Raw genomic sequence first — 57,671 nt, forward strand, 5'->3', positions numbered from 1 at the left:
GATCGCCCACAAAGCGCGTCGGCATGAAAAGATCGTAATCGACAAGAAGCGATACGTTCTTTTCCTGCGCCGCGGGTTTCAGCAATGTGGCGATCTCCTGAATGCAGAGTTTCAGATCGAACGGCTCGGGGTGAAGCACAAGTTTCTCCGCCTCGATCTTGGAATAGTCGAGCACGTCGTTGATGATCACCAGAAGCGCCTCGCCCGAATTGCGTATGGTGTTGACGTAGAGACGCTGTTCCTCGCCCAGATCGGTATCGGCCAGCAGGTCGGCCATACTGACGACGCCGTTCATCGGGGTGCGAATCTCGTGGCTGATGTTCGCAAGGAAGGCTGATTTGGCTCGATTTGCCGCCTCCGCGCGTTCCTGTGCCTGTTTGATTTCGCTCTCATAGCGCACGGTGTCCGTGATATTGTGGGCAAGGCTCACCATATCACCGCCATGGCCGCGCTGGTCGATCAATTTGATGTATTGCCCGTTCCAAAGCTGAAGCGTTATGGGGTCGGGTTCCGGACGCTGCCAGCGGTCCAGCATCTCCTGCCGCCAGCGTGCGGGCGGTGTGTCGCCGATATTCATGATCCCTTCTTCAGTGATCAGTTGCAGAATGCGCATATAGGTCACCCCGGGCTCGATCTCTTCCAGCCCGTCGAAAACTGCAAGATAGGCTGGGTTCGCCGCGATCATGCGGTTGTCCGTATCGAAGAAGGCAAATCCGTCCTGAATTGACTTGATCGATTGCCAGAGCCGTCGTTCCGCGATCACGATCTTCTCGTTGGCGATCTGGAGATCGCATTTCACGCGCTGGTTCTCATCCTGCACGGAGGCCACCTGCGCGCGTGTCTCAACGATCTCATCGGACAGCTTGCGCGCATGTTGGCCGAGTTTCCGGTTGGCGGCGAAAAGCTCCGCCTGCTTGAGTTCCAGCAATTGTTCCGCAGCCAGCCTGGCGCGCCGTTCCTCTGCCAGTTTCTGTGCAAGCGACATGCACCCTTCCCCGCGTTGACATGCCTGATGCGCAAGCGTCGGTCAGGAGGGTGAATATCCGTTTAAGTTCACCAGTTCCGGGGGAATCGTTGCCAGCCTGCGAACGTCCGTGGCAAGATCATCTGGTTTGATACAGGAGGATTTCAGATGCGTTGGATTATTCTGGCACTGGCGGGTTTTATTGCCGCCCCGCTGGGCGCCCTGGCCGAGTCTCCGGTGCCGGAACGCCGGATCGTCGTCACCCCCGATGTGGATTTCTACGGCTCCGACCTTCAGGCCCTGTTCGACACTACCTATGACGCCTGCATCAATGCCTGCCTGTCGAACCCGGACTGCCGGGCCTTTACTTTCAATACCCGCTCCACGGCCTGTTTTCCGAAATCCAGCGTCAGCGAGCGGCAACCCTATGACGGGGCGTTGTCGGCAGAGATCCATACCGCACCGCCGCACGTGCGCGCGCTGGCCGAAACACGGCAGGATGAGCTTGCCTTCCTGACCTCGGACGATATTTCCGGTGCCACCCGCCTGGCGGCCGATATCGGCCGTATTCATACCGCGGGACAGTGGGAGGTTCCCGAAATGCTGGAGGCTGCCCGCACGCGCCGTGCCAATGGTGATCTGGCGGGGGCCATGCGCTGGATGGGCGGTGCGGTGGCCAAGAGCGATGCGTCCGATCAGTGGGCGGAATACGCGCGGCTGAACCGCGATATCGAAACCGACAACCACTCTGATCGCAACACCAATCGCAATCGCGCCTTGCACGCCGCGATCAATGCCTATCTGCGCGCACCGTCAGCGCCCGGACAGGTGTCGGCCCTGATGATCATGGCCGAAATGCTTGAACAGACGGGTCGCGGTCGTGACATGATCCCGGCCCTGCGGCTGGCCGAGCGCCTGCAACCAAGGGCGGATGTCACCGCCGCGCTCGACGATGCGATCAGTAAATACGGCTTTCGCATCATCGAGCATCGCGTGGACAACGACACCGCCCAGCCGCGGATCTGCGCGGAATTCAGCGAACCGCTGATCAAGGCCGGCACCGACTACACCCCCTTCGTCCGTCTGCCCGATCAGCGCCTTGCCGTGCAGGCCGAAGACCGCCAGATCTGCATTGACGGGGTGGAGCATGGATCGCGTTATACCGTCACCTTCCGGGAAGGTCTTCCTGCGGCAAGCGGCGAGGCTTTGATCAAGGATGTGACGCTCACGCTCTATGTCCGCGACCGTGCCCCCGAGGTTCGCTTTCCGGGCCGGGCCTATATCCTGCCGCGTACAACCGATGCCGGCCTGCCGGTGGAAACGGTAAACCTCGATACCGTGGAGTTGACCCTCTACCGGGTGAGCGACCGCAATCTTTTGCGCACCATTCTGGACAATGATTTCGCAAGACCCCTGCCCGACTACCGAGAGCGCGACTTCTCCGAAAACGTGGCCGAGACCGTCTGGACCGGCGAGGCGGAAACGCGCAACACGCTCAACGCGGATATGACAACGCGGCTGCCTGTCGGGGACGTGATTGCCGATCTGCCTGCCGGACTTTATGCGCTCTCGGCCGCCATACCCGGGGTCGAACCCTATGAGCAGACCGGCGCAACGCAATGGTTCGTGTTGTCCGACCTCGGGGTCACGACGCTTTCGGGCACCGACGGGCTGCATGTCTTCGTGCGCGGGTTGCGCGATGCCGCCCCGCGCGAGGGCACAAAGGTGACACTGCTCAACCGCGCCAACCGAGTGCTGGGCGAGGCGGTGACCGACGCGGACGGCCACGCCCGATTTGCCGCCGGTCTGACCCGTGGCACCGGCTCAAAGGCTCCCGCGCTCGTGACGCTGGAGGAGGCGGAGGATTTCGCCTTCCTGTCGCTGACGGACCCCGCCTTCGACCTGTCGGACCGCGGGGTAGAGGGCCGCGCGCCGGCACCGCCCGTTGACCTGTTCCTTGCCACCGACCGTGGCGCCTATCGCGCGGGGGAAACGATCCACGCCACGGCGCTTGCGCGCGGAGACATGGCGCAGGCATTGCCCGGCCTGCCCGTTACCGCCATCCTGACACGTCCGGACGGGGTGGAATACACCCGCAAGACCTCTACCGACGATGTTGCCGGGGGCCACGTGTTTTCCTTTCCGCTGGGCGCGACGGTGCCGCGCGGGGCTTGGACGCTGGCGATCAAATCCGATCTCGACGCGGACCCGCTTGCAACGGCAAGGGTGCTGGTGGAGGATTTTCTGCCGGAGCGGATCGACTTTGACCTGACCCTGCCGGAGGGCCCGCTCAATCCTCTGGGCACACCGGAACTTCGGATCGAGGCGCGGTATCTCTTCGGCGCGCCGGGCGCCGATCTGCCTGTCACGGGCCACGTCACGCTACGCCCGCGCGACACAGTGGAAGGCTTTTCCAAGTACCGCTTCGGACGCCACGATAACCCTGTTTCGCCACGCACCAATAGCTTTGACGGCGGGCGCACCGGCGCGGACGGCACCGCGCGTGTCACCCTTGATCTGCCCGAGATGGAAAACACCGGCCGCCCGCTTCAGGCCGAGCTTGTCATCGAGATGGCGGAAGGCTCCGGCCGCCCGGTAGAGCGGACTCTGACCCACCCTGTTGCGCCTGCGGGCCCGATGATCGGCATCAGGCCGAAGTTCGACAGCGTCGTGCCGGAGGGGTCGGAGGCCGGATTTGACCTGATTGCGCTTGCGCCCGACCTGTCACCCCAACCGATGACCGTGCGCTGGACGGTGAACCGCATCAACACCCGCTACCAGTGGTATGAGCAATACGGCAACTGGAACTGGGAGCCGATCACCACCCGCAACCGTGTCGCCACCGGCGAGGCGACGCTTGGGCAAGACTCGCTGAGCCTCACTGCCCCTGTGGACTGGGGCCACTACGAGATTGTGGTGGAGCGGACCGACGGGGACTATGTTGCCGCCTCAACCGATTTCCACGCTGGCTGGTATGCGCCTGCTGATACGACAGATACGCCTGACACACTCGAACTGTCACTCGACAAATCCGGCTACCACAGCGGCGAGACGGCGCAGCTTCGCGTCGTGCCGCGATTTGCGGGAACCGCGCTGATCTCGGTCATGTCCAACCGCCTGATCGACCTGAAAGCGGTGGATGTGAGCGAGGGCGAAAATCTGATCCCGCTCGAAGTCACGGATGACTGGGGCACGGGGGTCTATGTCACCGCCACGGTGATCCGTCCGATGGACGTGGCGGCAGGCCAGAATCCGTCTCGCGCGCTGGGGCTGAGCTATGCGAAAATTGATCCGGGGGAGAAACAGCTTTCCGTTGCCATCGACGCGCCGGAGAAGATGACGCCCAATGGCCCGCTTGACGTGGAAATCGCCGTCGATGGCGTGGCCGAAGGGGAAACCGCGCATGTCACGCTGGCCGCTGTGGATGTGGGGATTCTCAACCTCACCGGATTCGAGAGCCCTGATCCGTCCGCCCACTATTTTGGCCAGCGTCGTCTTGGCGTTGAGATTCGTGACATCTACGGTCGCCTGATCGACGGAATGAACGGCGAAATGGGCGCCCTCCGGTCTGGCGGGGACGCAGGGGCCCGCGATCGCCTGCAATCGCCCCCTCCGACCGAGGATCTGGTGGCCTATTTCGAAGGTCCGGTGACGGTCGGCCCCGGTGGACGCGCAACCGTGACCTTCGATCTGCCGGATTTCAACGGCACCCTGCGCCTCATGGCCATCGCCTGGACCCCGACTGCGGTGGGACAGACCGAGCGCGACGTACTCGTGCGCAACCCGGTGGTGGTAAGCGCAAGCCTGCCGCGTTTTCTGGCGCCGGGTGACGAAAGCCGCCTTCTGCTGGAGATCACCCATACAGAGGGTCCGTCGGGCCGCATGGGACTTGACCTGACTGCCAACGGCGTCGCGCTTGCCGAAGGGGCTGTGCCCTCTGGTGTCACGCTGGGTGATCAGGCCACCGCGCGCCTTTCGGTTCCGATTACCGCCGGTGAGGTTGGCGACCACACGGTTCGACTCGCCCTGACAACGCCCGCAGGTAAGCAGATCGTCAAGACCCTGTCCCTGCCGGTGCGTGCCAACGATCCCGAGATCAGCACCACGCGTCGCGTCTCGCTTGATACGGGGCAAACCTTCACCCTGGATGGGAACCTTTTCGAGGGGCTGCGGCCCGGCACCGGCTCTGCCGTGATATCCGCCGGGGCGCTGGCACGCTTCGATGCGCCGGGGCTTTTGCAGTCACTCGATCGCTACGCTTATGGTTGCACCGAGCAGATCGCCTCTCGCGCGCTGCCGCTGTTGTACTTCGAAGAGGTGGCGCGCGCACTCGACCTTCACAAGAGCGGTGAGGTGCGGACCCGCGTGGATGAGGCGATCACGCAGATCCTCACAAGGCAGGCCAGCAACGGCGCCTTTGGCCTTTGGCGCGCCGAGTCGGGGGATTTCTGGCTCGACGCCTATGTCAGCGATGTGCTGTCCCGCGCGAAGGCACAAGGCCATGACGTGCCGCAACTGGCCTTTGCGCAGGCGATGGACAACCTGCGCAACCGCATCAACTATGCCCCCGACTTTGACACCGGGGGCGAAGACATCGCCTATGCGCTCATGGTGCTTGCACGCGAAGGCGCGGCGGCCATGGGCGATCTGCGCTACTATGCCGACGTGAAGGCAGAGGCGTTCACCACCCCGCTTGGCGCAGCGCAGCTTGGCGCAGCGTTGGCGTACTACGGCGATCAGACACGCGCGGACCGCATGTTCGCGCGGGCCGATACGCTCCTCTCCGGGCAGGCGGCAGACGCGGAAGCCAGCCTCTGGCGCGCCGATTACGGCACCGATCTGCGCGATGCCGCCGCGGTTCTCACGCTTGCGGTGGAAAGCGGTTCGGACGCCGTGAACCGTGATGCGTTGGCCGCACGTATCGCCGGGGCGGCCGGCACGCGATCCACCCAGGAAAGCGCCTGGTCGCTGCTGGCGACGCACGCAGTGATGGACGCACCGGGCCGGTCCGGCCTTTCGGTCGACGGGGTGCCCACCGACGCACCGCTGATCCGCGTCGACGCCGAGCAGGCCGAGGCAGCACTGATCCTGATCCGCAACGATGGCCCACGCGCCACCGATCTGACCGTGACGACACTCGGTGTGCCAGACAGCCCCGCGGAAAAAGGGGGGTACGGGATGTCGCTCAGCAGAAGCTATTACACGATGGAGGGCGCCCCGCTTGACAGCAGCACTGTCAAGACGGGAGACCGTTTCGTGACCGTGCTGCGCGTGGTACCACATGAGGACATCGGCGCACGCCTGATTATCGACGACCCCCTTCCGGCCGGGTTCGAAATCGACAATCCCAACCTTCTGCGCGCCGGCGACATACGGGAGCTGGACTGGCTTTCGCCGGCGGAGGCCGAGCATAGCGAGTTCCGGACGGACCGCTTTGTTGCAGCCGTCAACTGGCGCTCGGACGACCCGCTTGAGTTGGCCTATATCGTGCGCGCGGTCTCTCCCGGCAGCTATCATCATCCCGCCGCCTCGGTCGAGGATATGTATCGCCCGCGCTACCGCGCGCGCACCGGCGCAGGGCGACTTACCGTGACCAAATGAAACGCCACGCCCTTTTACTGCTCATGGCGGTCCTGTTGGCCGGGGCCGCCCTGCGCGATGGTTTCGACGATTGGGTGGACGCCACCGACCTGCCGCCGTTGCTGGCCGAAACCTCCGTGGAAGTGCGCGATCGCAACGGACAGCTTCTTCGAGCCTATCAGGTCGAAAGCGGACTCTGGCGTCTCGATACCGCACCGCATCAGGTGGACAAGCGCTATCTCGACATGCTGATCGCCTATGAAGACAAGCGGTTCCGCAGCCATGCCGGGGTCGATCCCCGTGCGCTGTTGCGCGCTGCCGGTCAGGCGCTCGTGAATGGGCAAATCGTCTCCGGCGGCTCCACCCTGACGATGCAGGTGGCCCGGCTTCTGGAGGATGGCAGCACCGGACAATGGTCGGGGAAACTGCGCCAGATGCGCGTGGCTCTGGCCCTCGAACGGAGGCTGTCAAAGGACGACATCCTCTCGCTCTATCTCACCCACGCGCCGTTTGGCGGCAATCTCGAAGGGTTGCGCGCGGCCACGCTGGCATGGTTCGGCAAGGAGCCGACCCGCCTGACGACGGCCGAAGCCGCGCTGTTGATTGCTCTGCCGCAAAGCCCCGCCGCGCGACGCCCCGATCGCGAACCCGTCCACGCGCAAAGCGCCCGCGACCGGGTGGTGCACCGATTGCAGATCTCCGGCACCGTGACCGGGGACGCCGCGCAGGGGGCCATCTCCACCCCCCTTCCACAGCGCCGCCGCCCATTCCCCGCGCTTGCCCCGCATCTGTCCGATCGTGCGCTTCGAGAGAGCCCCGGACCGCGACGGCACGACCTGACGCTTGACGCGAGACTTCAGGCCTCTCTGGAACGTCTCGGGACTGAAGCCCTGCACGGACGTGGCGAGCGCCTGTCCATCGCCCTGCTCGTCGCGGATCATACCAGCGGAGAAATCCTCGCCACGGTCGGTTCCGCCGGATATGCCAGCGCCGACCGCCGCGCGGGATTCGTGGACATGACGCGCGCCCTGCGCTCGCCCGGATCGACACTGAAACCGCTGATCTACGCGCTCGCCTTCGACCGGGGGCTTGCCCATCCCGAAACCCTGATCGACGATCGGCCGGTGCGCTTTGGCAGCTACGCTCCGCAGAACTTCGATGGCCAATTCCGGGGCGAGGTGCGCATCGCGGATGCGCTGCGTCAATCGCTCAATATCCCGGTCATTCTGCTGACCGATCAGATCGGACCAGCGCGGCTCATGTCAGCGCTGCGGCAGGCCGGAACGGAGCCTCAATTGCAAGGGGGGAAACCCGGGCTGGCGGTGGCCCTCGGCGGCGTCGGCATGACACTGGAAGATCTGGTGACGCTCTACGCAGGAATCGCGCGCGGTGGAGTCGCCAGACCGCTGCACTGGAAACGCGACAACACCCCGAGTGACAGCGTCCGCTTTCTGGACCGTAGCAGCGCTTGGCAGGTCGGGCATATCCTGTCCACCCTTGCCCCGCCGCGCGGTGCCCCGGATCTCGGCATCGCCTACAAGACCGGGACCAGCTATGGCCACCGGGACGCATGGGCCATCGGCTTTGACGGCAGGCATGTCGCCGGGGTCTGGATCGGGCGCCCCGATGGGACCCCGGTTCCCGGGGCCTTTGGGGGGGATCTCGCCGCGCCGGTGCTTTTTGACCTGTTCCAGCGGTTGGGCGGACAATCGTCCTCGCTGCCGCCGCCGCCCCCCGAGACGCTGATGCTGGACGCGGCACGTCTTCCTCCCCCGTTGCGCCGGTTCCGTGGGCGCGGCGCGCTATTCGAAAAGCCCGCCGATGCCCCACGTCTTACCTTCCCGCCGGAGGGCTCGACGCTCGAAGGCGGGCCTGTGGTCGTGAAGGTGCGCAAAGGCGTGCTGCCACTCTCGGTGCTGGCCAATGGCGCGCCGGTCGTCACCGGAAGCCATCGGCGTGAAATTGTCCTGCCCTATGCGGAGCCCGGCGCGGCGACCTTCACCGTTATCGACGCGGAGGGGCGTTCCGACCGCGTCGGTATCTGGGTCCGATAGGCTCAGGAGCGCCCTGCCCGTCTTCTCGGGTCAAATACCTTGGGGCTTTGGGGATGAAACCCCCAACCAATACATGAGTCGCGCCGCAAGGCGCACGCTATGGCAACGTTCCGATCCGGGCTTGCGGGGGGCGGCGAGGCAATCGATAGTGGCGCAATGGAATGGCGGGACGAAGGGATATGCCTGCAGCGAAGGGCACATGGCGAGAACGCGGTGATCCTCGAAGTGTTCACCGCTGCGCACGGACGTCATGCTGGTGTCGTGCGCGGTGGCGCATCGCGCCGAATGGCCCCGTCACTTCAGCCGGGAACGCAACTTGATCTCACGTGGCGGGCCCGGCTCGAGTCGCACATCGGTGCGTTCACGGCGGAGCCGCTACGCAGCCGCAACGCAGCACTCTCCGAACGAATGGCGTTGGCCGGATTGAACGCGGTCACTTCGCTTCTGATCTTTTGCCTGCCCGAGCGCGAGACCCATCCCGTGCTCTATGCGCGCACGGTGTCGCTTCTCGATCTTCTGGGGCAGGAGGATGTCTGGCCACTGGCCTACCTTCAATGGGAGCTGGTGCTTCTGGAAGAACTCGGATTCGGCCTCGACCTGTCGTGCTGCGCGGTGACCGGGGCACGCGAGGGGCTCATCCATGTCTCGCCGAAGTCCGGCCGGGCGGTATCGGCGGCCGGGGCGGGAGACTGGGCCGACCGCCTTCTACCACTGCCGCCCTGTCTGCGCGGCGCAGGGCCGGCGACGGATGCCGAGATCGTCGAAGCGCTTGGCGTGACGGGCTATTTCCTCGAGAAGAAGCTGGCCACGGCGCTCGGCAACCGCCCTCCGCCAGAGGCGCGCGGACGGCTGGTCGATCTGCTCAGCCGGCGCCTCAAAGCTGTCTGATCTGAAGAATGGCGGCAAGCGTTCCCGCGATCAGAAGCGAGGCGAGGCTAGCCCAGAGCGGCGCGATGGCCCCAAACTCGCCAAGTGACCAGAAGATCTTGATCAGCACCACCGAGATATAGCCCGTCACCGCCAGCGCCACCAACCGAAGCGGATTGAACCTGCGGGCGGTGGTTCCTGTTTGCGCAAGACTTGCCCCCAGAAGGGCAAAGACCCCTGGCAGGAAAAAGGCCGCATAGCGCCGGACGAGGGCGGTCTGCCGGTCGGCAAAGCGTGGGTCGGACTCGACCGCGGTTATACGGCGCAACGCTTCCTGCGGGATGTAGAAACCGCCCACATCGAGATAGGTCAGATGGACGGAGGTGAGTGGGAAACGGATGGTCAGAGACTGCGGCGGTTCCGGGCGCAAGTTGCCGTTTGGTCCCGCTTCCCAGCGGCGGGCCTCTTTGAGCACCCAGCTTTGCGGATCGGCGCCGGGCCGCGCGCTTTCGGCCACGATCAGGCTGGACAGCGCAGCCCGGCGTATGCCCTCGAAGAGGACAACATCACGCAGGGTCGGGGGCTGTCCAGGCTGCACCGTGGCCCGCAAGGCGCGATCGTCCGCGACAAACCAGCGACTGTCTTTCTCCTTGCGCTCAAAGCGCCGTGCATAGCTGCCCACGCCAAGATCGACCTGCGCAAAGACCGCAGCAGGACGCAGCCAGCCCTCAAGCGCGGCCTGTACCGTGCCGGTGATGACACCCACGACCAGTAGCGCACTGAGCGCCAGCGCCGGTGTGGCCCCGGCCGCCGCGAGAATCACGGGTTCGAGCCGCTGAAACCGCAAAAGCTCTGCCGCGAAGGCTCCGGCGAGACACGCCATCGGCAGAAGCCGGGTCAGAATGTCGACCCCGCGATAGCCGAGATAGGGAAACAGGATGCGCCAGAGGGGCTGGCCCGTTTCAGCGGCCTTGTCCTGTAGCCCGGTCAGATTTTCCGACAGGTCGATGGAAAAGGCTATGGCCAGAAGCAGGAATACAACAAAGCCGATCGCCCGCAGATGGGCGAGCATGATCGATCGCATGGCAATGCCGGTCAGCGCACGCATCACGATCCCCTTGGCGGTGTCATGATCGCCTCGCCGCGCGCAAGAAGCCAAGTCAGGGGCGGCAGGATATAGGCGAGCACACAAAGCAGAACCACCGGCAAGGCCGGCAGAAGGGTTGCGGCCTCTCCCACCAATGCGCGGCCCGCCACGTCATAGCCCAGCACCAACGCCGCTGCCAGCGGTAGCGCCACAATACGGCCGGGGCCACCACCGCCCGCCACCACCGCCACCAGCGCCCAGAGGGCGGCGGCGGGAACCAGAACAGCGCGGGCCAGCATTTCACCGGCGCGGCGGCGGTCGTCCGGGGCGATCGCACGCAGTCGTATCGGCGTTTCCCCCGGCTCCAGCCGTCGGTCGGGTTCGGGGACCAGATCGTCCAGCCGGAAAGAAAACGCCGCGTTTCTGGCGCTGATCACATTGATCGGGCTGGCCTGTTCGGGATTGGCCTCATAGGCGCGAAAGGTGCTGAGACGAATGTCATGCGCCCCGTCTTCGTCCGGGCCGGTGATGGTCCAGTCCTGCGACAGGCTCGCGCGCCACGGACCACCCGATCTCGGGGTGAAGACGAAAAGCTGTCCGCGTTCCTGCCCGTCGGTCAGGGGGTCGGTGGCGATGAATGTGGTGCCTCCGAATGTCTGGATCGTGCTGCGCGGACCGGGGCGCAGAATCTGATCAACGACATGACGGGCCTGAAGCTCTGCAACGGCGATACGTTCCCCGTATCGCGCCGCTGGCACCACATGGCCGGCGGTCAGCAGGCTGAGGGCGGTGCCGCACGCACCAAGCGTCAAGGCAAACCAGATCACCTGTGTCCAGCGGACCCCGGCGGTGGCAAGGATGATCAACTCTCCCCGTCTCCGTGCGTCGGAGACCGTGAAGTGGAGCGCAATGAGCAGTCCGAGCGCCAGCGCGATATCGAGGATTTCCGGCGCGCGAAAGCCCAGCAGGCGTAGCACGTCGAAAGCGTTGCCGTCATAGCGGAGCGCCTGCTCCATCAGGGTGGTGAAGCTTTCGGCGATGAAGACCGCCTCGACCATGACCAAGATCGCCAGAAGACGGAGCAGGGCCGGTCGGCTGAGGATTCGGAAGACTGGGCCTAGGGGTCTCATGGGGATCGGGCGGATCGGAACATCGCGGCGATTGTGGGCAAGGTTGCGGTGAAGGGCAAGCGTCGCCTCATGCGGAAAGCTGAAGCACGGCAAGCAGAACGGTCAGCCCGGCCCCCGCGGCGACCCACGAATCGACGGTATCGAGCACACCGCCCTGCCGGGCCATGACAACGGGAAAATCCTTCACCCCAGCATTGCGTTTCAGCCGCGAGGCCCCGAGATCTCCCGCAACAGTAAAAACGCCGACAATGATCCCGCCGACAAGCGCCTCACGCGGGGGAACGTCAATGAAACAGGACACCGCAAGCACCGTGAGTACAAGCATGAAGGCCCCGCCCACCAGACCCTCTATCGTCTTGCGGGGGCTGAGGCGGGGAAAGGCCGGGGTGCGGCCGATGAGCCTGCCCCATGCCAGAGCGTAGCTGTCGAAACTCTCGACCATGATGTAGGTTGCCAGCATCAGCGCGGACGTGGCTGGCGCCTGCGCGGCCTGAACAAAGATCAGCAGGGGCAGAATCGGAAAGGCGAGCAGGTCCGCGATGGCCCAGATGCGTCCTTCGCGTGGGCCGGGGGTGAAGACAAGCCGTGCGGTTGTCAAAACCCAGAGTCCGGCCAGGGCCACGGGCGCAAGCGGCGGCGCGGTCCAGAGCAAAGCGGCGGTGGCCAGTGCGGTCAGGATCGCCACAGCGCGCGCGGCGGCCATACCAAGGCGCACATGCGTCGCCTCATAACCTATGCGCGCCGCCATCGCGATCAGCAGTCCTGCCAGCACCGGACCGCCCGCATTGAATGCCACGAAGATCAGCGCCGCGATGAACGTCGCCGTTATGAATGTGCGCAAAAGATCGTTGCCGAGCGCACGGGTGGACGGAATGGCAAGCAGCAAGCCAAGCACGACGTAGCCCACCAGGAATAGCGCGCCCGCAGCCAGCGTCAGGTGCCAGACCGTCAGCCCGATCAAGACGAACGGTCCGTTTTCCGCAGAACCCGGTTCTGAAAGGCACGCAGCCCCGGATGAATGACGCTGGTCAGGTGATGAAGCACCTTCATCTGCATTCCGGGCGCCACGATAAAGCGTCCCTTGTTCATGCCGCGCAAGAGGTCGCGCGCGACCGCTTCGGCGCTCCACAGACCGCCGCCTTCGGTAATTTTCCGTGTCGCGGCGGGCTTGGTGTGCATCTCCTGCGCAAGCTGTGGGGTATCGGTGTCCGGTGGATAACAGAGCGTGACACCGATTCCATGCTGCTTGAGTTCAATATGCAGCACCTCGGCCAGACCGCGCACCGCGAATTTCGAGGGCGCATAGGCGGAATACCCATAAATGCCGAAGAAGGCCGCACCGGAGGAGATGAATGCAATCTTCCCCCCGCCCGCGTCGCGCATCGGTCCGGTCAGGGCATGGGCGAAGAACAGACTACCGAAATAATTGATCGCCATGTGGTCCTCGTGCAATTCCACCGGCTGTTCGGTGAAAAGCCCGGGCGTGGCCAGCCCGGCGGATGCTATGGCGATCTCGGGCGTTCCGAGCGTCTCGATCCCGCGCGCCACCGCGGCACAGAACATGTCGCGTTCCCTGACATCAACAGGAAAGATCTCCACCCGGATGTCCGGTTTCCGCTCAAGGATCGCGGCCCTTGCGTCTTCCAGACGTACGGGATCGCGGGCAAAAAGCGCAAGATCACGCCCTTCATCGGCAAGTAGGCCGGCCACGGCGAGGCCAATGCCGCTGGACCCGCCAGTGACAAAGGCCGGACGCCGTGGCATCAGCCGGCGGCCTCTGCGCCTGCGGCGAAACTCATCAGCCGCTCGTGGGCATCCGTATCCTCGCATTGCTCAGGCGGGTGTTTGAAGAGAAAGGAATTGGCGGCGTTGATCGGTCCGGCCAGTCCCCGGTCAAGGGCAATGCGCGCGCATCGTATCGCAGCCAGCGCTTCCGCGGCGGCGTTGGGGCTGTCCTCCACGTCGAGGCGCAGTTCGATATTGGTGCGCGCGCCTCCGAAAAGCCGGCCTTCAAGCCGGACATAGGCCACCTTGCGGTCGTTGAGCCAAGGCACGTAGTCGGACGGCCCGATGCGAATGTCGCCATTCTCCAGCCGGTTTTCCATCACCGACTGCACCGCTTCGGTCTTCGATTCACGCTTCGTGGCAAGGCGATCATGGTCGCGCATGTTCAGGAAGTCGGTGTTGCCACCGATATTGAGTTGATAGGTGCGATCGATCTTGACACCACGCATCTGTGCCAGCGTGGTCAATGTGCGGTGCACTATGGTGGCGCCAAACTGCGCCTTGAAGTCATCGCCGAGAATCGGAAGGCCCGCTTCGCGGAACTTCTGTGCCCAGACCGTGTTGGAGGCGATGAAGACCGGGATGCCGTTGACCACTGCGCAGCCCGCCTCAAGCGCACATTCGACATAAAATTCCACCGCCTTCTGAGATCCGACGGGCAGGAAGATCATCACTACCTCAGCTCCGGCGGCGCGAAGGCTGTCCACAATTTCCCGCTTGCTCATCGCCGGAAGGGGCGAGGTGCGAAAGCTGCGGTCCTCGGGCTGGTTCAGCATGAAGGCTGACACGCCGTCGAGGTCGGGACCGCGCCCCACGATAGCCGTTTGATCGCCCAGATCGTCATGAAATATCTCGGTGCAGTTGGGCGCCGCGAGCGCCGCCTCTCCCAACGTCTTTCCGGCCTTTCGGGAATCGACATCAAAGCCGGCCACCAGATCAACATCGGCGGGGGTATAGCCCCCAAGATCGGGAAAACTGACGCCGATGGCATCATCGCCCATCTTGCGACAGTAGGAAACGCCCTGAATCAGGGAACTGGCACAGTTGCCGACACCGACGATTGCGGTTCGGATAAGTTTGGTTTTCTGCGTAGTCATTCGCGGATCGCTCCACCGGATACTGAAAATATGAGTGTGTGGGCCCGACCGGTCGCGGGATCGGTGCCAAAGAGACGCAGGCGCGTCACCTTCGGTATCAGCCCGCTTTCGTCAAGATCGAGGTAGGCATAGGTCAGTTGCAGGTCGGTGTCACCCACCTGCGCCCACAACGATGCGCGATTGGGGGCCGGGGAACGAAGGGTAACGGAAAGATGCGGGATCGCCTTGAACGTCACGGCGTAGGTTTCACCATCGGGATTGACCCGGGACGACACACCATAGGCGAATTGTTTCTCGATGAACTTCAGCGACTTGGCCACACCGTCGGTATTGTAGCGGCGCCAATAGCCATGAACGGGCGTGTTGCGATCAAAGTGACCGGACTCGTCAAAGCGTGCGGCATAGACGACCGTATTGGAGTTCATGGACCTCTGAATGTAGAACACCTGATGGCCGTCGCGTGGAACGGGCCAGTCCGGTTGCACCTTTGGCAGGGTTGCGCTCATGGTATGCGACACGAGCTTGAGACCCGGTGCGGCCGATGCCGGGGCCGGAAGCAGCCACAGCGCGATAACCACCGTGCAGATCTGCAACAGCAGGGTGTGAACTCGGAACAGGGCGGGCATCACTCGGCGCCGATCCTTTCGGGAATCTGGGTCGCTGCGACGGATTCGGATACCTTGTCCAGCACACGCTCAATGTCGGCCTCCGTATGGTTGGCCGAAAGGAAGAAACGGATGCGTGGCAAATCCTTGGGGACACCCACATGGAAGATGGGCGGGGCATATATCCCTGATTGCATCAAAGCTTCTGCCACATAAACGCATTGTTCGGGCGTGTCGAAGAGGATCGGGATCACCGCCTCTCCGATCGCAGAGCCGGTATTGAGCCCGCGGGCACGCGCACCCCTGAGAAATTTTCTGGAGTTGGCACGCAGTCGTGTCACCCGGTCCGGCTCGGATGCAAGAACTTCAAGCGCGGCGTGCGAGCTTGCCACGGTGGCAGGCGAAAGGCCCACGGAATAGACGAAGCCCGACAGCGTGAAACGCAACCACTCAATCACCTCCGCATTGGCGCAGATGAACCCGCCCGAGGAGGCGAAGCTTTTCGACAGGGTTCCGACGGTCAGTTCGATCCGGTTCGGGTCGATGCCGAAATGTTCGCATAATCCGCGCCCGGTCGTGCCAAGAACGCCATAGGAATGCGCCTCGTCCAGCAATAGCCAGGCATCATGCTTCTCCTTGATCTTCAGAAGGCGGGGAAGGTCGGAAATATCCCCGTCCATCGAAAACAGTCCCTCGGTCACGATCAGCACGCGGTTGTGGGTGCCGCGCACCTCGTCGAGGATGCGTTCGAGATCATCGAGATTGTTGTGCTCGAACGTTCGCCAATCGAACCGACCGCTCTTGCCGCCAATGACGATCGAATTGTGCGCCAGTTCATCGGCCAGAACCAGATCCTTCGGCCCCAGCAGGTGGTTGATCAGCGAGACATTCGTGAGATACCCCGAGATCACCGAAAGAACCCCGCCGACACCCAGAAAACGTGCAAGATCATCCTCGAGCGCACGATGCCCGGTGCGCTCCCCCCCCACCAGCCGCGAGGCGCCAACACCGGTGCCGTGGCGGTCGATCGCGGCCTTGGCGGCCTCCACCAATCTCGGGTGATGGGCCAGACCGAGGTAGTCGTAATGCGCGAGGGACAGGTATCCTTGGGGCCAACTGTCGCTTGAATCCTCAAGAGTGTCTGTGGGAACGAAATAGGGATGACCGTTCTCGATCAGCGACTTCCCACTCAAACGGAATCGGCGCTCGGCAAAAGCCGAAAAACTAGATTGCGTCCGAGTCATGTCCCCACTCCGTTCCTTGCCCCGTTTTTTGTCCGGGACTCTATTGGCAGCACCGCTTGTTCGAGACCTGTACTGCATGATTTTTCCCTAAACTACCCATATCATACCTGTTGTCCATGGGCGCAGTGGCCACAAAAGCTGCATTCCGCGCATGATGAGCGCAAAATCAGCCATTCTCTTGCATTTTCTCGATCACATTTCGCGTAACATCCAGAAACATACCGATGATACCCGGATCAATTGCGCCAATCACACCAATGCGGAACGTATCTTGGGCCCGCATCTTGCCAGCGTAGATCGCAAACCCCTGTGCCTTGAGGCGTTCATAGAACTCGGCAAAGTCGAACCACGCCGCCTGCGGCTCATGAAATGATACGATGATCGGAGCCTGCACCGCCGGATCAAGCGCCGGCCTGAAACCCAGATCGGCCATCCCCTGCGACAACAGGTCGTAGTTTGCACGATAGCGGGCGAGCCGTGCCGCAGGGCCGCCTTCTTCTTCCAGTTCCATCAGCGCCTCGGAGAGTGCGGCCATCACATGCGTGGGCGGAGTAAAGCGCCACTGACCGTCCTTTTCGAACTGCCGCTGCTGCGCTTCGAGGTCGAGCACGAGAGTGGGCGCATTGCCCTGCGCAGCCTGAAGCGCACCCCGATCCACGATGACATAGCCCACGCCCGGCACCCCCTGAAGGCATTTGTTGGCAGAGGCCGCAATGGCGGTGATGCCCTGCCCCTCCGCGTCCAGAGGCAATGCGCCGAACCCTGACATGGAATCCAGCAGCAGCGCCCGCCCGGTCTCGCAGCATATGGCGGCGATCTCCTCAACCGGGTTGAGCAGGCCCGAGGTAGTCTCACAGTGCACCGCCGCGACATGGGTAATACTGTCATCCTCGGCCAGCCTTTTACGCAGGGCGGCCACGTCGTTGGGCGTGTCATCGGCATTTTCCAGTGTCGAGACCTGCACGCCCACGCGCGTTGCGATTTCGGCAATGCGGCGGCCATAGGCGCCATTGGACAGCACTAGGACATGCCCTTTGCGCGGAACAAGCGTCACGAGCATCGCCTCGACCGCGAAGGTGCCCGAGCCCTGAATCGGCACGCAGGCATAGCCGTCCCCAGCCCCGGCAATCACCTTCAGCCGGGCACAGACGTCGGCCGTCAGCGCCTCGAAGTCGGGATCGCGCGACCCCCAGTCGCGCAGCATAGCGCGTTTCACTCTCAAAGACGTGGTCAGCGGACCGGGCGTCAGAAGGTAAGGGGTGTCTTGGGTCATGTCATGCTCAGAAAGGTGCGGAAACGGCGGGCGACTTCAGGCGGGCCGACAGTGGGGCGCGGCAGCCCCTCGACCTGCGACGGGCTGACCCGCAGATGCAGCAGACGGGGACCGGGCTGCGCCATCAGAACCGAAAGCGAAGCGTCGAGATCGGCAAGCCTATCGGCCCGCGCCACCGCACGATAGCCACAGGCGCGGGCAATCTCCGCGAAATCGACATTGGGCGAAACGGTCTGCTGTCCGCCCGTGCTTTCGTGCAGCCCGTTGTCGAGCAGGATGTGGGTCAGGTTCTCCGGTGCCTCGCCCCCGATGGTGGCCAGATTGCCCAGCTTCATCAGCGCCGCCCCGTCTCCATCAAGCACGACAATTTGCTTGCGGGTATTGAGCGCGGCACCAAGACCCATCGCGCTGGCGCCGCCCATAGACCCCACGACGTAAAGATTGCCCGGATCATCCGAAAGCGCATAAAGCTCGCGCCCGCAAAAGCCTGTGGTCGCGATGAACCCGGCGTCGGGCAACGCGGCCTTGATCCGCTCCATCGCGTCGATGCGACGCGGGGGCGTGGCACTGGTGAAGTCCCCCGTGATGACGGGGCGTGCGCGCCGGTCCACCGGGGTCTGGGTGAGGGGCGACTTGGCCACCCCGCCCTTGGGCAGCACCAGCGCATAAGGAAGCTCTTCGGCATCCATATGCGCCCGTGCGGCATGCAGCGTCGGGGCAATCTGATCGGGCGCGGTCGGAAAGGGGGCATTGTTCACGCGGCACAGGCCGAGCATGTCCTGCGTGATTTCGCCCATCAACTCGTGCTGCGGCTCATCCCCGATGCCGGGCTGGCCGCGCCAGGTGACGATCATCAGGGTGGGAATGCGAAAGGAGTAATTGAGCGAAGTGACTGGATTGATCGTGTTGCCCAGACCGGAGTTCTGGCACATCACGGCGGTTTCCCGGCCCGCGAGCCATGCGCCTGCGGCGATGGCCATGGCCTCGCCCTCACTAGTCGCGCCACAATAGGCAGTGCCGGGCCGCGAGATCACCGAGTTGAGAAGCGGCGTCAGGAAGGAACAGGGCACACCGGAGAAAAAATTGATCCCGATCTGGGCGGTGCCGTCGATGAAGGCGTCTGCGTCGATCATGGGCATTACATCGCGTTGCGGGCTTCGGAAAGATCGGCCAGATCGTTCACATTGACCCAATTGCCGGTGACATAGATCACGTCCACCACCTCGCCCCGTGCCATCAGGCGGGTCAGCAACATGGGAAGATCCGCGGTGGCGAGGAGGCCGCCCTCCTCCAATGAGGCGATTTCCTCGGCCAGCTTGCGTGCGCCGCGCGCCGAACACCCCATGAGGCCGACCCATTTTCCATCCGCCCCGACAAGACCGTCCGCAATCTCCATCAGGGCAGGACGCTGCGCCCCGCCAAGACCGGAGAAGGGCGCAGAGCATTTCACCAGATCCTGCGGTTTCCGCGTGCCGGTTTCATCCGGACGGTCGCCTTCGGGATCGACCAGAAGGGTGAAATCGCCAGTCGCCCCCCTCAGCAGATCGACAAAGAAGGGCTGAAACAGGATATCGCCATATGAGATGATCGCGGGCCGCGTCAGCATATCGCGCGCCAACGCCAGAGAGGCGACCTCTCCGGTGGTCTCATAGGCGTCGTTGACAAGCTTGCGCGCATCGCCTGTCTCAACCGCTTCGTGACGATAGCCGACGATCACGGCAACATCCTCCACCCGGTTCTGGGTCAACGCGGACAGTTGCCGGTCGAGGATGGTCGCGCCGCGCACGTTGAGCATGCATTTCGGACGATCTCGCGTCAGTTCCGCCAGCTCGGTGCCACGGCTGGCGGCGAGGATGATCGCGCTCGTGTCCGGCTGGGCCGCAAGATACTGCGCCTCGGCGCGTTCCAGTTCCTCGTTTCCGGCCAGCGCGAAGACATCCGCCAGCGGCGCAACCTCTGCCTCCACCGCGACAAGGGACTGATCGCGCATGATCGTGGCACAGGTTTCGCGCATGGCCTGCATCGCCGCACGCATGTTGTGATTGGCCCAGATGACGAGCGAGCCGCCCGCATCGGTGAGCGTTTTCGTGGGCGTGCGGTAGTACTTCGTCGGGATCAGGATCACCGGCACCCGGTGATCCCACTTGTCGAGGAATTCCAGGATCTCGTCCGGGTCGGCCTTCTTGGAATGGATCACCAGCGCATCGGCCCCGGCATCGGCATAGGCGGCGGCACGCATCAATGCCTCTTCCATCCCCGCGCCTGAAATCAACGCCTCTATCCGGGCGACGATAGAGAAATCGGGGTGGCTCTGGATATCCTTGCCGGCCTTGATCTTGCCGCAGAATTCCTCAACCGACGCGAGGGTCTGGCTGCCTTCGAGGAAGGAGTTTGTCTTCGGGAAAAGCTTGTCCTCTATACAGACCCCGGCGATACCACGCTCACAAAGCTTGGCCACGAAGCGACGGAAGTTGTTGAAATTGCCATAGCCGGTATCGCCATCCACAAGGATCGGCAGATCCACCGCGTCGTTCATGTATTCAAGCTGCGCGAGAACCTGCGTCCAGCTCAGCTCATTGTTGTCGCGAACACCAAGCGCGGCGGAAATCGACAGGCCGGACGCCCAGAGCCCTTCGAAGCCCGCCTCTTGTGCGATCTTGGCGGACAGACCGTCGTGTGCTTCCATCAGGAAACGCGGCTCTTTCGAGGTGAGCATGTCACGCAGACGCGTGAAACGGTCGGGGCGGTAGTGGTGGACATTCTGAAGCATCGGCTCGGCTCTCCGAAAGGTCTGTTCCCGGGGCGGAACGCTGGGCAGCCGCAACAGGCGGGCCTCCCGGCGACTCCGGGCCAAGGCTGCCAACGTCCCCGCGCAAGTGTATCGTTCTGGATCACTCTCTTCCCCGATCCGGCGGGCAAGCTCAATGGTCAATTCCACAAACCGGCCATTTCGCAGGCGCATTGCTGCACGTTCCGCGCCGGACTGTCAAAAAAGTTTCACCGAACCGCAACCTGTTCGTCGCACAGCTGCCCTAGCCCGGAGTTCAACAAACGGGTGATATTTATGCTGCATATCGAGAAACTGACAAAGGCTTTCGGGCCGAACACAGCCGTCGACGCGGTCAATATACAAGTCGAAGAGTCTCGCATGATCGGCGTGATCGGGCGGTCCGGTGCGGGAAAATCCACGCTGCTGCGAATGATCAACCGTCTGACGGATGCGACAAGCGGCGTGATTCATTTCGAGGGGCGCGAGATCACCGCGCTTCGCGGGCCGGACAAACGCGCATGGCAATCGGAATGCGCGATGATCTTTCAGCAGTTCAATCTCGTACCGCGCATGGACGTGGTCTCCAACGTCCTGCATGGCACGCTCAACCGCCGTTCGACGCTGGCCACGATGTTCAACATCTATCCCAGCGCGGATATTCACCGTGCCATCGCGATCCTCGACCGGCTGGGCATCGCGGATCATGCGCCCAAGCGCGCCGAGGCGCTTTCGGGCGGCCAACAGCAGCGCGTCGCCATTGCTCGGGCCCTCATGCAGGACCCAAAGATCGTGCTGGCCGATGAACCGATTGCCAGCCTCGACCCGATGAACGCACAGCTCGTGATGCAGGATCTGCGCCGCATTCACGAAGAGGACGGGCGCACCGTCATCGCCAATCTGCACACGCTGGATACCGCGCGGCGCTATTGCGACCGGGTGATCGGCATGCGCGAGGGGCGCGTGGTGTTCGACGGCACGCCCGAGCAACTGACCACCGGGGTCGCGCGTGACATCTATGGCGCCGACGCCTCGTTTTCCGAGGATAGCACCTCGACCAGCATCGAAACGCTTGATCGTGGCCTCACCCGCGCCGTGCGCGAGGCCGAGGCCGCCGTCTGATTTCCACTTTCAACCGCCCCCGTTGCACGATTGCGGCGGGGTTCACTTCAAACGGAGAGTTCCATGAAAAATATCCTAGCTGCCATCGTCACCACGACTGCCCTCGTCAGCCCCGCGCTGGCACAGGACACGATCGACGAGTTCCGTATCGGCATCCTTGGCGGCGAAAACGCCCAGGACCGCATGACCTCGAACGAATGCTACCGCGCCAAGGCCGAAGAGCTTCTGGGTGTGCCGGTCAAGCTGTTCACCCCCGCCGACTATGACGGCGTGATCCAGGGCCTTCTCGGTGGAAGCATCGACATGGCCTGGCTCGGAGCATCCGCCTATGCCAAAGCCTGGCTGACAGATCCCGACGCTGTAGAGCCGATCATGGTGAAGACCAATGTGGACGGTTCCTACGGTTACTACTCGGTGGGCTTCGCCCGCAAGGACAGCGGCATCGCCTCGCTCGACGACATGGAAGGCAAGGTCTTTGCCTTCGGCGATCCGAATTCGACCAGCGGGTACCTGATTCCCTCGATCGAGATTCCGCAAGCCGTCGGCGCCAGCATGGAATCGGGTGACTATTTCGGCGAAGTGAAATTCGTCGGCGGTCACGAGCAGACCATCGTCGCGGTCGCCAACGGCGATGTCGACGCCGGTGTGACATGGGCCGACGGCATGGGCGCCTGGGAAGACGGATACAACTCCGGCGCATTGCGCAAAGCCTCCGATGCCGGTCTCGTGGATATGAACCAGATGGTCGAAATCTGGAAATCCAAGCCCATCCCCGAAGGTCCGATCGTGCTGCGCAAGGACCTGCCCGAGCGCGTCAAGATCGACATCACCACGCTGACCGCGTCGCTGCCGTATATGGACCCTGATTGCGCCTATAATTTCATGGCGGGTGAGGCCCTGGGTTTCCAGCCGATCAGCCATGACGCCTATGTGTCGATCGTCGAGGCACGCAAGTCCAAGATGTAAACCTTTTCAGGTTGACCAGCGCCGGGCCCCTTGTGCGGGCCCGGCCTTTCAATACCGGGGGACTCACGATGACAGATCAGAGCGCCACGACAGGGGCAGACCTGACCGCAGGCCGGGTGCAGGACGCCTATATGGAAATGACCCGCCGCAAGCGCATGTATGGCGGGATCATGCTCGTGATCTTCATCGCGCTCATGACCTCGGGCTTCATGATCGCGGATGATCGCAATGCGGGCGGGTTCTGGGATGGAATTCTCAACATCTTTCAGTTTCCCGGCGAGGTGTTGCGCGAGGCGGGGGAAAAGATCAACCTGCTGCCCGCACTCATGTGGAAATTCCTTCCATCGCTGATCGAGACCATCAACATTGCCGCCGCCGCCACGCTTCTGGGGGCGATGCTGGCGATTGTCATTTCCCTTCTGTCCACACGCGGGCTTGCGCGCTGGCCGCGGCTTATCCCGCTGTTTCGCCGACTGATGGACATCATGCGCGCGATCCCCGAGATCGTGATCGCCCTGATCCTGATCTTCATCCTTGGCGGTGGTCCGGTGCCCGCGATGATCGCCATCGCTCTGCATACCGTCGGTGCCCTGGGCAAGCTCTTCTCGGAAGTCAACGAGAACGCCAGCCTCAAACCCGTTGAGGGGCTGCACTCGACCGGCGCCACATGGGGGCAGCGCATGTGGCTGGGTGTGATCCCGCAGGTCGCGCCCAATTACCTGAGCTACGCGCTTCTGCGGTTCGAGATCAATATCCGCGCGTCCGCCATCCTCGGTTTCGTCGGCTCTGGCGGGATCGGCTACGACCTCAAAAACGCCTTCAGCTGGGGTCAGGGCCGCTATGACGAGGTGGCGGCGATCTTCCTTCTTCTTTTCGGCGCGATCGTGTTCTTCGACCAGCTTTCGAGCCATTACCGCAACAAGATGATCGGAGAGGGTTGAGCCATGAGCATGCTGACCGATGCCGCCCCCCAGCACACGCAGGCCGACGGGCTCTTTCGCCGCAAGAGGATCATGGCCCTCTCCGTGCCCGTGATCATCGTGGCCTATTTCACCTATATCTTCTTTGCTTTCGATGTCCCCGGCCTGATGGAACGCGCCCGCATGGACAATGCCCGCATCCTCATCGCCGACAGCTACAGCTACAAGACCCATGTCACCCGCGACAACCGCGTGGGCGGAATCACCGTCGCCATCGAGGGAGAGAACAAGGGCACCTATCCCGAAGGCATGACCCCGGACTGGGTTACGCCGCAGGGCGAGGACACGGTGCGTGTTGCGCTCACGCCTGGTCACGAGGTCCTGATCGAAGGAGATCGGCTGTCATACGACGTGCCGGGCTATGGTCTGATCGAAGTCGAGGTCAGCCGCCGTGAGGGGGTGGCGCTATCGCTACCGACGGCCACACCTCCCGACTGGATCAGCGTGTCCTCCAACCGTGTCGACATCACCTCCGAGGCCGGTCGCGTCACCCTGACGAAAGCGCGGACCGAGGTGATGCGGTATCATTTCGGCTGGGAGCTTTTCTGGTTCACGCTCGACAGCCCGTTCTATGGGAAATCAATCGGTGAGCTTGCCGGGCTGGCGCTCTCGGGTGATCGGTTGGTGGAGGGCAAGAGCAATCTGGTAGCGATGGTGCAGGATGTCTGGACCAACAAGATGTGGCGGCACAAGGATGTGATCTGGGCCATATTCGAGACGATCCTGATGGCGTTTCTGGGCACCATGGGCGCCGCCATCATCGCACTGCCGCTGGCCTTTGTCGCAGCGCGTAATTTCAGCCGCCTTGCGCCCCTGCGCTTTGCCGTGCGGCGCGTGTTCGATTTCGTGCGCGGCGTGGATGCGCTGATCTGGACCATCGTGCTGTCGCGCGCCTTCGGCCCCGGCCCGCTGACCGGCAGTCTCGCCATTCTGCTGACCGATACGGGCACCTTCGGCAAGCTCTTCTCCGAGGCGCTGGAGAATGTCGATCACAAGCAGATCGAAGGCGTGCAATCCACTGGCGCCAAACCCATGCAACGCTATCGCTTTGGCGTGATCCCGCAGATCACCCCGGTCCTGCTCAGCCAGATCCTCTACTATCTGGAATCCAACACCCGCAGCGCGACCATCATCGGCGCGATCACCGGCGGCGGCATCGGGCTCTTGCTGACGCAGGCGATGATCACTCAAAAGGATTGGGAAGAAGTAAGCTACTACATCATCCTGATCATTCTGATGGTGATGGCGATGGACAGCCTTTCGGGCTGGCTGCGGCGCAGGCTGATCAAGGCGGACGACAGCGGACATTGAAGATCCTCCCGTTCGCGAAGCTGACGCGAACGGCACCCACAACATGAGAAACTGAATTCGCAATGCCCCGATTGACCCCACACGCCCCGGTCATCCACCGTGATTGTGAGATCACTGAAAGCAGGTTTGGCGCCTATTGCGAAGTCGGGCGCGGCAGCCGGGTGCAATACGCCACCTTCGGGGACTACTCCTATTGCGACCGCTATGCCGACATCGCCAATGCCAGGGTCGGGAAATTCGCCAATATCGCCTCTTTCGTGCGGATCGGGGCCACCGATCATCCACTGGATCGCGCCAGCCTGCATCATTTCATCTACCGCTCCGCCTCCTACTGGGAGGACGCGGAGGATGACGCCGCATTTTTCGAGCATCGCCGGTCCCGCCGGGTGTTCATCGGGCATGACACATGGATCGGCCACAACGCGCAGATCAAGCCGGAGGTGACAGTGGGCGATGGCGCGGTGGTGGCCGCCGGGGCTGTGGTCACGGCGGATGTGCCGCCCTATACCATCGTCGCCGGTGTGCCCGCGCGCCCGCTACGGGCGCGACTGCCGCGGAAACTGGCCGACAGGCTGATCGCGCTGGTATGGTGGGATTGGGATCACGCACGGCTCCGGAAGGCGCTGGCGGATTTCCGGGAGTTGACTGTCGAGGCGTTTCTGGAAAAACACGGCGGATAGGCCGTCACTCTGCCGCGAGATGAAGATCTGTCTCCCCGCTCAGGAAGCGATGCGCCGCCTCGCCGGCCAGATGCGTGATCCGCCCGTTGCAGATTGTCGCCTCCACGATGCGGGTCTTTTCATTGACGATGGCCAGATCGGCCCGCTTTCCAATATCGATGCGCCCCCTGTCAGCCAGACGAAGGATTTGTGCGGGGGTCTCTGAAATCAGCGCCCAGGCGCGCGGCAGATCGAGCAACCCGCTATCGACCAGCCGGAAGGCGGCCTGCGCCAGCGACGGGTAGTAGTAGTCCGACACCAGAGCGCTGCACAAACCGTCGTGAATCAGATCGACGGCCCGGATATTGCCCGCTTGCGAGTTGCCACGAACGACGTTGGGCGCGCCCATGATCACCGGATCGTTCACCGCCCGCGCCAGCGCGGCAGGCGCCCGGGTTGTCGGAAACTCGCAAATTCTGGCCCCGATGAGGGAATAGGTCTCGCGGGTGTTCCCATCCGGATCGTCATGGCTCCCATACAGCACACCCCGCCGGTCGAACGCCTCGGCCAGCCGGCAGAGATAGCGCGGCACCTCGCGTGCCTGATCGCGCGCGGCATGAATCTGCGCGAGATGCTCTTGCGGGCTGCGTCCCGCTCTGCTCGCGCCGGCGGCAAGCCTGTCGGGATCGTCGCGCGCCATCGCAAGCGCCTCCCCGAGATGATTGTTGAACACGACATAATCCACTCCGAACTCCTCGACGAGGCTCAGCAGCCGCTCAGCGGTGTTCACAGTGTGCGTTTCGCACCGGATTTGCACCCGCAGATCGGTCAGCATCTCCGCCCGATAGGCTGCATGCGCACGCAGGAGATCTTCGGCATACTCCGGCGCGCGGGCGCCGCCCTCCCAACTCCAGCTCTGGGCCAGCCATGCGGTTGTCACACCATGCGCGGCGGCATCGCGGTCAGTCGCGCGCAATCCCGTCTCGATCGGAAAGGGCGCACTCGGGCGCGGGGCGATATGACGTTCGAACGCATCGCCATGCAGGTCGACAATGCCCGGCAGGATCAGATAACCCGACAAATTCACTGCCGGCAGGGGCCCCTTGGTGATCCGCCCATCCGCGATGGCAACAGAGCGGCGCTGCATCATGCCATCGCGCAGGATCGTGGCGCCTGTCAGGCGCGTGGGGGGTAGGAAACGGGGCATCAGACTGCTCTCAACCTGCTTTTGGATGCAACTTACCGGAGTCATATGTCGTCAGAATGACAAACCGGCGATTTTTGCCCGAAAATCGAGAAGGTTGCGGCTATGTCTCGCCGATTGTGAGGGTAACGCGATCCCCGGCAAACCATGTGCGGCCGTATTCCACCGGCACACCCTCCGTGTCGGTGTTCACCGCAACCGAACGCAGAAGCGGGTCCCCTTCCGACAGGCGCAGGTGCCGCGCCTGCGCCGCGTCGGCGCGGGTCGCCGTCAGACGTGTCCAAAGCCGGGTATAGTCCGCAACCCCCTGCCGGATCAGCGCCTCGGTCACGGATTGGGTCTCGCGCAGATGGGCGGGAAACGCGGGAAAGCGGTCGGCGGAAAAGACGCTTCGGAAAAGCGCGATGTGCTGCCCGTCCGCCAGTGACAGCCCGTCATAGACGTGAACGCTTGCTCCGGCGCCAAGCGAAAGAGCCTCCGCTTCGCTGGTGTCGGCGGCGCGGGTCTCGATCGTGAGGATACGTTTGTCGGGGATGCGTCCGGCCGCGCGCAGATTCTTGTGAAAGCGCACACGCGCGCCGATGGGGTACTCGGTCGGCGTCTGCGCGACGAAGACCCCGGCGCCACGCCGAGACAGCACAAGCCCCTCATCAGCCATCGCGGACAGCGCGCGCCGCACCGTGTGGCGGTTTACCGCGAACCGCGCCGAAAGGGCCGCCTCCGTCGGAAGTTTGTCGCCGGGCCCATAGTGGCCGGCCACGATGTCGGCGGTCAGCCACTCCGAAATGGATTTCCACAGTGGGGGTCGAGAGTTGCTCATGTCACGAAAACTTCACGCGATTGGGGTTGCGGCCTGGCTGCCGAAGTGTCAATTATTTGTCTAGTTGTATAGTGATGTAGACAACTTGGCAAGGTGTCTGAATGAATGAAACCACGGACAGAAGATCCTGGCTTGGCCTGCTGGCCAAGGCCCCGGAAGAGGCGCTCGACGCCTGCTGGACAGATCTGGGGGAAAGCCCTGAATTCTCATGGCTTCGCACGCCGGAAATCGGCGGCGTGATGGTGCGGGGCCGTGCCGGGGCCACCGGCGCGCCGTTCAATCTTGGCGAAATGACGGTCACGCGCTGTGCGCTTCGTCTCGGCGACGGGACGGTGGGGCATGGGTATGTCCAGGGGCGCAGCACCCGCAAGGCAGAGCGTGCGGCGTTGTGCGATGCGCTCCTGCAAGGACCGAAGGCCGGGGCGGTGCGCGCGCATGTGCTCAAGCCACTGGCCGAACAGGCCGAGATCGCGCGACAGGCGCGCGCCGCGCGGGCCGCCGCCACGAAGGTCGATTTCTTCACAATGGTCAGGGGGGAAGACTGATGCGCGCAGAGACCCTTTCAGGCGGCTTCGACGATGCGCCCGTGGATGCGGCCCACGCCTTTCGCGCCGCGATGAGCGTCATGGCCTGCCCCGGACGGATCGAACAGATCGCGGGCGCGACACCCCCGCCGCCGCTGTCGGTTGCCGCCGGAACCCTGATCCTGACACTTTGCGATCCTGAAACGCCGCTGCATCTGGCGAAAGGCCATGACACGCCCGAAATCCGCGATTGGATCACCTTTCACACCGGCGCGCCCTTTGTCGCACGGTCGAAGGCGATGTTCGCGCTGGGGGATTGGGCGGCGCTTCTGCCGCTCGCCGACTACCCGATTGGTACGCCGGAGTATCCCGACCGCTCCACCACGCTGATCGTGGAGGTGGAGGCGCTTTCCGCCCGTGGCGCCACGCTGCGCGGCCCCGGCATCGAAGACACTGCGACACTCTCGCTTCCCGAGGTCGCCGCGCTTCAGGCCAATGCGGCGCAATTCCCGCTCGGGCTTGATTTCTTCTTCACGGCAGGGGCGCAGATTGCTGCCCTGCCCCGCACAACCACGCTGGAGGCCAGCTAATGTATGTTGCCGTCAAAGGGGGCGAGCGGGCCATCGACAACGCCCACGCATGGCTCGCGGAAGAACGGCGCGGCGATCCCACCGTGCCGGAGCTGTCCATCGCGCAGATCCGCGAACAACTCGCCCTCGCCGTCAACCGGGTGATGGCCGAAGGCTCTCTTTACGATCCCGACCTTGCCGCGCTGGCGATCAAGCAATCGCGCGGCGACATGATCGAGGCGATCTTCCTGATCCGCGCCTATCGCACGACCCTGCCGCGGCTGGGCCATTCAGAGCCGGTGAACACCGACGCGATGACCTGCGACCGGCGCATTTCCGCGACCTTCAAGGACGCGCCGGGGGGGCAGGTTCTGGGGCCGACGTTCGACTACACCCACCGCCTTCTGGACTTCAAGCTCGCCGCCGATGGCGAGACACCCGAACCGCCGGTGGCGGAACCGCGAGACGAAGAGACACCGCATATTTCGGGGTTTCTGGGCCGTGAGGGGCTCATTCAGGACGAGATCCAGAGTGACGAGACCCCGCGCGATCTGACGCGCGAGCCGCTGGAGCTTCCGGCCTCGCGCGCCCTGCGCCTTCAGGCCCTGAGCCGTGGCGACGAGGGGTTCATCCTCGGCATGGCCTATTCGACGCAGCGCGGATACGGGCGCAACCACCCCTTCGTGGGGGAGCTTCGGATCGGCACCGTCGCGGTGGAGATGGACATTCCCGAGCTTGGCTTTGCCATCGAGATCGGGGAGATGACCCTCACAGAATGCGAGACCGTCAACCAGTTCACCGGATCGAAGACCGAGCCGCCGCAGTTCACGCGCGGTTATGGCCTTGTTTTCGGACAGTCGGAACGCAAGGCGATCTCGATGGCGCTGGTCGACCGCGCGCTGCGCTGGAAAGAGCTGGGAGAGGACGACGCCGGCGTGCCCGCGCAGGACGAGGAGTTCGTCCTCTACCACTCCGACAACATTCAGGCGACCGGGTTTCTCGAACATATCAAGCTGCCGCACTACGTCGATTTCCAGTCCGAACTGGAACTGATCCGACGGTTGCGAAAAGAGGCGGCGGCAGGCCGGCAGGCGCAGGAGGCGGCCGAATGAACGCTTACAATTTCGCCTATCTGGATGAGCAGACAAAGCGGATGATCCGCCGCGCCATTCTCAAGGGGCTGGCGATCCCCGGCTATCAGGTGCCCTTCGCCAGCCGCGAGATGCCCATGCCCTATGGCTGGGGCACCGGCGGGGTGCAGGTCACGGCCGCGACGCTGACGCCCGACGATACCTTCAAGGTGATCGACCAGGGCGCGGACGATACCACCAACGCGGTTTCGATCCGCAAGTTCTTCGAACGCACGGCCGGGGTGGCCACCACCGAAGACACCGGCAAGGCCACGATCATCCAGACCCGCCACCGTATCCCCGAAACCCCGCTGACCGAGGGGCAGATCCTCGTCTATCAGGTGCCGATCCCCGAACCCTTGCGCTTTCTCGAACCGTCGGAAGTGGAAACGCGCAAGATGCACAGCCTTGAGGAATACGGGCTGATGCATGTGAAACTCTATGAGGACATAAGCAAGCACGGCGCGATCGCGACCTCCTATGCCTACCCGGTGAAGGTGGAAGACCGCTATGTCATGGACCCGTCGCCGATCCCGAAATTCGACAACCCGAAGCTGTCGAACTGCCCCGCGATACAGCTTTTCGGCGCCGGGCGCGAACAGAGGATCTATGCCCTGCCGCCCTATACGCGGGTGGTGAGCCTCGATTTCGAGGACCATCCTTTCGATCCGTCGAAGGCCGATCACTGCTGCGATCTGTGCGGGTCCGGGGAAAGCTACCTTGACGAGGTGATCGTGGACGATGACGGCGGGCGGATGTTCGTCTGCTCCGACACCGATTACTGCCGCGCGCGCCGCGCGGCGGGACACATGGGCGCGCAGGGCGTGCCCTATGAGGAGGGCGCGGCATGATTTCCCCGCTTCTGAATGTCAGGTCTGTCTCGAAATACTACGGCACCCGGATTGGCTGTGAAAACGTGAGCTTCGATCTCTACCCCGGTGAGGTCATGGGCATCGTGGGCGAAAGCGGCTCGGGAAAATCCACGCTTCTCAATTGCCTCGCGGGGCACCTGCCCCCCGACAGCGGAGAAGTGTTCTTCGACACACGCACCAATGGGCCGCGCGACACGCTGACCATGTCGGAACCCGAACGCCGGATGCTCGGGCGCACCGACTGGGCCTTCGTGCATCAGCATGCCCGCGACGGGCTTCGGATGGGCGTGAGCGCGGGTGGCAATGTCGGTGAGCGGCTGATGGCCGTGGGCGCGCGCCACTACGGCAACATCCGCGCGCAGGCGGTGGACTGGCTCGGCCGGGTGGAGATCGCGGCCGACCGGATGGACGACCGCCCCGATGCGTTTTCCGGCGGGATGCAGCAGCGGCTTCAGATCGCGCGCAACCTGGTGACGGGGCCGCGACTGGTGTTCATGGACGAGCCGACAGGCGGGCTCGACGTGAGCGTGCAGGCGCGGCTTCTCGATCTGCTGCGCGGGCTGGTGCGCGAGATGGGGCTGTCGGCCATCATCGTGACGCACGATCTGGCGGTGGTGCGGCTTCTGGCCGACCGTCTGATGGTGATGAAGGACGGCCATGTGGTGGAGGCGGGCCTGACCGATCAGGTTCTGGACGATCCGCAGCACGGCTATACCCAGCTACTGGTTTCCTCGGTGTTGCAGGTATAGTCGCCATGACGGGACATCGGACATGGAGGATGCGGCGATGATAAACGGATACCGGGTAAAGGGCGACGCGCTGATCGCCGAAGCGGGTGCGACTGGCGACGACGTGATCTGGATCGACGTGCAAAGCCCCGCCGAGGAAGAGCGCAGCGCGCTGTCGCAGACCCTTGGCGTGACCTTGCCCAGTCGCGCCGACCAGGAAGAGATCGAACATTCGTCACGGCTCTACTCGGATCAGGGCATGCCGGTAATGACCGCGCTGCTACCGTCGCTTGGCGACGGAAAGAAGACCGTGGTCGCGCCCGTGACCTTCATCCTGACAGAGACGCGGCTGATCACCATCCGCCACCATGACCCGCGCCCGTTTTCGACCTTTCCCGACCGGGCGGGGCGCTCCTCGGTGGGATGCGCCAGCGCGGAGGCGGTGCTTGTCGGCCTGATCGAGGAGATCATCGACCGGCTGGCCGACATCACCGAACTGGCAGGCCAGCAGATAGACATCATATCCCAGCGAATCTTTCAAAGTGATGAATCGCAGGAACGGGTGAACCACCGCGAAACGCTGCGCGAGATCGGACGCAACGACGAGCTGGTGATGCACCTGCGCGAAAGTCTTCTGACGATGGAGCGGCTGATGGGCTACCTCGCCCCGGTGATGGAAACCCGCAAGGCCGACAGGGCGCTGCGCACGTCGATCAAGACGCAATCCCGCGACATCCGCACGATCACCGAACAGGCCGGTTTCCTGCAACAGAAGACCGCCCTTCTGCTGGAGGCCACGCTCGGCCTGATCAACATAGAGCAGAACGGTATCATCAAGATCTTCTCGGTCGCGGCGGTCGCCTTCCTGCCGCCGACGCTGATCGCGTCGATCTACGGGATGAACTTCGAGCATATGCCCGAACTGGGCTGGACGTTCGGCTACCCCCTCGCCCTGCTCTTGATGGTGGCCTCGTCCCTGGGGCCGCTTTTGTATTTCCGCCGGCGCGGCTGGCTCTGACACACCGAGGATTTGCCCATGATAGACCTTAGCAATGTCAGCAAGCGGTTCACCCTGCACAATCAGGGTGGCGCGGAGATTCCGGTGATGGAGGGCGCGCATCTGAGTGTCGCCGCCGGGGAATGCGTGGCGCTGACGGGTGAGTCGGGTGCCGGGAAATCGACGCTGATGCGGATGATCTACGGCAACTACCTTGCGACATCGGGCCGGATCAAGGTGGGGGATGTGGATGTGGCGCGCGCCGCCCCGCGCGAGATCGTGGCGCTCCGGCGCGAGGGTCTGGGCTATGTCAGCCAGTTCCTGCGGGTGCTGCCGCGCGTGCCGACGCGCGAGGTTGTGGCAGAGCCGCTTCTGACGCTGGGCGTGACGCGCGAGGCGGCGCTCGCGCGGGCCGAGACACTCCTGCGGCGGCTCAACATTCCCGAACGGCTCTGGTCGCTGTCGCCCACGACGTTTTCGGGCGGAGAGCAGCAGCGCGTGAACATCGCGCGCGGCTTTGCCCATGACTATCCCGCGCTTTTGCTCGATGAGCCGACGGCGAGCCTTGACGCGATGAACCGCGAAACCGTGCTGCGGCTGATCGAAGAGGCGAAGGCGCGCGGCGCGGCGATCGTCGGGATTTTCCACGACGCCGAGGCGCGTGGGCGCGTTTGTGACCGGGAGGTTGATGTGTCGGCCTTCACGCCGAAGGCGGCCTGAGATGGCGGGACGGCTCATCGCGGTGGTTGGCCCGTCGGGTGTTGGCAAGGACAGCGTCATGCGCGCGATGGCCGAGCGGCGGCCCGACCTGCATCTGGTGCGGCGGGTGATCACGCGCACCCCCGATGCGGGCGGAGAGGACTTCGACCCCGTGAGCGAAGAGGCGTTCGCCGCGCGTGCCGCCCGGGGGGAGTTCGCGCTGCACTGGCGGGCGCATGGGCTGTGCTATGGCGTGCCGGCGGGGGTGGTCGATGTGCTGGACGACGGGCGCGATGCGCTGGTGAACCTGTCGCGGACCGCTCTGCCGGAGGCGGCGGAAAAGTTTCGCGGGCTCAAGGTCTTGGCGTTGACCGCCGCGCCGGAGGTGCTGGCGCGGCGGCTCGCGGCGCGGGGCCGCGAAAGCGAGGCGGAGATCGCGGGCAGGCTGGCGCGGGCGGGCTATGCGATTCCGGGCGGGCTCGACGTCATCGAGGTGGTCAACAATGGCCCGCTGGCCCAAACGGCAGAGGCGGCGCTGGCCGCGCTCTACCCCGCCGTGAGGGCATAGCGATGAAGCGTGTGGAACATCCCGTCCTCATCCTCGCCCACGAGCGTCAGATCGGTGATCCGGAACGGCGTGGGCCGGATCGGGTCCAGCACCGGCGCAAGGGCGGCGCGGACCGAGTCCCCCTCTGCCCGCGAGAGGCGTCCGGTCAGCGTCAGGTGAAAGCGGAACTGATCCATGACGTAGGGATAGCCCCATGTCATCAGGTTTTCCTCCTGCGCGGCGGTCAGGTTGGAGTGACGTTTCTTCTCGATTTCCTGCGCCGTCAGGGGCGCGCGGAACGCATCAAGCTCGCGCACCATGGAGGCCGCGAGCGCCTTGAGCCCGGCGGTATCGCCGCGCGGCGTGAGCGCGAGAAACGCGCCGATGCGGGACAGTTCCAGCCCGTCGAGCGTCACCGCATGGCGGCGGGCACACAGTGCGGCCATCGCCCCGGCCAGATCTTCGGCGTCCCGGCCCTCCGCAAGCCGGAAGGGCGGCTTCACCGTGCCGTGAAACCCGTATCGGCGCGGCGTTGCCGTCAGTTCGGACACGGGGCGGGGCAGGCCGGGCACATCGGGATGATCCACCGCGCAGCCGCGCGCGATGTCCCAGCCGAGCCAGGCCGCGCCAAACTCCGCGAGCGCCCCCACGGGGGGCGTATAGTAGACCGCAAAACGTCTATACTTCATGACCAACTCCGGTTGTTCCGACCGACCTGCCAAGGAAGGGTGACGCCCTGATGACACAAGACCTTATCCTCGCCAATGCCAGGCTGGTCCTGCCCGGCGAAACCCTGACCGGAAGCCTTGTTCTGCGCGACGGGCGCATCGCGGATATTGCCGGGGGCGCCGCTGTGCCCACAGGCGCGGTGGATTGCGACGGGGATTATGTCGCGCCGGGGATGGTGGAGCTTCATACCGACAACCTCGAACGGCATATCAGCCCGCGCCCGCGCGTGTCCTGGCCGCACCAGGCAGCGATGATGGCCCATGACGCGGAGCTTGCGGGCACCGGAATCACGACCGTCTTTGACGCGATGCGCGTGGGTCTGGTCACGTCGGACGGGGTGGATCAAACCCGCTACGCGCGGGAGCTGGCGAGTGAAATGCTTGACCTTCGCGCACGCAAAGCCTTGAAAATAAGTCATTTCCTGCACCTTCGGGCCGAAATATGTTCCGATTCCCTGCTGGAGGAGATGGCGGAGTTCGGCCCCGAGGATCGGATCGGCATCGTCAGCCTGATGGATCACACGCCCGGCCAGCGGCAGTTCCGCGACCTGACCAAGCTGAAATCCTACGTGATGGGCAAACGGGGGCTGAACGAGGCCGAGTTCACCGAGCATGTCGCCACCCTCAAGGAGTTGCGCGCGCGCCACGGGGACCGGCATGAGGCCGGGGCGGTGGCCGAGGCGCGGCGCTTTGGCGCGGTGCTGGCCAGCCATGACGACACCACCGAAGAGCAGGTCGCCGCATCACAGGCGCATGGCGCGCGCATCGCGGAGTTTCCCACCACGATGGAGGCCGCGAAAGCCTGCCGGGACAGGGGGCTCAGCGTGATCATGGGCGCCCCGAACCTCGTGCGCGGCGGCTCTCATTCGGGCAATGTGGCGGCGCATGAACTGGCGCGCGAGGGCCTTCTGGACATCCTGTCATCGGACTACGTGCCTGCCGCGCTTCTGCTGGCGGCCGTGCAGCTTGGCGATCTGTGGGGCGACATGGCGCACGGGATCGCCACGGTAAGCCGCGCCCCGGCGCGGGCGGCGGGGCTTGAGGATCGGGGCGAGCTCGCCATCGGGCAGCGCGCCGATCTGATCCGCTTTCGGCGGCTGGAGGGCGTGCCGGGATTGCGGGGGGTGTGGTCTGCGGGGCACCGGGTCGCCTGATGGGGCGAATCACAGGTTAACGCGCTGATTTCGCTTGGAAACACGCTTTCGGCATCACGTCGGTAAAACGTCGGTATTGCGTCGGTGTCGATGTCGGTGCCGTGCCCCTGAACGCCATCGTCACCCAAGCGCGCGTTGCGCGCGCCGGGTCACGGGCGGTTGGGATCGAGCGCATCGCGCAGCCCGTCGCCAAGGAAGTTGAAGGCCAGCACCACGATCACGATCGGCAGCATCGGGATCGCCGTCCACGGATAGATCTCGATCGAGGCGAGGTTCTGCGCGTCGTTGAGCATCACCCCCCAGCTCACGGCGGGCGCACGCAACCCCAGACCCAGAAAGCTCAGCGCCGTCTCGCCAAGGATCATCGCCGGGATCGACAGCGTGGCGCTGGCGATCAGATGCGACAGGAAGTTGGGCAGAAGGTGGCGCCCGATCACCCGGCGCGGCCCCGCGCCCATCATCTCGGCGGCGCGCACGAATTCCTCTTCGCGCAGCGACAGGAACTTGGATCGCACCGCGCGGGCAAGGCCGGGCCAGTCGAGAATCCCGAGAATGATCGAGATGATGAAGAACACCGCCACCGGCCCCCAATGGCTTGGCACCGCCGCCGACAGCGCCAGCCAGAGCGGCAATTCCGGCAGGGAGCGCAGGATCTCGATCACCCGGTTGATGGACCAGTCGGCGAACCCGCCGAAATACCCCGCGATGGAGCCCAGAACGATCCCGATGGCGAAGGACACGGTGATCCCGACAAGCCCCACGGTGAGCGAAAGCTGCGCGCCGTAAAGGATACGCGAGAACACGTCGCGGCCAAGCCGGTCGGAGCCGAGAAGAAAGAGCGTCGCCCCCTCCGGCGCGCAGACAAGATGCCGGTCTGTGGGGATCAGCCCCGCGAGCCGGTATTCCCCGCCCTCGCAGAAAAATTTGAGCGGCGCGGGGTTGTCCCGGTCGGGAATGTAGGTCCAGCGGAAATTTTCCAGATCTGCCTCTGCGGTGAGGGGGATCACATGCGGGCCGATGAACCGCCCCTCGTGAAAGAAATGCACCATCTGTGGCGGGGCATAGAGGTGATCGGCATGCCGCTCGCTCGCGGTATAGGGCGCGATGAACCCGGCAAAGGGCAGCAGCACATACGACAGGAGCAGGAAAATCCCCGCCAGAAGCGCCAGCCGGTGCGACCGGAAGCGCCGCCAGATCAGAAGCCAGTTCGGCGCGTCGAGATCGGGGTTGCGGACTTCGCTTTCATCCTCGGGCGCATAGGGTCGGTCATCGACATAGCGGCCATCGGGCAGGGTGGTCATGTTTCGCGCCCTCCGAAGCGGATGCGCGGATCGAGCAGCGCCAGAAGCAGGTCGGAAACCAGCGTGCCGATCAGCGTCAGAAGGGCCACGAACATCAGCACAAACCCGGCGAGGAACTGATCCTGGCTTTTCAGTGCCTGAAGCAGCACCGGCCCAATGGTCTGAAGCCCGAGCACCACCGACACCAGAACAGAGCCGGAAATCAGCGCCGGAAGCAGCGTGCCGATGTCGGCCACGAAGGGGTTGAAGGCGACGCGCAGCGGGTATTTCACCAGCATCCGGCTTTCGCGCATCCCCTTGGCGCGGGCGGTTTCCACGTAGGGTTTGCTCAGCTCGTCAAGAAGATTGGCGCGCAGGCGCTGCTGCATCGCGGCGGCCCCGGAGGTGCCGATCACGAAGGTCGGGATGATCAGGTGAATGAGGATGGAGCGCATCTTCTCGAAGCTCATCGGCTCACCCTCGAACCGTGGTGCCATCAGCCCGCCGATGGGCAGGTCGAGGTATTTGTGCCCGTAGTAGAACAGGATCAGCGCTAGCAGGAAGTTCGGCGTGGCAAGGCCCAGATAGCCGACGAAGGCGGTGGTGTAATCCACCCACGTCTTGGACCGCGCCGCCGCCAGCACGCCCAGCGGCAGCGCCACGGCATAGACAAAGAGAACGGCGGCAAGGTTGACCAGGATCGTAAGCCACAGCGCCTCCCCGACAAGGTCGGCAACGGGGCGGTCAAACTCGAACGACCAGCCGAAATCGCCCTGAAGCATCCCGGAAAACCCCTGCGGTCCGGGGGCGAAGCCGACCCAGATCAGGTATTGCTCCCAGATCGGACGGTCGAGCGCGTATTCCTTGCGCAGAAACTCGGCCTTGGCGATGCCCGCCTCCTGCCCGGTCGCGCGCAGCTCGTCGATCTGGTTGGACAGGTAGTCGCCGGGTGGCAGGTTGATGATGACGAACACCAGAGCGGAGACCACGACAAGCGTGGCCAGCATGGTCAGAAGCCGCATGACGGCGAAACGCAGTATCGCCATCAGCTCTCGCCCTCCGGCGCGGGATCATCGGCAAAGAAGAATTCATCCATCCGGTGAATCCCGAAATGCGCCCCCGGATCCCATGCCCAGATCGCGTCTTGCGGCACGTTGCGCAGGCGGTTGGACACGACCACGGGCTGCGGCGCCCCCGACAGGATTCCGATGGCAAAGACGTTCTCGGCGTGGATGTCGACCATCTCCTGCCAGATTTCGGCCTTGCGTTCGGGGCTGGCGGTGCGGGCCCATTCGTCGGCCAGATCCATCAGGCGGCGGGCGGCGGGCATGTCGGGCGGCTCTCCCAGCTCTCCGTGCGTCTGGTAATGCTGCCCCCATTTCGGCCATGCGAGGAAATCCTGCTGATGCGGCGCGACATGGGCCGGGCGCGTATCGGCCTGCGGCAACCCGTTGTCCCAGCCATACCAGACAGAGGCCATCGTGACCCCCGAATAGACCCGGTTGCGCAGGATGCCGCGTTCCAGCGGGCGCATCACCAGCTTGATCCCGATCTCGCGCCACGTGTCGGTGATGATCTGAAGCGCGTTCTCGACCTCCTGCCGCTCTCCGGCGGTCTCGATCACGAACCACGCGGGCCGCCCGTCCGGCAGAAGGCGGATACCGCTGTCGTCACGCTCCGTCAGCCCCATTTCATCGAGCAGGCGGTTCGCCTCCTGCGGGTCGTAACGTGCCCATGCGCTTCGGTTCTCGGGGCGGAAAAAGGGGCTTTGCGGCAGAACGGTCATGCCGCCCTCGTCCCCCAGCCCGAAATAAAGCGCGCGGTTGATCATCCGCCGGTCGATCCCAAGCGAGAGCGCGCGCCGGAACCGCACGTCGCGCATGACCCCGCGCCAGAGCGGATCGTTGAAATTCAGGTTCGGATAGATGGCGATCTGCGAGGCGGTCCCGTTGTCCCAGAGCAGGACGCGGTATTCACCGCGCTCCGCCTCGCCCTTCTTGAGGATGGAGACATCGTTGAAATCAAGGCCGCGCGCCTGAAGATCGACCTCACCGGCGTTGGATTTGGCCGCCACCAGCCCCGGCCCGACCACCAGCATCTCCACCACGTCGATATAGGGAAGCTGCACGCCGCGCGCATCGACCCGGTGATAGAAGGGGTTGCGCACGAAGAGAAAGCGGCTCTTGCCCTCGGCGGTGGCGAGCATCCACGGTTGCAGCGTCGGCAATTCGTGGTTGTCGAACTTGTACATGTTGTCATAGCGGTTGTGCAGTGCCGCCCAGCTTCGCACCCGTTTCTCACGCATCAGCGCCTTCAGGTCATCGGGGTCCGCGAAATCGGCGTGATACTGGCGCAGGTAGTGCGCGGGCCGGTAGATGAAAGGCGGGCGCGCCTGTGCCAGCGCCTGAAGGAAGTCGGGGTTGGGGTGCGCCCACTCGAAGATCACGGTGTGGGCATCGGGAAAGCGCACATCGGGCAATTCCCCCCGCACTCGCAGAAACTCCTCGGGGCCCGACGGGCTCAGCTCCGGATGGGTGGCGACATGGTTCCACCAGTAGGCGAAATCATCGGAGGTGAAGGGCGCGCCGTCAGACCAGCGGTGACCGGGCCGCAGATGCAGGGTGAATCTGCGCCCCTCCTCGACGTCGATGGCGCGCAGCAGGTCCGGTTGCAGGGTGTAGTCGCGGTCATAGCCCATAAGCCGGGCATAGCCGTAGACCACCATCTGCCGCACGTCCTTGGTGCGCGTGACCATGGTGCGCAGCGTGCCGCCCTGCGTGCCGAACTCGCGCCCCTTTGCGGGCGGATCGACGACACGCGGGGTTTGCGGCACACGCTCGGCGACCGGCGGCAGATCGCCGGCGGCGACCTCATCGCCCCAGAACGTGCTTTCGCGGTAATCGAGCGCGAGCGCGGGCAGCGCCAGCATCAGCGCGGCGAGGATCGTGGCAAGGCGTTCAAACATGGCAGCGCACCCTGTGCCCCGGCGCCACCACCGACAGGGGTGGCGCGATGTTGCCTGTGAACCGATACGCCTCGGGCCAGCCATCCGGCGCGCCCGCCCCCTGCGCCACGATGCCCAGGTCGATGGGGCGGGCGAGATCCGGCTCCGGCTGCGCGGCGATCAGCGCGCGAGTATAGGGATGCTGCGGGTCGTGAAACAGCGCCTCCGGCACGCCCTGTTCGACCACCAGCCCCTGCCGCATCACCGCCACCTCATCAGCGATCCGGGCCACCACGGCAAGATCGTGGCTGATGAAAAGATAGCTGAGATTGAGCCGGTCTCGAATATCCTCCAACAGGGTGAGGATCTGATCCTGCACCGACACGTCGAGCGCCGATGTCGGCTCGTCGCAGACCAGAAAATCGGGATCGAGCATCAGCGCCCGCGCGATCGACAGGCGCTGGCGCTGCCCGCCCGAGAAGGCATGCGGAAAGCGCGGCAGCATGTTCGGGCTCAGCCCCACCCAGCGCAGCACCTCCGCCGCGCGGTCGAGCCGCTCCGCCCCCGTGCCGATGCGGTGAATCTCCAGCGGTTCGGTCAGCGCCTCCTTCACCCGCATCCGGGGGTTGAGTGTGGAATAGGGATCCTGAAACACCATCTGCGCGTGCCGCTTGAAGGCCATCTTCTCATCGCGGCTGAGCGCGGTGACGTCGATCGGATCGGACCCGCTGGCATGGCGGAACCGGATCTGCCCGCCCCGATCGGGCGGCTCCGCCCCCAGCGCGAGGCGCGCGCAGGTCGTTTTGCCCGACCCGCTTTCGCCGACCACGGCCAGCGTGCGGCCCCGCTCCACCGCGAGGGAGACGCCGCGCACCGCCTGCACGCAGAGCTTTGGGGACCACGGCGCCGCGCCACGCACGAAATAGCTTTTGGAGACATCGGTCATCTCGAGGATCAGATCGCGGTCATCGGCCTCGTGAGGCAACTCGCACACCTCGGGGATCGCCGGGGCGGCGGCGAAAAGATGCCGGGTGTAGCCATGCGCCGGATCGCCAAGAACATCGTGCGCGCGCCCCGCCTCCACCACGTGGCCGCGATTCATCACCGTCACCGTGTCGGCCATATTGGCCACCACGCCAAGATCGTGGGTGACAAGGATCACCCCCATACCGATGTCCTTCTGAACCTGCTTGATCAGGCCCAGAACCTGCGCCTGCGTGGTCACGTCGAGCGCGGTCGTCGGCTCATCGGCGATCAGAAGTTCCGGCTCGGACACGATGGCCATGGCGATCATGGCGCGCTGGCGCATCCCGCCCGACAACTCGAACGGATAGGCCCGCCAGATCCGTTCGGGATCGGCAAAGCCGACGCGCGCGAAGGTGTCGAGCACCCGGCGGCGCCCGCGCCCGCTTGACGCCTTGCCATGCAGGCGCAGCACCTCCACCACCTGATTGCCGATCCGGTGCAGCGGCGAGAGAGAGCGCATCGGCTCCTGAAAGATCATGGTGATCCGGTCGCCGCGAATGTCGCACATGCGCCGCTCGCTCAACCCCAGAAGGTCGCGCGGCCCGTCCCGGCCGTGAAACATTACCCGGCCCGCGCGCACCTGCGCCGCCCCCGGCAGGATACGCAGCGCGGCACGGCAACTGAGCGTCTTGCCCGATCCGCTCTCGCCCACGAGGGCAAGGGTTTCACCGGCGGCGACGGAAAAGCTCACATCATCAACAACCGGGGCGTCCGATCCGAACCCGATGGACAGCCCCTCTACCTTCAAAAGTTCCGTCAAAGGCGCAACCTCATCCCTCCCGCAGCGGACGAACCGGCGCGCGCTCATTGTCTTGCGACAGGATCGCGAACCCGCACGGCAGTAAGTGAAACATCATTTCCCGCCGTCCCGCAAGCTGCGCCGCCCCTGTCAAAGCGCAGCGATCCGGGTTAGAGGCTGATGCACCCCGACATGACGGGGGCGTGACACAGCAGGAGACACCCGATGAGCCGTCTCGACATCTTCATCAACCGCATGGTTTCGCAGCGCGCCTGCATCGATTTCGCGGTGCGCGAAACCGCCGCGACGGGCGGGCCGGTCTTCGAACTGGGCCTTGGCAACGGGCGCACCTACGATCACCTGCGCGAGCGGCTTTCGCAGGAGGAGGTGTTCGTCTTCGACCGCGAAGTGGCCTCCAACCCGGCCTCGACGCCGCCGCGCGCGCAGATCCTTATGGGCGACGTGATGGAGACGCTGCCGCAGGCGCTCAGGCGCTTCGGGGCGACGGCGCGGATCGTGCATGCCGATCTTGGCGGGCATAATCTGGAAAAGAACGACGCCTTCGCGCGCAAGGTCTCGCCGCTGATCGAGCCGCTGCTGGCGCCGGGGGGGATCATGGTCTCGTCCGACCGGATGTATTTCGAGGCGCTGGAGCCGATGCCGCTGCCCGAAGGGGCGGTGGAGGGGCGGTGTTTCCTCTATCGGCGGGGCTGACCCGGCGGAGCGGGCGTGCCGCGCGCACAGCATGATCTGCGCGCAGGCCCCGGGTCTCTGCCCCGGACCCCGAGGTATTTTTCCCGAAAAGATGCAGCGGCGCCGGCCCCGTTGGGGCGCCGGCCCATCACAGCGACGCCTCGGGCCGAAACCCCTCCGGCACCGCGTCGCGCCCCTCAAGCACCAGATCGGCCATGACCTCGCCCACCTTCGGCGCCATGCCGAAGCCGACCTTGAAGCCGCCGTTGGCGATGAACTCCGCCCCGCGCAGCGGGTGGCGCCCCAGCATCGGCGCGCGGCTTTTCGCCCGTGGCCGCACCCCGGCCCAACGCTCCAGCACCGGGGCGCCGCGCAGCGCCGGCACCGCCTCCACGGCCCGCGCGAGCACCGCGTCGATCTGCCCGTCCACGGTGTCCGGGTCATCGAACTCCCGCTCGGAGGTGGAGCCGACCGCCACCGTGCCATTGGCGTGCGGGACGATGTGAAGACCATCCGCGAAAAGCTGCGGCGCCGTGGGCCGGTCTAGGTGCAGGAGCGCGGCCTGCCCTTTCACGCCGTTGCCCACCGGCCGGCCCATGTCGCCGGACAGCTCTAGCAGGCCGCGCCAGCCGGTCGCCCAGACCACCGCCCCGTCGGCGGCGCCATCCGCCACGATCTCGCCACCGCGCGCGCGGATCGCGGCGGCGAGCGCGGCGCAGGCCCGGCGCGGGTGCATCCGCGCGCTCAGGTCATCGCGAATCCAGTGTCCCGTGGGCGAGCGGGGCGCCCAGTCGCCGGGATCGTCCGTCACGGTCCATGAAAACCGTCCCTGCCACAGGGTCGCGGCGGTGTCCGTTCGTGCCCTCGCCATATCGAGCCCGCGCGCATCCATCACGGGTTGCAGCCGCCCGGTGCGCCCGTAGCCCGCGGACACGCCGCCCGCCGCCTCCACCCGCGCCCAGAAATCCTCTGCCATCACGAGGCTGTCGAACTGAAACGCCTTCTTGTTGTTCCAGTTCTCGGGCACATGCGGCGCCAGCGCCCCGACGATCCCGCCGGAGGCCCCCGCCCCCACGCCGCCGGGATCGATCACCCGCACCTTTGCCCCACGCGCCGCGCAGGCCCAGGCCACCGACAGGCCGAACGCCCCCGCCCCCATCACCGTGACATCGGCCATTGCAAATACGCCCCCCTTTGGTCAAACCTCATGCCACATCCTGTAAGGCATCCGGCAATGAGCGACCAGAGCGAGGCGCTGACATGGCGCGGCGGGGCGATACCCGTCTCCACAAGGTTCGATGATCCCTATTTCAGCCTTGAGAACGGGCTGGAGGAGACGCGGCATGTCTTCTTGCGCGGCAACGCCCTGCCCGATCGGTTCGCGCCGGGGTTTCACATCGCGGAGCTTGGCTTTGGCACCGGGCTCAACCTGCTGGCGGCCTGGGCGGCATGGGAGGAGGCGGGGATGACCGCGCCACTGCGCTTCACCAGTTTCGAGCGGTTCCCGATCCCGCCGGACGCGATGGCGCGGGCGCTGGCGGCCTTTCCGGCACTCGCGGACCGGGCCGCGCGCCTGACCACCGCCTGGGCCGAGGATCCGGGCCTGTCCACGCTGGAGGGGATCGAGGCGCGGGTGATCATCGGCGATGCGCGCAGCGCGCTCGCGCGGCAGGGCTGGCAGGCAGACGCGTGGTTTCTTGACGGCTTCTCCCCCGCCCGCAACCCCGAGATGTGGGAGGCGCCGCTGATGACGCAGGTGGCCGCGCACACCAAGGCAGGCGGCACGGCGGCCACCTATACCGCCGCGGGGTTCGTGCGCCGCAACCTCGAGGCGGCGGGATTTGCCGTCACCCGCGTGCCCGGCTTCGGGCGCAAGCGCCACATGACCACCGCGCGAAAGGGCTGAGCATGGCGGGTTTCAACACGCGGCTGGGGATCGGGCTGATGATCGGGGCGAGCTTCGTCTTTGCCATGCAGGACGGTATCTCGCGTCACTTGGCGGACACCTACAACGTCTTCATGGTGGTGATGATCCGCTACTGGTTTCTCGCCGCCTTCGTCACCGCCATCGCCATGCGCCAGCGCGGCGGGCTGCGGCGGGTGGCCACGACCACGCAACCGTTGCTGCAAATCCTGCGCGGGCTGGTGCTGGCGACCGAGATCTGCGTGATGGTGGCGGCCTTCACCCTGCTGGGGCTGGTCGAGAGCCATGCCATCTTCATTTCCTACCCTCTGATCATCGCGGCACTGTCGGGGCCGATCCTCGGCGAGGCGGTGGGCTGGCGCCGCTGGGCGGCGATCGCGGCGGGGTTTTCCGGGGTGCTGATCATCCTGCAACCGGGCACCGGGGTGTTTCAGCCCGCCGCCATCGTGCCGCTGATCGCGGCGACGCTGTTCGCGCTTTACGGGCTTTTGACGCGCTTTGTCTCGCGGCTCGACAGGTCGGATACGAGTTTCTTCTATGTCGGCATCGTCGGGGTGATCTACATGACGCCGATCGGACTTTGGAACTGGCAGGCGATGACCGGGCCGGACTGGGGCTGGATGGGCGCGCTGTGCCTGACCGGGGCGCTGGGGCACTGGCTGCTGATCAAGTGCTACGAGGCGGCGGAGGCCAGCGCGGTGCAGCCCTTCGCCTATCTGCAACTGCCCTTCGCGGCGGTGATCGGCCTCGTGGTGTTCAGCGAGGTGGTGCGCCTCAACGTCGTTGCCGGCGCCGCCGTGGTGGTCGCGGCGGGGCTGTTCACCCTCTGGCGGGAGCGGCGGGTGAGACGCTAGGGCGCGTTGCGCCTAGTCGATGGGCGCATCGGGGACCGAAAGCGTGCCGCCGACAAGTTCCTCGCTGAATGGCACCGGATGCGGCGCCTTGCCGAGGCGCGCGCGATAGACTGGCAGGCTTTCGGCCACGCGCATGATGTAATTGCGCGTCTCCGAGAAGGGGACATGCTCGATCCAGTCCACCACGTCCCTCTCGCCGCTGCGCGGATCGCCCAGATCTTTCATCCAGCGCACCGGGCGGGACGGCCCGGCGTTATACCCCGCCGAGACCATCACCACGTTGCCGCCGAACTGCCGCGACAGCCCGGCGAGATAGGCGCTCCCAAGTCTGGCGTTGTAGACCGGATCGGTGATCAGCTTCGAGACATCGTATTCCAGTTCGAGCGCCGCCGACACCTGCCGCGCCGTGCCGGGCATGAGCTGCATCAGCCCGCGCGCCCCGGCGTGGGAGATCACGGCGGGGTCAAACTCGCTCTCGCGGCGAGCGATGGCGAGCGCCATTTCGGGCGCCACCGGCAGATCGCGCTTTGCCAGCGGATGCAGAGCGTAATAGGGGCCCGGGATCTCGATGCCCGCCTGCGCGAACCGTTTGCCCAGCATCACGGCGAGATGCGGCTGGTCCAGTTCTATCGCCATCCGGCCAAGCTGCCCCATCCCGGTGCGGTCCTGGCTTTCGGCCAGATGCGTCCAGAACCGCTCTGCCAGTGTCAGCTCTCCGGCCTCCAGAAACAGCATCGCGGCGCGATGCACGCTCGATTGGGTAAAGGACGCCTGCCGCCAGTCGGGAAACGCCTCCCCGCCCGCCAGTGCCGGATCGGGGGGCATCCCCGCCTTTTCCGCCGCCAGAAGCCCGTAGAAACTGGTCTGGAACTGCCCGCCGCCGGCATAGGCCTTCGCCGCCGCCTCATCGTCGCCCAGGGCCTCCAGCGCGCGGCCGATCCAGTATCCCGCGCGGCCCATGGAAATCGGCGTCTCCACCGCCTTTTCGAACTTCAGGAAATGACCGAGCGCCAGATCGGGCCGGTCCAGAAACCGCAGAGCGAGATAGCCCGACAGCCATTCCAGATCGGCGTAGGCGGACCCTTCCGTCAATCCATGCGTCCATGCGATTTCATAGGCCTGCTCATGGCGCCCCTCCCGCATCTGCGAGCGCACGAGCGCGCGGCGCCATCCGGCCCATTCCCCGGGTTCATCCAGCGTGCCGGCCTTGCTGTGCTCCAGCAGAACCTCGATGGCATCGGCGTCACGCCCCTTGCGCGCGCGCCACTGGAACCGTTCATAGGCCAGCCCCGGATGATCCCGAAGCCGCGCCGGCACCGCTTCGATCAGCGAATCGACACCGGGGCGCATTCCGCGCAGGGCGATCCGCGCCCGCGCCAGCGCCTGCCAGTCCTCGCCGACAAGCGGCAGCATCCGCTCGGCGTTCTCCTCCCAGCCGCGCCAGAGCGCCATGTCGAGTCGCGCCTCGTGATGCGGGGCCAGTATATCGCCATAGTTGAGGATGAATTCCGCCTGTTCCTGCGTGCCCATCGGCAGGGTGCGCCACGCCAGAACGATCCCCGCCTGCGCCGCGCCCAGCTCTCCGCCGCGTTGCAGGACGTCGGAGTAGATCAGCGCGCCCTGTGCCGTCTGCGCGGGCTGCCCGTCGAAAAATTCCAGTATCCAGTCGCTTGAGGCGCCGGAAAAAGCGCCCTCGGACTGTTTGCGGAGATAGTCCATCCCCGGCCAGTCAGGGTTGCGCGCGAGAAAGGCGCGCACCTCGCTCGCCTCGCCCCGCCCGGCGCGCAGCCGGTGCCATGTGACGATGTCGGCGGCCACCTGACCGCCCTGCCGCGCCGCGCTCGCGGCCCCGTCCCAATCGCCGGTGCGCAGGGCGTCCATCGCCTCGGACACAGGGGTCCGGGTCTGCGCCGATGCCCCGGACGCAAGACAAAGTGCCAGCAGCAAAAACGGGAATATGCGCATGATCTCTTGCAATTTCCAGATCGACAAAGGATAGACCCTTTCTATATATCCGCGCCTGCCCCCCCTCTCAATTCACAACTGCGGCAGGCGGGGCAGACCGTCGGTCATAACCTGATCCGACCGGAACCGAAACAAAGGAGCGTGTCATGTTCAAAGGGTCCCTTCCCGCCCTCGTCACGCCGTTCTCGAACGGCGCGCTGGATCTGGTAACGCTCAAAAAACTTGTCGAATGGCATATCGCCGAAGGCAGCAACGGGCTTGTCCCCGTCGGCACCACCGGCGAGAGCCCCACGCTCAGCCATGAAGAGCATGAAACCGTGATCGCCGAAGTCGTCAAGGCCGCCGCGGGCCGCGTGCCGGTGATCGCCGGGGCGGGATCGAACAACACCGTCGAGGCCATCCGCTTCATCCGGTTCGCCGAAGAGGCGGGCGCCGATGCCGCGCTGGTGGTGACGCCCTATTACAACAAGCCGACGCAACGCGGCATGGTCGCGCATTTCACCGCACTGCACGAGTGCTGCAACCTGCCGATCATCATCTACAACATTCCAGGGCGGTCGGTCGTGGACATGATGCCCGACACGATGGCGGAACTGGCGAAACTGCCGCGCATCGTCGGGGTGAAGGACGCCACCGGCGATCTGGCCCGCGTGAGCGAGCAGCGCGGCACCTGCGGGCCGGACTTCATCCAGCTTTCGGGAGAGGACGCGACCGCGCTCGGCTTCAACGCGCATGGGGGGGTGGGCTGCATTTCCGTGACCGCCAATGTCGCGCCGCGCCTCTGCGCGGAATTTCAGGCCGCGACACTGGCGGGCGATTACGCCACCGCGCTGACCTATCAGGATCGGCTGATGCCGCTGCACGAGGCGATTTTCCTTGAGCCGGGGCTGGTGGGCGCCAAATACGCGATGTCGCGGCTTGGCCTGTGCAGCGACGAGGTCCGCTGCCCGCTGACCGGGCTTCTGGATGGCACCAAGGCCCGGATCGACGCGGCCATGCGCCACGCGGGTCTCATGAACTGAGGCTGACCCGATTGTGCGCCTTGCGGCGCGACTCATGGCTGTGACGGGGGGCGCCGCCCGCCGGACCCCCCGAGATATTTGACCCGAAAAGACGCACAAGGGCGCGTTCAATCGTGGCTCACAGCAGCCAGACGGCGGCGCCGAACGCGGCGGCGGCGCCAATGGCCAGACCGCCCAGCCCGCCGGTCAGAACCCACGGCCAGCGCGCGGGGCGCGGGGCGGGCTCGGCCCGCGCCTGCCGGATCAGGAGATCCTCCATCAGGCCCGGCAGGCGCGGGCCGAAGCGCGCCATCACCTTCGCGGTGAGGGCCAGATCGCGCGCCAGCGCGCGCGGCCCGATGCTCTGGCGGATATAGTCGCTCACCACCGGCTTGGCCACGTCCCATATGTTGACCGCCGGATCGAGCGAGCGCGCGACCCCCTCGACCACGACCATCGTGCGTTGCAGCAGGATCAGTTCGGTGCGGGTCTCCATCCCGAACCGCTCTGTCACCTCGAAGAGATAGCTCAGCAGCCGGCCCATCGAGATGCGCGTGGCGTCCATGCCGAAGATCGGCTCTCCGACGGCGCGCAGGGCGCGGGCAAATTCGTCCACGTCGCGGTCGGGGGGGACATAGCCGGCCTCGAAATGCACCTCCGCGACGCGCTTGTAGTCGCGCTGGATGAAGCCATAGAGGATCTCGGCATAGACCCGGCGGGTGTATTCGTCGATATGGCCCATGATCCCGAAATCATAGGCGATGATGTCGCCGTTGGCCGCGACCTTGAGGTTGCCCTGATGCATGTCGGCGTGAAAATAGCCGTCGCGCAGCGCGTGGTTGAGAAACAGCGACAATACCCGGTTGCCCAGCGCGTGCCGGTCGTGCCCGGCGGCATCGAGCGCCGCGTTGTCGCCCAGCGGCGCGCCCTCCGCCCAGCCCAGCGTCATCACCCGGCGGCCGGAATACTCCCACTTCACGCGGGGCACCTGAAACCCGGCGTCGCCTTCGGTGTTGTCGGCGAACTCGCTGGCCGAGGCGCTTTCGAGGCGCAGGTCCAGCTCCCCCGACACCACGCCGTCGAAATGCCTGATGACATCGCGCGGGCGCAACCGGCGCGAGAAGGGCAGCAGGAACTCGATCACGTCGGCGGCGAAATAGAAGGCGTCGATATCCTTGCGGAAAGCCCGCTCTATGCCGGGGCGCAGCACCTTGACGGCGACCTCCTCTCCGGTCTCCGCGATCCGTGCCTTGTGGACCTGCGCCAGCGAGGCCGCCGCCACCGGTCCGGAAAACGCGCTGAAGATCACGTCGGGATCGCGGCCCAGCTCATGCAGAACGCTTTTCTTCGCGGTCGCCGTGTCGAAGGGCGGCAGATCGTCCTGCAACACGCGTAACTGCCGCGCCATGTCCTCGCCCACCACGTCGGGGCGGGTCGAGAGCACCTGACCGAACTTGATGTAGGCCGGGCCCAGCGCGGTGAGCGCGCGTGTCGCCGGCGGCATCGCCGGATCGCCCCGGTAGCCCAGCCAGCGGAATGGCCAGGCCACGCTCCGCGCCAGCACCCGAAGCGCGGGCGGCGCCTCGAACGCATCGAGCACGAAGCCCATCGCGCCCGTGCGCTCCAGCGTCGCGCCGGTGCGGATCAGCCGCCAGATGTTGTGCGGCCCCCTCACAGTTTCCAGCCTGAGTGCAGCGCCGCGATTCCCATCGACAGGTTGCGGTATTTGGCGTTTTCGAACCCGGCGGCGCGGATCATCGACACGAAGGTGTCCTGATCGGGAAAGCGCCGAATCGATTCCACCAGATACTGATAGCTGTCGCGGTCCCCCGCGATCGCCTGCCCCATGCGCGGGATGACGTTGAAGGAATAGAGGTCATAGATCTTCTGCATCATCTCGTTCGGGATCTGGCTGAACTCCAGTACCATCAGCCGCCCGCCCGGACGCAGCACGCGGAACGCCTCCGCGAGCGCGACCTCGGGCCGCGTGACATTGCGGATGCCGAAGCTGATCGTGTAGACATCGAAGCTGCCATCCGCGAACGGAAGCGCCATGGCGTCGCCCACCACCCAGTCGAGGCTGTCCTCCATCCGCCCGGCCTCGGCGCGCTTGCGCCCCTCCACCAGCATCGGCTCTGTCAGGTCGAGCACCGTGGCATGACCCCGCCCCGCGCGCGCCAGAAAGCGAAAGGCGATGTCGCCGGTGCCCCCCGCCACATCCAGAAGCCGCTGACCGGCGCGCGGCGCGAGCCAGTCCATCATTGCATCCTTCCAGATGCGGTGAACCCCCATCGACATGGCGTCGTTCATCACGTCGTATTTGCTCGCGACCGAGTTGAAGACGCCCCGCACCCGGCCCGCCTTTTCGGATTCCGGCACCGTCTCGAAACCGAAATGCGTGGTTTTTCTGTCGTCGTCACTCATGGCTCTTGCCGTTTTCTCCGTTGCGGTCTTCTTATAGGGCACCGGAAGGGCGCACAATGGCGCCCCTGCCACGAAGGACGCCCCCATGCCCGAATTGCCAGAGGTCGAAACCGTTCGCCGCGGACTGGAACCGGTGATGACCGGCGCCGTGATCGCGCACGCCCGCGTCAACCGGCCCGATCTGCGCTGGCCCTTCCCGGCGAATATGGCGCAACGCCTGACCGGGGCAAGGGTGGACCGCCTGCGCCGCCGGTCGAAATACATTCTTGCCGATCTGGATACCGGCGAGACGCTGCTGATCCATCTTGGCATGTCTGGGCGGATTCTGGTCTCGGGCGATCCGCTGGGCCGCTTTGTCCACGATCATCCCGCGCCCGAACGGCACGACCATGTGGTGCTCGACATGGACAACGGGGCGCGCGTCACCTTCAACGATCCGCGCCGCTTTGGCGCGATGGACCTGATGCCCACCGGATCAGAGCATCTGCACCCGCTTCTGGCGCGTCTGGGGCCCGAACCGCTGGGCAATGAATTTCACGAGACCTATCTGTCGGAGGCGCTCAGGGCCCGCAACACGCCGATCAAATCGGCGCTTCTGGACCAGCGACTCATTGCCGGTCTGGGCAATATCTATGTCTGCGAGGCGCTGTTCCGCGCGGGCATCTCTCCGCGGCGCCGCGCCCGCAACATCTCTCGCGCGCGGGGCGCCGCGCTCGTTCCCATCATCCGGCAGGTGCTGTCAGAGGCAATCGCGGCGGGCGGGTCGTCCTTGCGCGATTACCGCCAAGCCGATGGAGAGCTTGGATATTTTCAGCACAGCTTCGATGTATACGGGCGCGAGGGCGCCCCATGCCGCGCGCTCGGCTGCGATGCGCGAATCGCGCGAGCGGTCCAATCGGGGCGCTCCTCCTTCTACTGTCCGCAATGCCAAAGATAGCTTGATCAACCTTGTTTTGATGGTAAGGGTTCGATCCTGACCGCAACAATGGAAAGCAGTCCTGATGGCTTTTGAGACGATCATCGTCGAAATCGAAGATCATATCGCCCTGATCAAGCTGAACCGGCCGGATGCCCTGAACGCGCTGAATTCACAGCTTCTGCGCGAACTGGGGCGGGCCCTGTCAGAGGCGGACGCCAACGACAAGGTGCGCTGCATCGTGCTGACTGGATCGGAAAAGGCATTCGCCGCCGGGGCCGACATCAAGGAAATGTCCGAGAAGAGTTTCGTGGACATGTTCCTTTCGGATTTCTTCGGCCGCGAGGGCGACACCATCGCCCGCACCCGCAAGCCGATTGTCGCCGCCGTTTCGGGCTACGCGCTCGGCGGCGGATGCGAGCTTGCGATGATGTGCGATTTCATCATCGCGTCGGACACCGCCAAGTTCGGCCAGCCCGAGATCAATCTCGGCGTGATCGCCGGCATCGGCGGCACCCAGCGCCTGACGAAATTCGTGGGCAAGTCGAAATCCATGGACATGCACCTGACGGGCCGCTTCATGGACGCCGAAGAGGCCGAACGCTCGGGCCTCGTCTCCCGCGTGGTGCCGGCGAGGAAACTCATGGACGAGGCGATGGGCGCCGCAGCCAAGATTGCGGAGAAATCGGTGCTGGCCTCGATGGCCGTGAAGGAAGCGGTGAACCGCGCCTATGAAACGCCGCTCTCCGAAGGGCTGCTATTCGAACGGCGGCTGTTTCACGCGCTCTTCTCGACCGAGGACCAGAAAGAGGGCATGAGCGCCTTTCTCGACAAGCGCGAAGCGCAGTTCCGCGACAAGTAGGGCGCGCTCGTGTCCTTCGCATCCGATCCTTCCGGTGCGACGGCCACCACCTGCGTTGCCGTTTGCACATGCGACCGGCACGCGATGCTCGACACGCTTCTGACGCATCTGCCCGATGACATCGGCGGGCGGCCCCTGACTCTCTTTGTCGCCGACAACGGCCGCGATCCGGCAGGCCCCGTCCTGGACCGGCATCGCGGCCGCCTCGATATCCGCTACGACCGGGTTGACGTCCCCGGCGTATCGCCCGCCCGCAATCACGTTCTGGCCTGCGCGCGCGACGCGGGATTCGAGTTCATCGCCTGTATCGACGACGACGAGTGGCCCGCGCCGGGCTGGCTGTCCGCGCTGATGGCGACCGCACGGGATCAGAAGGCGGACATCGTCATCGGCCCTGTCCGGGCCGACCTCGGGCCGGGCGATCCCGAGTGGCTTCGCCAGAGCGGGCTGCTCGACAAGGAGCATCTGATCTACGGCTCGCCCAATCTGCTGCTGCGCCTTGCCGCCCTGCCGGAAGATCCGGCGCTTTGGTTCCGGGCGGAGTTCGCCCGCAGTGGGGGAAGCGACTGGGAATTTCTCACGCGGCTGGAACGCGAAGGCGCGCGCGTCGCCTTTGCTCCCGGCGCCCTCGTGCATGAGCATGTGCCCGAAACCCGCAAGTGGCTGCGCTATTTCCTCCTGCGCGGGCTGCGCGAGGGCACGACGTTCGTGAAATCCGACCGCGTGCGCGGGGTGGCGCCCGCGCGCCGTCTTTGGCGCGCCCTTGGCACGATGGCGAAGAAGACGCTCTTCGGTATCGAGCACCTTCTGCGCGCGCCGTTTTCCGGACAATGGCACCTCGTGCGCGCAGGGATGGATTTCGCCGCCGTCCTGGGGGTGCTCATGGCGCTGATGGGCCTTGAAACGCGCGGCTATGGCCCGAAACTGCCCCGGCGTTGAGTCGCGCCCGCCCTCGTCCGGCGCGGGTCAGGCGCAGTTTTGCCACGACGATTCGCACATACGTCCGGCCAGCTGAATTTTCGGTTTCCTTCCCGCGCAAAACCCGCTAGAGAGCGCCGTCATACATGCGCGTGATGCCCGCTCAGGCTCGAATCGCCCCGCTTTGCCGGGCGTGTCCGTTCGGACGGTATCACGCATTTCAGAAACCGAACCGAACGACGAAAGGGTCCGAAAACCCATGGCAAATACACCCCAGTCCAAGAAACGCGCCCGCCAGAACGAGCGCCGGCTCGCCGTCAACAAGGCCCGCCGCTCGCGCATCCGCACCTTCCTGCGCAATGTCGAAGAGGCGATCGCCTCCGGCGACAAGGAAGCCGCCACCGCCGCCCTGCGCGCCGCACAGCCCGAACTGATGCGCGGAGTCACCAAGGGCGTGTTCCACAAGAACACCGCTGCCCGAAAAATCTCCCGCCTGTCCTCGCGGGTCAAATCGCTCGGCTGAGGCCACACAAATCGTTGAAAACAAAGGACGCCGCCCCGCGCGGCGTCCTTTTTTATGCGCTACCAAAACGAGAGCGCAGAGATTCTTTTCACCCGATGACAGAGTCAAGGTCTAAGAACAGTTGCCGCTCCTGCCGGGAAATTGCTAGTTTCAAACCTGCGATTCACTTCGCCTTGGGGGGACAGAAGCCAATCGGAAAAGACCTCGAATGGTCTGTCCGGTGCGCAGCACAGGGATTGCTTTTGTATTCAAAAGCAATGACTTACCTGTGTATCACCGCGATTGGTTATGCTGTCTTCCATTGCGCAAGGATCAAATCGACCGGGGAAACACGGCTGCTGGGGGGTGGCCAGAAGCGTTCCGGTCGATCCGTCCGACAGGGTCTTCAGACCCCCCTGATCTCGCTGTGGGAGGCATGGATCAGTGCGCAACGGCCTTCGGGGCACAGGGCGGTCGTGTCTGGCAAAACGGCAGTGATCCGGGCCCTGGGGGGCCGGAATAATGACATGAAACGACGCGGAACGGGGACGCATGACACAGGATCAATGGGGTGAACTCAGGCAGAATATTCTTCGGACGATCGGGGAAAACAACTTCAAGACGTGGATCGAACCGATCGAGTTCGCGGAAATGGCCGACGGTGTCGCCACTTTCAACGTGCCGACGAATTTCATCGGCAACTACGTCTCCCAGAACTTCGGCGATCTGATCCTCAAACAGCTCACCCACGCCGGCGAGAACGTGCGCCGCATCCATTTCCAGGTGGCCGCGAAAACCCCGGCCCGTCCGTCTCGGGCCTCCGCCGCCCAGCCTGCCGCGCAAACCGCCCCCCCGCGCGACGACGCCCTGCCCGGCGCGCCGCTCGATCCGCGATTCACCTTCGACACCTTCGTGGTCGGCAAACCGAACGAGCTGGCCAATGCCGCCGCCCGCCGCGTGGCGGAAGGCGGCCCCGTCACCTTCAACCCGCTGTTTCTCTATGGCGGCGTGGGGCTGGGCAAGACCCACCTGATGCACGCCATCGCGTGGGAACTTCGCGCCCGCCGCCCCGATCTCAACGTGCTCTACCTCTCGGCGGAGCAGTTCATGTATCGCTTCGTGCAGGCCCTGCGCGATCGCAAGATGATGGACTTCAAGGAACTTTTCCGCTCTGTCGATGTTCTCATGGTCGATGATGTGCAGTTCATCGCCGGCAAGGATTCCACGCAGGAAGAGTTCTTCCACACCTTCAACGCGCTGGTGGACGGCAACAAGCAGATCATCATCTCCGCCGACCGCGCCCCCGGCGAGATCAAGGACATGGAAGATCGCATCCGCTCGCGCCTGCAATGCGGGCTGGTGGTCGATCTGCACCCCACCGACTATGAATTGCGCCTTGGCATCCTGCAATCGAAGGTCGAACAATACCGCAGCCAATACCCCGACCTGCGCCTGTCCAGCGGGGTTCTGGAATTTCTCGCGCACCGCATTTCCACCAATGTCCGCGTGCTGGAAGGCGCGCTCACCCGCCTGTTCGCCTTCGCCTCTCTGGTCGGGCGCGAGATCACGATGGATCTGACGCAGGATTGCTTGTCGGACGTGCTGCGCGCCTCGGATCGCAAGATCTCCGTCGAAGAGATCCAGCGCCGAGTGGCCGAGCATTTCAACATCCGCCTGTCCGACATGATCGGGCCCAAGCGGGTGCGCACGCTGGCCCGCCCGCGGCAGATCGCGATGTATCTGTCCAAGCAACTCACCTCGCGCTCCCTGCCCGAGATCGGGCGCCGCTTTGGCGGGCGCGATCACACCACCGTCATGCACGGCGTCAAGCGGATCGAGGAGCTGCGCGCACAGGACGGGCAGATGGCCGAGGATCTCGAACTTCTGCGCCGCGCGCTGGAGGCCTGATCCCCGGTATCGGCCACCTTCGGGACGCAGGCGGCGCGATTGCGCCCCCAGCCCCTTGACGCCCCTGCCACAAGGGCACACAAAACAACAAAAAGTCTTGAGCCGGGGCGGAAATAGGATACCTTGCCGCTCCCGGCATGCGGAGGATACGTGGGATGAAATTCAGCATTGAACGCGGCACGCTTCTCAAGGCGGTGTCTCAGGCGCAATCGGTGGTCGAACGCCGCAACACCATCCCGATCCTCGCCAACGTGCTGATAGAGGCCGAAGGCGATCAGGTGCAGTTCCGCGCCACCGACCTCGACATAGAGGTCGTGGACAAGACCCCCGCGCAGGTCGAACGCGCCGGCGCCACCACCGTGTCGGCCACCATGCTGCATGAAATCGTGCGCAAATTGCCGGACGGGGCGCTTGTCACCCTTGTGGACGACAGCGCCGCGGGGCGCCTGTCGGTCGAGGCGGGGCGTTCGCATTTCTCGCTCGCCACCCTGCCGAAAGAGGACTTCCCGGTGATGGCCTCTTCGGAATACCACTCGAATTTCTCCGCCAAGGCGCCAGAGCTGCGCCGCCTGTTCGACAAGTCGAAATTCGCCATCTCCAACGAGGAAACGCGCTATTACCTCAACGGCGTCTACATGCATGTGGCCGATGGCGAAGAGGGCCGCGCGCTGCGCTGTGTGGCCACCGACGGGCACCGGCTGGCCCGCATCGACGCCGCCCTGCCCGCCGGGGCAGAGGACATGCCCGGCGTGATCGTGCCGCGCAAGACCGTCGGAGAGCTGCGCAAGCTGCTCGAGGATGACGAGATGGACATCGCCGTGTCGGTCAGCGAAACCAAGATCCGCTTTGCCACGCCCGACATCACCCTCACGTCCAAGGTGATCGACGGCACATTCCCCGATTACACCCGCGTCATTCCGCAGGGCAATACCCGCAAGATGGAGGTGGACGCCTCCGATTTCGCTCGCGCGGTGGATCGCGTCGCCACTGTCAGTTCCGAACGCTCCCGCGCGGTGAAACTCCAGATCGACGACGACCGGCTCGTGCTCTCGGTCAACGCCCCCGACAGCGGCGCCGCCGAGGAAGAACTGGCCGTGGCCTATTCCGACGAACGACTGGAGATCGGCTTCAACGCCAAATACCTGCTGGAAATCGCCAGCCAGGTGGACCGCGAGAATGCCGTCTTCCTGTTCAACTCCGCCGGCGATCCGACACTGATGCGCGAAGGCAACGACACCAGCGCGGTCTATGTCGTGATGCCCATGCGGGTGTGACACCGACACTGGGCAACCTCGTCCGGCGTCACAAGCAGCGGCTGACTGACGGCACCCCGTGCCCGAGCCTGCCGCATCTTTTCGGGCAAAATACCTCGGGGTCCGGGGCAGAGCCCCTGGGCCTGCGCGGCCTGAGCGCATACTGACATGGGCCTGCGCGGCCTGAGCGCAAAGATGACACTGCGCGCGCGGCACGCGCGCTCCGCCCGGTCAAACCCCGCCCCCCCCCGGTACAAAGGTTAACGCGCCCTCACCGCGCGCCGCGTTAAACCCGCCCGCGCCGACATCGGCACCGACGCGATACCGACGTTTCACCGACGCGATGCAGCCTGCCCATTTGCCAGAAAAACAAGGCGTTAACCCTGCATTCGCGTTGCCGGACTCCGCAAACCGCGCCCGCCCCGTTAACCCCTTGCCCTCCCCGGCCGCAGGCGGCAAGACTGGGGCGCCAACTGCCGGAGGGATCCATGGTCGACATCGCCGCCCGCGTCTGGAACCACAAGTGGAAGATCGATCCGATCGTCCGCTCCCTCATCGACACCGATTTCTACAAGCTGCTGATGTGCCAGTCGGTGTTCCGCAACAACCGCGACACACAGGTGACGTTCTCACTCATCAACCGCAGCACCCATATCCCGCTGGCCGATCTCATCGACGAAGGGGAACTGCGCGAGCAGCTCGATCACATCCGCACCCTCTCGCTGGCACGGGGCGAAAGCACATGGCTGCGCGGCAATACCTTCTATGGCAAGCGGCAGATGTTCCGGCCCGATTTCATGGAATGGTTCGAAACCCTGCGCCTGCCGCCCTATCATCTGGAACGCGTTGAAAACCAATACGAACTGACCTTCGAAGGCTCATGGCCAGAGGTCATGTTGTGGGAAATTCCCGCCCTCGCCGTGCTCATGGAACTGCGCGGCCGCGCCGTCCTGCACGAGATGAAGCGCTTCGAGCTTCAGGTGCTCTACGCCCGCGCCA

General features: G+C 64.8%; 50 protein-coding genes (2 of these 50 cut by a window edge). 28 read left to right on the forward strand and 22 right to left on the reverse strand.

Annotated elements, in window-relative coordinates; all coding sequences use genetic code 11:
• A protein-coding gene (locus tag BMW66_RS07940) for an ATP-binding protein (protein ID WP_093117231.1) crosses the window boundary here: on the reverse strand, positions 1 to 985 show its 5' portion. It extends 881 nt beyond the left edge of the window; 985 of the gene's 1,866 nt are visible here — the first part of the coding sequence; the start codon lies at positions 983 to 985; its stop codon lies off the left edge, out of view.
• Between the two features lie 147 nt (positions 986 to 1,132).
• Here BMW66_RS07940 and BMW66_RS07945 point away from each other — a divergent pair, with 147 nt between their 5' ends.
• The 3 genes from BMW66_RS07945 to recO all read left to right on the forward strand — a co-directional run bounded on the left by BMW66_RS07945 (position 1,133) and on the right by recO (position 9,486).
• Entirely contained in the window at positions 1,133 to 6,565 is a 5,433-nt protein-coding gene (locus tag BMW66_RS07945) for an alpha-2-macroglobulin family protein (RefSeq protein WP_093117233.1), read from the forward strand.
• Entirely contained in the window at positions 6,562 to 8,598 is a 2,037-nt protein-coding gene (gene pbpC, locus BMW66_RS07950; RefSeq protein ID WP_093117235.1) for a penicillin-binding protein 1C, read from the forward strand. Before BMW66_RS07945 ends, pbpC begins: the two co-directional genes overlap by 4 nt.
• Before the next feature lie 156 nt (positions 8,599 to 8,754).
• A complete protein-coding gene (recO, locus tag BMW66_RS07955) occupies positions 8,755 to 9,486 on the forward strand; it encodes a DNA repair protein RecO (RefSeq protein ID WP_093117390.1) in 732 nt (243 codons plus the stop codon).
• Here recO and BMW66_RS07960 read toward each other — a convergent pair.
• The 10 genes from BMW66_RS07960 to aepX form a co-directional block, all read right to left on the reverse strand.
• Positions 9,473 to 10,573 (reverse strand): LptF/LptG family permease, encoded by a 1,101-nt coding sequence (locus tag BMW66_RS07960; protein ID WP_093117237.1) that lies wholly within the window; start codon positions 10,571 to 10,573, stop codon positions 9,473 to 9,475. The genes recO and BMW66_RS07960 overlap by 14 nt on opposite strands.
• Positions 10,573 to 11,682: an LptF/LptG family permease gene (locus BMW66_RS07965; RefSeq protein ID WP_139196136.1), complete on the reverse strand. Its 1,110-nt coding sequence runs from the start codon at positions 11,680 to 11,682 to the stop codon at positions 10,573 to 10,575. The genes BMW66_RS07960 and BMW66_RS07965 overlap by 1 nt, the downstream gene beginning before the upstream one ends.
• Positions 11,683 to 11,749: 67 nt before the next feature.
• On the reverse strand, positions 11,750 to 12,643 hold the full coding sequence (locus tag BMW66_RS07970; protein ID WP_175483191.1) for a phosphatidate cytidylyltransferase: 894 nt from the start codon (positions 12,641 to 12,643) through the stop codon (positions 11,750 to 11,752).
• Positions 12,640 to 13,446: an SDR family oxidoreductase gene (locus BMW66_RS07975; protein ID WP_175483192.1), complete on the reverse strand. Its 807-nt coding sequence runs from the start codon at positions 13,444 to 13,446 to the stop codon at positions 12,640 to 12,642. Before BMW66_RS07975 ends, BMW66_RS07970 begins: the two co-directional genes overlap by 4 nt.
• On the reverse strand, positions 13,446 to 14,564 hold the full coding sequence (locus tag BMW66_RS07980) for an inositol-3-phosphate synthase (protein WP_093117245.1): 1,119 nt from the start codon (positions 14,562 to 14,564) through the stop codon (positions 13,446 to 13,448). Before BMW66_RS07980 ends, BMW66_RS07975 begins: the two co-directional genes overlap by 1 nt.
• Positions 14,561 to 15,190, reverse strand: coding sequence for a DUF4833 domain-containing protein (locus BMW66_RS07985; protein WP_093117247.1), 630 nt, complete (start codon positions 15,188 to 15,190; stop codon positions 14,561 to 14,563). The genes BMW66_RS07980 and BMW66_RS07985 overlap by 4 nt, the downstream gene beginning before the upstream one ends.
• Complete coding sequence (locus tag BMW66_RS07990; protein WP_217639295.1) at positions 15,190 to 16,362, reverse strand: aminotransferase class I/II-fold pyridoxal phosphate-dependent enzyme; 1,173 nt, start codon at positions 16,360 to 16,362, stop codon at positions 15,190 to 15,192. The genes BMW66_RS07985 and BMW66_RS07990 overlap by 1 nt, the downstream gene beginning before the upstream one ends.
• A 217-nt stretch (positions 16,363 to 16,579) precedes the next feature.
• Positions 16,580 to 17,686 carry a 2-aminoethylphosphonate--pyruvate transaminase gene (locus BMW66_RS07995; protein WP_093117251.1) on the reverse strand — a complete coding sequence of 369 codons (1,107 nt, stop codon included), beginning with the start codon at positions 17,684 to 17,686 and terminating at the stop codon, positions 16,580 to 16,582.
• Positions 17,683 to 18,819 carry a phosphonopyruvate decarboxylase gene (aepY, locus tag BMW66_RS08000; protein ID WP_093117393.1) on the reverse strand — a complete coding sequence of 379 codons (1,137 nt, stop codon included), beginning with the start codon at positions 18,817 to 18,819 and terminating at the stop codon, positions 17,683 to 17,685. The genes BMW66_RS07995 and aepY overlap by 4 nt, the downstream gene beginning before the upstream one ends.
• A 5-nt stretch (positions 18,820 to 18,824) precedes the next feature.
• Complete coding sequence (gene aepX, locus BMW66_RS08005) at positions 18,825 to 20,456, reverse strand: phosphoenolpyruvate mutase (protein ID WP_175483193.1); 1,632 nt, start codon at positions 20,454 to 20,456, stop codon at positions 18,825 to 18,827.
• A gap of 294 nt (positions 20,457 to 20,750) precedes the next feature.
• Here aepX and phnC point away from each other — a divergent pair, with 294 nt between their 5' ends.
• From phnC to BMW66_RS08030, 5 genes are all read left to right on the forward strand, one after another.
• On the forward strand, positions 20,751 to 21,575 hold the full coding sequence (phnC, locus tag BMW66_RS08010) for a phosphonate ABC transporter ATP-binding protein (RefSeq protein ID WP_093117255.1): 825 nt from the start codon (positions 20,751 to 20,753) through the stop codon (positions 21,573 to 21,575).
• A gap of 63 nt (positions 21,576 to 21,638) precedes the next feature.
• The gene (gene phnD, locus BMW66_RS08015; protein WP_093117257.1) at positions 21,639 to 22,541 is read left to right on the forward strand and encodes a phosphonate ABC transporter substrate-binding protein; all 903 of its coding nucleotides are present in this window, start codon (positions 21,639 to 21,641) and stop codon (positions 22,539 to 22,541) included.
• 68 nt (positions 22,542 to 22,609) lie between these two features.
• Positions 22,610 to 23,482: a phosphonate ABC transporter, permease protein PhnE gene (gene phnE, locus BMW66_RS08020; protein ID WP_093117259.1), complete on the forward strand. Its 873-nt coding sequence runs from the start codon at positions 22,610 to 22,612 to the stop codon at positions 23,480 to 23,482.
• Positions 23,483 to 23,485: 3 nt separating this feature from the next.
• On the forward strand, positions 23,486 to 24,832 hold the full coding sequence (gene phnE / locus BMW66_RS08025; RefSeq protein ID WP_093117261.1) for a phosphonate ABC transporter, permease protein PhnE: 1,347 nt from the start codon (positions 23,486 to 23,488) through the stop codon (positions 24,830 to 24,832).
• Positions 24,833 to 24,894: 62 nt separating this feature from the next.
• Positions 24,895 to 25,512, forward strand: a complete 618-nt coding sequence (locus tag BMW66_RS08030; protein WP_093117263.1) for a DapH/DapD/GlmU-related protein — start codon at positions 24,895 to 24,897, stop codon at positions 25,510 to 25,512.
• Positions 25,513 to 25,516: 4 nt separating this feature from the next.
• Here the strand turns inward: BMW66_RS08030 and BMW66_RS08035 are convergent, their stop codons facing one another.
• Positions 25,517 to 26,698, reverse strand: coding sequence for an alpha-D-ribose 1-methylphosphonate 5-triphosphate diphosphatase (locus BMW66_RS08035; RefSeq protein WP_093117265.1), 1,182 nt, complete (start codon positions 26,696 to 26,698; stop codon positions 25,517 to 25,519).
• A 100-nt stretch (positions 26,699 to 26,798) separates the two neighbouring features.
• Complete coding sequence (gene phnF, locus BMW66_RS08040; protein ID WP_093117267.1) at positions 26,799 to 27,515, reverse strand: phosphonate metabolism transcriptional regulator PhnF; 717 nt, start codon at positions 27,513 to 27,515, stop codon at positions 26,799 to 26,801.
• A gap of 101 nt (positions 27,516 to 27,616) precedes the next feature.
• Between phnF and phnG the strand changes: the two genes are divergently transcribed.
• From phnG to phnN, 8 genes are read left to right on the forward strand one after another with little or no spacing between them, the layout of a single operon-like run.
• Complete coding sequence (gene phnG / locus BMW66_RS08045) at positions 27,617 to 28,060, forward strand: phosphonate C-P lyase system protein PhnG (protein WP_093117269.1); 444 nt, start codon at positions 27,617 to 27,619, stop codon at positions 28,058 to 28,060.
• Positions 28,060 to 28,629: a phosphonate C-P lyase system protein PhnH gene (gene phnH / locus BMW66_RS08050; RefSeq protein WP_093117271.1), complete on the forward strand. Its 570-nt coding sequence runs from the start codon at positions 28,060 to 28,062 to the stop codon at positions 28,627 to 28,629. Before phnG ends, phnH begins: the two co-directional genes overlap by 1 nt.
• Positions 28,629 to 29,720: a carbon-phosphorus lyase complex subunit gene (locus tag BMW66_RS08055; RefSeq protein ID WP_093117273.1), complete on the forward strand. Its 1,092-nt coding sequence runs from the start codon at positions 28,629 to 28,631 to the stop codon at positions 29,718 to 29,720. Before phnH ends, BMW66_RS08055 begins: the two co-directional genes overlap by 1 nt.
• On the forward strand, positions 29,717 to 30,589 hold the full coding sequence (locus tag BMW66_RS08060; RefSeq protein WP_093117275.1) for an alpha-D-ribose 1-methylphosphonate 5-phosphate C-P-lyase PhnJ: 873 nt from the start codon (positions 29,717 to 29,719) through the stop codon (positions 30,587 to 30,589). The genes BMW66_RS08055 and BMW66_RS08060 overlap by 4 nt, the downstream gene beginning before the upstream one ends.
• Positions 30,589 to 31,359 (forward strand): phosphonate C-P lyase system protein PhnK, encoded by a 771-nt coding sequence (gene phnK, locus BMW66_RS08065; protein ID WP_093117395.1) that lies wholly within the window; start codon positions 30,589 to 30,591, stop codon positions 31,357 to 31,359. The genes BMW66_RS08060 and phnK overlap by 1 nt, the downstream gene beginning before the upstream one ends.
• A 37-nt stretch (positions 31,360 to 31,396) precedes the next feature.
• A complete protein-coding gene (locus BMW66_RS08070) occupies positions 31,397 to 32,356 on the forward strand; it encodes a magnesium transporter CorA family protein (RefSeq protein WP_093117397.1) in 960 nt (319 codons plus the stop codon).
• 18 nt (positions 32,357 to 32,374) lie between these two features.
• Complete coding sequence (phnL, locus tag BMW66_RS08075) at positions 32,375 to 33,055, forward strand: phosphonate C-P lyase system protein PhnL (protein ID WP_093117277.1); 681 nt, start codon at positions 32,375 to 32,377, stop codon at positions 33,053 to 33,055.
• Position 33,056: 1 nt separating this feature from the next.
• Positions 33,057 to 33,602, forward strand: coding sequence for a phosphonate metabolism protein/1,5-bisphosphokinase (PRPP-forming) PhnN (gene phnN / locus BMW66_RS08080; RefSeq protein ID WP_093117279.1), 546 nt, complete (start codon positions 33,057 to 33,059; stop codon positions 33,600 to 33,602).
• Here the strand turns inward: phnN and BMW66_RS08085 are convergent.
• Positions 33,581 to 34,270 carry a DUF1045 domain-containing protein gene (locus BMW66_RS08085; protein WP_093117281.1) on the reverse strand — a complete coding sequence of 230 codons (690 nt, stop codon included), beginning with the start codon at positions 34,268 to 34,270 and terminating at the stop codon, positions 33,581 to 33,583. The genes phnN and BMW66_RS08085 overlap by 22 nt on opposite strands.
• Positions 34,271 to 34,320: 50 nt before the next feature.
• Between BMW66_RS08085 and BMW66_RS08090 the strand changes: the two genes are divergently transcribed.
• Entirely contained in the window at positions 34,321 to 35,463 is a 1,143-nt protein-coding gene (locus tag BMW66_RS08090) for an alpha-D-ribose 1-methylphosphonate 5-triphosphate diphosphatase (protein WP_093117283.1), read from the forward strand.
• Between the two features lie 149 nt (positions 35,464 to 35,612).
• On the opposite strand, the gene BMW66_RS08095 is transcribed toward BMW66_RS08090, so the two are convergent.
• From BMW66_RS08095 to BMW66_RS08110, 4 genes are read right to left on the reverse strand one after another with little or no spacing between them, the layout of a single operon-like run.
• Positions 35,613 to 36,764, reverse strand: coding sequence for an ABC transporter permease (locus BMW66_RS08095; protein WP_093117285.1), 1,152 nt, complete (start codon positions 36,762 to 36,764; stop codon positions 35,613 to 35,615).
• Positions 36,761 to 37,789 carry an ABC transporter permease gene (locus tag BMW66_RS08100; protein ID WP_093117287.1) on the reverse strand — a complete coding sequence of 343 codons (1,029 nt, stop codon included), beginning with the start codon at positions 37,787 to 37,789 and terminating at the stop codon, positions 36,761 to 36,763. The genes BMW66_RS08095 and BMW66_RS08100 overlap by 4 nt, the downstream gene beginning before the upstream one ends.
• Positions 37,789 to 39,708, reverse strand: a complete 1,920-nt coding sequence (locus tag BMW66_RS08105) for an ABC transporter substrate-binding protein (protein WP_093117289.1) — start codon at positions 39,706 to 39,708, stop codon at positions 37,789 to 37,791. Before BMW66_RS08105 ends, BMW66_RS08100 begins: the two co-directional genes overlap by 1 nt.
• Positions 39,701 to 41,473: an ABC transporter ATP-binding protein gene (locus BMW66_RS08110; RefSeq protein ID WP_093117399.1), complete on the reverse strand. Its 1,773-nt coding sequence runs from the start codon at positions 41,471 to 41,473 to the stop codon at positions 39,701 to 39,703. The genes BMW66_RS08105 and BMW66_RS08110 overlap by 8 nt, the downstream gene beginning before the upstream one ends.
• 204 nt (positions 41,474 to 41,677) lie before the next feature.
• Between BMW66_RS08110 and BMW66_RS08115 the strand changes: the two genes are divergently transcribed.
• Positions 41,678 to 42,166, forward strand: a complete 489-nt coding sequence (locus BMW66_RS08115; protein WP_093117291.1) for a class I SAM-dependent methyltransferase — start codon at positions 41,678 to 41,680, stop codon at positions 42,164 to 42,166.
• Between the two features lie 127 nt (positions 42,167 to 42,293).
• Here the strand turns inward: BMW66_RS08115 and BMW66_RS08120 are convergent, their stop codons facing one another.
• Positions 42,294 to 43,322, reverse strand: coding sequence for an NAD(P)/FAD-dependent oxidoreductase (locus BMW66_RS08120; protein ID WP_093117293.1), 1,029 nt, complete (start codon positions 43,320 to 43,322; stop codon positions 42,294 to 42,296).
• Positions 43,323 to 43,379: 57 nt separating this feature from the next.
• Between BMW66_RS08120 and mnmC2 the strand changes: the two genes are divergently transcribed.
• A complete protein-coding gene (gene mnmC2, locus BMW66_RS08125) occupies positions 43,380 to 44,051 on the forward strand; it encodes a tRNA (5-methylaminomethyl-2-thiouridine)(34)-methyltransferase MnmC2 (protein ID WP_093117295.1) in 672 nt (223 codons plus the stop codon).
• A 2-nt stretch (positions 44,052 to 44,053) separates the two neighbouring features.
• A complete protein-coding gene (locus tag BMW66_RS08130) occupies positions 44,054 to 44,923 on the forward strand; it encodes a DMT family transporter (protein ID WP_093117297.1) in 870 nt (289 codons plus the stop codon).
• 12 nt (positions 44,924 to 44,935) lie between these two features.
• Here BMW66_RS08130 and BMW66_RS08135 read toward each other — a convergent pair whose 3' ends face one another.
• Positions 44,936 to 46,888 carry a lytic transglycosylase domain-containing protein gene (locus BMW66_RS08135; protein WP_093117401.1) on the reverse strand — a complete coding sequence of 651 codons (1,953 nt, stop codon included), beginning with the start codon at positions 46,886 to 46,888 and terminating at the stop codon, positions 44,936 to 44,938.
• Positions 46,889 to 47,034: 146 nt separating this feature from the next.
• Here BMW66_RS08135 and dapA point away from each other — a divergent pair, with 146 nt between their 5' ends.
• The gene (gene dapA, locus BMW66_RS08140) at positions 47,035 to 47,910 is read left to right on the forward strand and encodes a 4-hydroxy-tetrahydrodipicolinate synthase (RefSeq protein ID WP_093117299.1); all 876 of its coding nucleotides are present in this window, start codon (positions 47,035 to 47,037) and stop codon (positions 47,908 to 47,910) included.
• A 118-nt stretch (positions 47,911 to 48,028) separates the two neighbouring features.
• Here dapA and ubiB read toward each other — a convergent pair whose 3' ends face one another.
• Together ubiB and ubiE are read right to left on the reverse strand one after the other, a co-directional pair.
• Positions 48,029 to 49,564, reverse strand: coding sequence for a 2-polyprenylphenol 6-hydroxylase (gene ubiB / locus BMW66_RS08145; protein WP_093117301.1), 1,536 nt, complete (start codon positions 49,562 to 49,564; stop codon positions 48,029 to 48,031).
• Entirely contained in the window at positions 49,561 to 50,313 is a 753-nt protein-coding gene (gene ubiE / locus BMW66_RS08150; protein WP_093117303.1) for a bifunctional demethylmenaquinone methyltransferase/2-methoxy-6-polyprenyl-1,4-benzoquinol methylase UbiE, read from the reverse strand. Before ubiE ends, ubiB begins: the two co-directional genes overlap by 4 nt.
• Before the next feature lie 85 nt (positions 50,314 to 50,398).
• On the opposite strand from ubiE, the gene mutM reads away from it, so the two are divergent.
• The 7 genes from mutM to pncB form a co-directional block, all read left to right on the forward strand.
• Complete coding sequence (mutM, locus tag BMW66_RS08155) at positions 50,399 to 51,250, forward strand: bifunctional DNA-formamidopyrimidine glycosylase/DNA-(apurinic or apyrimidinic site) lyase (RefSeq protein ID WP_093117305.1); 852 nt, start codon at positions 50,399 to 50,401, stop codon at positions 51,248 to 51,250.
• Positions 51,251 to 51,314: 64 nt separating this feature from the next.
• Positions 51,315 to 52,091, forward strand: a complete 777-nt coding sequence (locus tag BMW66_RS08160) for an enoyl-CoA hydratase (RefSeq protein ID WP_093117307.1) — start codon at positions 51,315 to 51,317, stop codon at positions 52,089 to 52,091.
• Positions 52,092 to 52,100: 9 nt separating this feature from the next.
• Positions 52,101 to 53,030 carry a glycosyltransferase family 2 protein gene (locus BMW66_RS08165; RefSeq protein WP_139196137.1) on the forward strand — a complete coding sequence of 310 codons (930 nt, stop codon included), beginning with the start codon at positions 52,101 to 52,103 and terminating at the stop codon, positions 53,028 to 53,030.
• A gap of 238 nt (positions 53,031 to 53,268) precedes the next feature.
• The gene (gene rpsT, locus BMW66_RS08170) at positions 53,269 to 53,532 is read left to right on the forward strand and encodes a 30S ribosomal protein S20 (RefSeq protein ID WP_093117311.1); all 264 of its coding nucleotides are present in this window, start codon (positions 53,269 to 53,271) and stop codon (positions 53,530 to 53,532) included.
• Positions 53,533 to 54,063: 531 nt separating this feature from the next.
• Complete coding sequence (gene dnaA / locus BMW66_RS08175; RefSeq protein WP_093117313.1) at positions 54,064 to 55,419, forward strand: chromosomal replication initiator protein DnaA; 1,356 nt, start codon at positions 54,064 to 54,066, stop codon at positions 55,417 to 55,419.
• A gap of 155 nt (positions 55,420 to 55,574) precedes the next feature.
• Positions 55,575 to 56,693: a DNA polymerase III subunit beta gene (dnaN, locus tag BMW66_RS08180; RefSeq protein WP_093117315.1), complete on the forward strand. Its 1,119-nt coding sequence runs from the start codon at positions 55,575 to 55,577 to the stop codon at positions 56,691 to 56,693.
• Positions 56,694 to 57,160: 467 nt separating this feature from the next.
• Positions 57,161 to 57,671, forward strand: the 5' portion of a protein-coding gene (gene pncB, locus BMW66_RS08185; protein ID WP_093117317.1) for a nicotinate phosphoribosyltransferase. Its footprint extends 782 nt past the window's final position; 511 of the gene's 1,293 nt are visible here — the first part of the coding sequence; it begins with the start codon at positions 57,161 to 57,163; its stop codon lies beyond the right edge, outside the window.

The organism is Salinihabitans flavidus (assembly GCF_900110425.1).
GTDB lineage: Bacteria > Pseudomonadota > Alphaproteobacteria > Rhodobacterales > Rhodobacteraceae > Salinihabitans > Salinihabitans flavidus.

Bases quoted from the DNA above. Each gene is read 5' to 3' on its own strand.
- BMW66_RS07945 (WP_093117233.1), top strand. From the start codon at position 1,133: ATGCGTTGGATTATTCTGGCACTGGCGGGTTTTATTGCCGCCCCGCTG.
- pbpC (WP_093117235.1), top strand. From the start codon at position 6,562: ATGAAACGCCACGCCCTTTTACTGCTCATGGCGGTCCTGTTGGCCGGG.
- recO (WP_093117390.1), top strand. From the start codon at position 8,755: ATGGAATGGCGGGACGAAGGGATATGCCTGCAGCGAAGGGCACATGGC.
- BMW66_RS07960 (WP_093117237.1), bottom strand. From the start codon at position 10,573: ATGCGTGCGCTGACCGGCATTGCCATGCGATCGATCATGCTCGCCCAT.
- BMW66_RS07965 (WP_139196136.1), bottom strand. From the start codon at position 11,682: ATGAGACCCCTAGGCCCAGTCTTCCGAATCCTCAGCCGACCGGCCCTG.
- BMW66_RS07975 (WP_175483192.1), bottom strand. From the start codon at position 13,446: ATGCCACGGCGTCCGGCCTTTGTCACTGGCGGGTCCAGCGGCATTGGC.
- BMW66_RS07980 (WP_093117245.1), bottom strand. From the start codon at position 14,564: ATGACTACGCAGAAAACCAAACTTATCCGAACCGCAATCGTCGGTGTC.
- BMW66_RS07985 (WP_093117247.1), bottom strand. From the start codon at position 15,190: ATGCCCGCCCTGTTCCGAGTTCACACCCTGCTGTTGCAGATCTGCACG.
- BMW66_RS07995 (WP_093117251.1), bottom strand. From the start codon at position 17,686: ATGACCCAAGACACCCCTTACCTTCTGACGCCCGGTCCGCTGACCACG.
- aepY (WP_093117393.1), bottom strand. From the start codon at position 18,819: ATGATCGACGCAGACGCCTTCATCGACGGCACCGCCCAGATCGGGATC.
- aepX (WP_175483193.1), bottom strand. From the start codon at position 20,456: ATGCTTCAGAATGTCCACCACTACCGCCCCGACCGTTTCACGCGTCTG.
- phnC (WP_093117255.1), top strand. From the start codon at position 20,751: ATGCTGCATATCGAGAAACTGACAAAGGCTTTCGGGCCGAACACAGCC.
- phnD (WP_093117257.1), top strand. From the start codon at position 21,639: ATGAAAAATATCCTAGCTGCCATCGTCACCACGACTGCCCTCGTCAGC.
- phnE (WP_093117259.1), top strand. From the start codon at position 22,610: ATGACAGATCAGAGCGCCACGACAGGGGCAGACCTGACCGCAGGCCGG.
- phnE (WP_093117261.1), top strand. From the start codon at position 23,486: ATGAGCATGCTGACCGATGCCGCCCCCCAGCACACGCAGGCCGACGGG.
- BMW66_RS08030 (WP_093117263.1), top strand. From the start codon at position 24,895: ATGCCCCGATTGACCCCACACGCCCCGGTCATCCACCGTGATTGTGAG.
- BMW66_RS08035 (WP_093117265.1), bottom strand. From the start codon at position 26,698: ATGCCCCGTTTCCTACCCCCCACGCGCCTGACAGGCGCCACGATCCTG.
- phnF (WP_093117267.1), bottom strand. From the start codon at position 27,515: ATGAGCAACTCTCGACCCCCACTGTGGAAATCCATTTCGGAGTGGCTG.
- phnG (WP_093117269.1), top strand. From the start codon at position 27,617: ATGAATGAAACCACGGACAGAAGATCCTGGCTTGGCCTGCTGGCCAAG.
- phnH (WP_093117271.1), top strand. From the start codon at position 28,060: ATGCGCGCAGAGACCCTTTCAGGCGGCTTCGACGATGCGCCCGTGGAT.
- BMW66_RS08055 (WP_093117273.1), top strand. From the start codon at position 28,629: ATGTATGTTGCCGTCAAAGGGGGCGAGCGGGCCATCGACAACGCCCAC.
- BMW66_RS08060 (WP_093117275.1), top strand. From the start codon at position 29,717: ATGAACGCTTACAATTTCGCCTATCTGGATGAGCAGACAAAGCGGATG.
- BMW66_RS08070 (WP_093117397.1), top strand. From the start codon at position 31,397: ATGATAAACGGATACCGGGTAAAGGGCGACGCGCTGATCGCCGAAGCG.
- phnL (WP_093117277.1), top strand. From the start codon at position 32,375: ATGATAGACCTTAGCAATGTCAGCAAGCGGTTCACCCTGCACAATCAG.
- phnN (WP_093117279.1), top strand. From the start codon at position 33,057: ATGGCGGGACGGCTCATCGCGGTGGTTGGCCCGTCGGGTGTTGGCAAG.
- BMW66_RS08085 (WP_093117281.1), bottom strand. From the start codon at position 34,270: ATGAAGTATAGACGTTTTGCGGTCTACTATACGCCCCCCGTGGGGGCG.
- BMW66_RS08090 (WP_093117283.1), top strand. From the start codon at position 34,321: ATGACACAAGACCTTATCCTCGCCAATGCCAGGCTGGTCCTGCCCGGC.
- BMW66_RS08095 (WP_093117285.1), bottom strand. From the start codon at position 36,764: ATGACCACCCTGCCCGATGGCCGCTATGTCGATGACCGACCCTATGCG.
- BMW66_RS08100 (WP_093117287.1), bottom strand. From the start codon at position 37,789: ATGGCGATACTGCGTTTCGCCGTCATGCGGCTTCTGACCATGCTGGCC.
- BMW66_RS08105 (WP_093117289.1), bottom strand. From the start codon at position 39,708: ATGTTTGAACGCCTTGCCACGATCCTCGCCGCGCTGATGCTGGCGCTG.
- BMW66_RS08115 (WP_093117291.1), top strand. From the start codon at position 41,678: ATGAGCCGTCTCGACATCTTCATCAACCGCATGGTTTCGCAGCGCGCC.
- BMW66_RS08120 (WP_093117293.1), bottom strand. From the start codon at position 43,322: ATGGCCGATGTCACGGTGATGGGGGCGGGGGCGTTCGGCCTGTCGGTG.
- mnmC2 (WP_093117295.1), top strand. From the start codon at position 43,380: ATGAGCGACCAGAGCGAGGCGCTGACATGGCGCGGCGGGGCGATACCC.
- BMW66_RS08130 (WP_093117297.1), top strand. From the start codon at position 44,054: ATGGCGGGTTTCAACACGCGGCTGGGGATCGGGCTGATGATCGGGGCG.
- BMW66_RS08135 (WP_093117401.1), bottom strand. From the start codon at position 46,888: ATGCGCATATTCCCGTTTTTGCTGCTGGCACTTTGTCTTGCGTCCGGG.
- dapA (WP_093117299.1), top strand. From the start codon at position 47,035: ATGTTCAAAGGGTCCCTTCCCGCCCTCGTCACGCCGTTCTCGAACGGC.
- ubiE (WP_093117303.1), bottom strand. From the start codon at position 50,313: ATGAGTGACGACGACAGAAAAACCACGCATTTCGGTTTCGAGACGGTG.
- mutM (WP_093117305.1), top strand. From the start codon at position 50,399: ATGCCCGAATTGCCAGAGGTCGAAACCGTTCGCCGCGGACTGGAACCG.
- BMW66_RS08160 (WP_093117307.1), top strand. From the start codon at position 51,315: ATGGCTTTTGAGACGATCATCGTCGAAATCGAAGATCATATCGCCCTG.
- rpsT (WP_093117311.1), top strand. From the start codon at position 53,269: ATGGCAAATACACCCCAGTCCAAGAAACGCGCCCGCCAGAACGAGCGC.
- dnaA (WP_093117313.1), top strand. From the start codon at position 54,064: ATGACACAGGATCAATGGGGTGAACTCAGGCAGAATATTCTTCGGACG.
- dnaN (WP_093117315.1), top strand. From the start codon at position 55,575: ATGAAATTCAGCATTGAACGCGGCACGCTTCTCAAGGCGGTGTCTCAG.